The 57,671-nt window shown below is 75.1% G+C and carries 40 protein-coding genes, 3 tRNA genes and 1 pseudogene; 20 read left to right on the top strand and 24 right to left on the bottom strand.

Annotation, left to right across the window (positions count from 1 at the left end; all coding sequences use genetic code 11):
- From ACTJIY_RS15130 to ACTJIY_RS15155, 6 genes are all read right to left on the bottom strand, one after another.
- Positions 1 to 398 (bottom strand): ClpX C4-type zinc finger protein (locus tag ACTJIY_RS15130; RefSeq protein ID WP_440674606.1); only part of this gene is annotated, 398 nt, incomplete at its 3' end.
- A gap of 213 nt (positions 399 to 611) precedes the next feature.
- Entirely contained in the window at positions 612 to 1,328 is a 717-nt protein-coding gene (locus tag ACTJIY_RS15135) for an ATP-dependent Clp protease proteolytic subunit (RefSeq protein ID WP_353708095.1), read from the bottom strand.
- A 37-nt stretch (positions 1,329 to 1,365) separates the two neighbouring features.
- The gene (locus ACTJIY_RS15140; RefSeq protein ID WP_087471688.1) at positions 1,366 to 2,013 is read right to left on the bottom strand and encodes an ATP-dependent Clp protease proteolytic subunit; all 648 of its coding nucleotides are present in this window, start codon (positions 2,011 to 2,013) and stop codon (positions 1,366 to 1,368) included.
- 258 nt (positions 2,014 to 2,271) lie between these two features.
- Positions 2,272 to 3,681, bottom strand: a complete 1,410-nt coding sequence (tig, locus tag ACTJIY_RS15145) for a trigger factor (protein ID WP_440674605.1) — start codon at positions 3,679 to 3,681, stop codon at positions 2,272 to 2,274.
- Positions 3,682 to 3,790: 109 nt separating this feature from the next.
- Positions 3,791 to 4,747 carry a DMT family transporter gene (locus ACTJIY_RS15150; RefSeq protein WP_440674604.1) on the bottom strand — a complete coding sequence of 319 codons (957 nt, stop codon included), beginning with the start codon at positions 4,745 to 4,747 and terminating at the stop codon, positions 3,791 to 3,793.
- A gap of 85 nt (positions 4,748 to 4,832) precedes the next feature.
- Positions 4,833 to 4,906, bottom strand: a tRNA-Pro gene (locus ACTJIY_RS15155).
- A gap of 193 nt (positions 4,907 to 5,099) precedes the next feature.
- Here ACTJIY_RS15155 and ACTJIY_RS15160 point away from each other — a divergent pair.
- The 6 genes from ACTJIY_RS15160 to ACTJIY_RS15185 all read left to right on the top strand — a co-directional run bounded on the left by ACTJIY_RS15160 (position 5,100) and on the right by ACTJIY_RS15185 (position 10,024).
- A tRNA-Gly gene (locus ACTJIY_RS15160) sits at positions 5,100 to 5,170 on the top strand.
- Between the two features lie 522 nt (positions 5,171 to 5,692).
- Positions 5,693 to 6,628 (top strand): cysteine synthase A, encoded by a 936-nt coding sequence (cysK, locus tag ACTJIY_RS15165; RefSeq protein WP_087471685.1) that lies wholly within the window; start codon positions 5,693 to 5,695, stop codon positions 6,626 to 6,628.
- Positions 6,629 to 6,671: 43 nt separating this feature from the next.
- On the top strand, positions 6,672 to 7,259 hold the full coding sequence (gene epsC / locus ACTJIY_RS15170) for a serine O-acetyltransferase EpsC (protein WP_290445066.1): 588 nt from the start codon (positions 6,672 to 6,674) through the stop codon (positions 7,257 to 7,259).
- A gap of 92 nt (positions 7,260 to 7,351) precedes the next feature.
- Positions 7,352 to 7,705, top strand: coding sequence for a GntR family transcriptional regulator (locus tag ACTJIY_RS15175; RefSeq protein WP_253051226.1), 354 nt, complete (start codon positions 7,352 to 7,354; stop codon positions 7,703 to 7,705).
- Complete coding sequence (locus ACTJIY_RS15180; RefSeq protein ID WP_440674603.1) at positions 7,702 to 8,718, top strand: DUF1648 domain-containing protein; 1,017 nt, start codon at positions 7,702 to 7,704, stop codon at positions 8,716 to 8,718. Before ACTJIY_RS15175 ends, ACTJIY_RS15180 begins: the two co-directional genes overlap by 4 nt.
- A gap of 256 nt (positions 8,719 to 8,974) precedes the next feature.
- A complete protein-coding gene (locus ACTJIY_RS15185; RefSeq protein ID WP_440674602.1) occupies positions 8,975 to 10,024 on the top strand; it encodes an LLM class F420-dependent oxidoreductase in 1,050 nt (349 codons plus the stop codon).
- Positions 10,025 to 10,074: 50 nt separating this feature from the next.
- Here ACTJIY_RS15185 and ACTJIY_RS15190 read toward each other — a convergent pair whose 3' ends face one another.
- Positions 10,075 to 10,503, bottom strand: coding sequence for an MGMT family protein (locus ACTJIY_RS15190; protein WP_440674601.1), 429 nt, complete (start codon positions 10,501 to 10,503; stop codon positions 10,075 to 10,077).
- Positions 10,504 to 10,569: 66 nt separating this feature from the next.
- Between ACTJIY_RS15190 and ACTJIY_RS15195 the strand changes: the two genes are divergently transcribed.
- Positions 10,570 to 11,910 carry a GNAT family N-acetyltransferase gene (locus ACTJIY_RS15195; protein ID WP_440674600.1) on the top strand — a complete coding sequence of 447 codons (1,341 nt, stop codon included), beginning with the start codon at positions 10,570 to 10,572 and terminating at the stop codon, positions 11,908 to 11,910.
- 3 nt (positions 11,911 to 11,913) lie between these two features.
- Here the strand turns inward: ACTJIY_RS15195 and ACTJIY_RS15200 are convergent, their stop codons facing one another.
- Together ACTJIY_RS15200 and ACTJIY_RS15205 are read right to left on the bottom strand one after the other, a co-directional pair.
- Positions 11,914 to 12,951, bottom strand: a complete 1,038-nt coding sequence (locus ACTJIY_RS15200; protein ID WP_440674599.1) for an Fpg/Nei family DNA glycosylase — start codon at positions 12,949 to 12,951, stop codon at positions 11,914 to 11,916.
- 1 nt (position 12,952) lies between these two features.
- Positions 12,953 to 13,414, bottom strand: coding sequence for a ribose-5-phosphate isomerase (locus ACTJIY_RS15205; protein WP_087471678.1), 462 nt, complete (start codon positions 13,412 to 13,414; stop codon positions 12,953 to 12,955).
- 60 nt (positions 13,415 to 13,474) lie between these two features.
- Between ACTJIY_RS15205 and ACTJIY_RS15210 the strand changes: the two genes are divergently transcribed.
- Positions 13,475 to 15,529 carry a M13 family metallopeptidase gene (locus ACTJIY_RS15210; protein WP_440674598.1) on the top strand — a complete coding sequence of 685 codons (2,055 nt, stop codon included), beginning with the start codon at positions 13,475 to 13,477 and terminating at the stop codon, positions 15,527 to 15,529.
- 103 nt (positions 15,530 to 15,632) lie between these two features.
- Here the strand turns inward: ACTJIY_RS15210 and ACTJIY_RS15215 are convergent, their stop codons facing one another.
- Together ACTJIY_RS15215 and ACTJIY_RS15220 are read right to left on the bottom strand one after the other, a co-directional pair.
- Complete coding sequence (locus ACTJIY_RS15215) at positions 15,633 to 16,814, bottom strand: hypothetical protein (protein WP_440674597.1); 1,182 nt, start codon at positions 16,812 to 16,814, stop codon at positions 15,633 to 15,635.
- Between the two features lie 164 nt (positions 16,815 to 16,978).
- Complete coding sequence (locus ACTJIY_RS15220; RefSeq protein ID WP_374614559.1) at positions 16,979 to 17,623, bottom strand: mycothiol-dependent nitroreductase Rv2466c family protein; 645 nt, start codon at positions 17,621 to 17,623, stop codon at positions 16,979 to 16,981.
- A 233-nt stretch (positions 17,624 to 17,856) separates the two neighbouring features.
- On the opposite strand from ACTJIY_RS15220, the gene pepN reads away from it, so the two are divergent.
- On the top strand, positions 17,857 to 20,436 hold the full coding sequence (gene pepN / locus ACTJIY_RS15225) for an aminopeptidase N (protein WP_440674596.1): 2,580 nt from the start codon (positions 17,857 to 17,859) through the stop codon (positions 20,434 to 20,436).
- A gap of 233 nt (positions 20,437 to 20,669) precedes the next feature.
- Here pepN and malQ read toward each other — a convergent pair whose 3' ends face one another.
- Positions 20,670 to 22,853, bottom strand: a complete 2,184-nt coding sequence (gene malQ, locus ACTJIY_RS15230; RefSeq protein WP_253051218.1) for a 4-alpha-glucanotransferase — start codon at positions 22,851 to 22,853, stop codon at positions 20,670 to 20,672.
- A 90-nt stretch (positions 22,854 to 22,943) separates the two neighbouring features.
- On the opposite strand from malQ, the gene ACTJIY_RS15235 reads away from it, so the two are divergent.
- A complete protein-coding gene (locus tag ACTJIY_RS15235) occupies positions 22,944 to 24,080 on the top strand; it encodes a mechanosensitive ion channel family protein (RefSeq protein ID WP_253051217.1) in 1,137 nt (378 codons plus the stop codon).
- Between the two features lie 69 nt (positions 24,081 to 24,149).
- Here the strand turns inward: ACTJIY_RS15235 and ACTJIY_RS15240 are convergent.
- Positions 24,150 to 24,398, bottom strand: a pseudogene (locus ACTJIY_RS15240) (glucose PTS transporter subunit EIIB); the annotation flags it as partial.
- 242 nt (positions 24,399 to 24,640) lie between these two features.
- Between ACTJIY_RS15240 and ptsP the strand changes: the two are divergent.
- From ptsP to ACTJIY_RS15255, 3 genes are all read left to right on the top strand, one after another.
- On the top strand, positions 24,641 to 26,344 hold the full coding sequence (gene ptsP, locus ACTJIY_RS15245) for a phosphoenolpyruvate--protein phosphotransferase (protein WP_440674595.1): 1,704 nt from the start codon (positions 24,641 to 24,643) through the stop codon (positions 26,342 to 26,344).
- Between the two features lie 210 nt (positions 26,345 to 26,554).
- Positions 26,555 to 26,941, top strand: coding sequence for a globin (locus tag ACTJIY_RS15250; protein ID WP_353709601.1), 387 nt, complete (start codon positions 26,555 to 26,557; stop codon positions 26,939 to 26,941).
- Positions 26,942 to 27,085: 144 nt separating this feature from the next.
- Entirely contained in the window at positions 27,086 to 27,931 is an 846-nt protein-coding gene (locus tag ACTJIY_RS15255) for an acyl-CoA thioesterase (RefSeq protein ID WP_253051455.1), read from the top strand.
- A gap of 52 nt (positions 27,932 to 27,983) precedes the next feature.
- Here ACTJIY_RS15255 and ACTJIY_RS15260 read toward each other — a convergent pair whose 3' ends face one another.
- The gene (locus ACTJIY_RS15260) at positions 27,984 to 30,695 is read right to left on the bottom strand and encodes a glycoside hydrolase family 48 protein (RefSeq protein ID WP_440674594.1); all 2,712 of its coding nucleotides are present in this window, start codon (positions 30,693 to 30,695) and stop codon (positions 27,984 to 27,986) included.
- Between the two features lie 104 nt (positions 30,696 to 30,799).
- The gene (locus ACTJIY_RS15265; protein WP_440674593.1) at positions 30,800 to 33,496 is read right to left on the bottom strand and encodes a substrate-binding domain-containing protein; all 2,697 of its coding nucleotides are present in this window, start codon (positions 33,494 to 33,496) and stop codon (positions 30,800 to 30,802) included.
- A 149-nt stretch (positions 33,497 to 33,645) separates the two neighbouring features.
- Here ACTJIY_RS15265 and ACTJIY_RS15270 point away from each other — a divergent pair, with 149 nt between their 5' ends.
- The 3 genes from ACTJIY_RS15270 (at position 33,646) to ACTJIY_RS15280 (ending at position 38,924) form a co-directional block, all read left to right on the top strand.
- Positions 33,646 to 34,752, top strand: a complete 1,107-nt coding sequence (locus ACTJIY_RS15270; protein WP_440674592.1) for a LacI family DNA-binding transcriptional regulator — start codon at positions 33,646 to 33,648, stop codon at positions 34,750 to 34,752.
- A gap of 109 nt (positions 34,753 to 34,861) precedes the next feature.
- Positions 34,862 to 37,165: a glycoside hydrolase family 6 protein gene (locus ACTJIY_RS15275; RefSeq protein ID WP_440674591.1), complete on the top strand. Its 2,304-nt coding sequence runs from the start codon at positions 34,862 to 34,864 to the stop codon at positions 37,163 to 37,165.
- A gap of 88 nt (positions 37,166 to 37,253) precedes the next feature.
- Complete coding sequence (locus ACTJIY_RS15280; protein ID WP_440674590.1) at positions 37,254 to 38,924, top strand: endo-1,4-beta-xylanase; 1,671 nt, start codon at positions 37,254 to 37,256, stop codon at positions 38,922 to 38,924.
- 58 nt (positions 38,925 to 38,982) lie between these two features.
- Here the strand turns inward: ACTJIY_RS15280 and ACTJIY_RS15285 are convergent, their stop codons facing one another.
- A complete protein-coding gene (locus tag ACTJIY_RS15285) occupies positions 38,983 to 40,353 on the bottom strand; it encodes a hypothetical protein (RefSeq protein ID WP_440674589.1) in 1,371 nt (456 codons plus the stop codon).
- Positions 40,354 to 40,496: 143 nt separating this feature from the next.
- On the opposite strand from ACTJIY_RS15285, the gene ACTJIY_RS15290 reads away from it, so the two are divergent.
- The 3 genes from ACTJIY_RS15290 to ACTJIY_RS15300 all read left to right on the top strand — a co-directional run bounded on the left by ACTJIY_RS15290 (position 40,497) and on the right by ACTJIY_RS15300 (position 45,719).
- Positions 40,497 to 41,483 (top strand): DNA topoisomerase IB, encoded by a 987-nt coding sequence (locus ACTJIY_RS15290; RefSeq protein WP_440674587.1) that lies wholly within the window; start codon positions 40,497 to 40,499, stop codon positions 41,481 to 41,483.
- Positions 41,480 to 43,045 carry an SDR family oxidoreductase gene (locus ACTJIY_RS15295; RefSeq protein WP_440674586.1) on the top strand — a complete coding sequence of 522 codons (1,566 nt, stop codon included), beginning with the start codon at positions 41,480 to 41,482 and terminating at the stop codon, positions 43,043 to 43,045. The genes ACTJIY_RS15290 and ACTJIY_RS15295 overlap by 4 nt, the downstream gene beginning before the upstream one ends.
- Before the next feature lie 73 nt (positions 43,046 to 43,118).
- A complete protein-coding gene (locus tag ACTJIY_RS15300; RefSeq protein ID WP_440674585.1) occupies positions 43,119 to 45,719 on the top strand; it encodes a glycoside hydrolase family 9 protein in 2,601 nt (866 codons plus the stop codon).
- A 57-nt stretch (positions 45,720 to 45,776) separates the two neighbouring features.
- Here the strand turns inward: ACTJIY_RS15300 and ACTJIY_RS15305 are convergent, their stop codons facing one another.
- From ACTJIY_RS15305 to ACTJIY_RS15340, 8 genes are all read right to left on the bottom strand, one after another.
- Positions 45,777 to 46,274 carry an acyl-CoA thioesterase gene (locus ACTJIY_RS15305; RefSeq protein WP_440674584.1) on the bottom strand — a complete coding sequence of 166 codons (498 nt, stop codon included), beginning with the start codon at positions 46,272 to 46,274 and terminating at the stop codon, positions 45,777 to 45,779.
- Between the two features lie 142 nt (positions 46,275 to 46,416).
- Complete coding sequence (locus ACTJIY_RS15310; protein ID WP_440674583.1) at positions 46,417 to 48,204, bottom strand: GTPase; 1,788 nt, start codon at positions 48,202 to 48,204, stop codon at positions 46,417 to 46,419.
- Entirely contained in the window at positions 48,201 to 50,258 is a 2,058-nt protein-coding gene (locus ACTJIY_RS15315) for a dynamin family protein (RefSeq protein WP_440674582.1), read from the bottom strand. The genes ACTJIY_RS15310 and ACTJIY_RS15315 overlap by 4 nt, the downstream gene beginning before the upstream one ends.
- 148 nt (positions 50,259 to 50,406) lie before the next feature.
- Complete coding sequence (locus tag ACTJIY_RS15320; RefSeq protein WP_440674581.1) at positions 50,407 to 51,444, bottom strand: phosphotransferase family protein; 1,038 nt, start codon at positions 51,442 to 51,444, stop codon at positions 50,407 to 50,409.
- 197 nt (positions 51,445 to 51,641) lie between these two features.
- A complete protein-coding gene (ettA, locus tag ACTJIY_RS15325; RefSeq protein WP_047233192.1) occupies positions 51,642 to 53,324 on the bottom strand; it encodes an energy-dependent translational throttle protein EttA in 1,683 nt (560 codons plus the stop codon).
- Between the two features lie 134 nt (positions 53,325 to 53,458).
- Positions 53,459 to 54,106 (bottom strand): single-stranded DNA-binding protein, encoded by a 648-nt coding sequence (locus ACTJIY_RS15330; protein ID WP_440674580.1) that lies wholly within the window; start codon positions 54,104 to 54,106, stop codon positions 53,459 to 53,461.
- Positions 54,107 to 54,150: 44 nt separating this feature from the next.
- On the bottom strand, positions 54,151 to 55,737 hold the full coding sequence (locus ACTJIY_RS15335; protein ID WP_253051202.1) for an ABC transporter: 1,587 nt from the start codon (positions 55,735 to 55,737) through the stop codon (positions 54,151 to 54,153).
- Positions 55,734 to 57,416 carry a GTPase gene (locus ACTJIY_RS15340; RefSeq protein ID WP_440674579.1) on the bottom strand — a complete coding sequence of 561 codons (1,683 nt, stop codon included), beginning with the start codon at positions 57,414 to 57,416 and terminating at the stop codon, positions 55,734 to 55,736. The genes ACTJIY_RS15335 and ACTJIY_RS15340 overlap by 4 nt, the downstream gene beginning before the upstream one ends.
- Before the next feature lie 132 nt (positions 57,417 to 57,548).
- On the opposite strand from ACTJIY_RS15340, the gene ACTJIY_RS15345 reads away from it, so the two are divergent.
- Positions 57,549 to 57,624 (top strand) — tRNA-Arg (locus tag ACTJIY_RS15345).
- Positions 57,625 to 57,671: the final 47 nt, after the last annotated feature.

The raw sequence follows: 57,671 nt of genomic DNA on the forward strand, positions 1-57,671 counted from the left end.
AGATACGTCTTGCCCGTCCCCGTCGGACCGATCAACAGAATGTTCGACTTCGCCAGCTCCACGTAGTCCGGGTCGTCCGGGCTCGACGGCTTGGACTGCTCGCCCGCCTGGACGCGCTTGTAGTGGTTGTAGACGGCGACGGCCAGGGCCCGCTTCGCGGCGTCCTGGCCGATGACGTACTGCTCGAGGAACTCGAAGATCTCCTTGGGCTTGGGCAGCTCCGTGAGGCCGAGCTCCGTCGCCTCGGCGAGCTCCTCCTCGATGATCTCGTTGCACAAGTCGATGCACTCGTCGCAGATGTACACACCGGGGCCCGCGATGAGCTTCTTGACCTGCTTCTGCGACTTGCCGCAGAACGAGCACTTCAGCAGGTCGGCGCCGTCTGAGATACGAGCCACTACGCGTCTCCTTGTCCGGGTGCCCGGGGCCTCCCGCCGTCGGGATCGACGGCGCGGGGCCCGGGCACGGCCGAGCGAGTCCTGCTCCCCATTCCACACCACGGGGCCCCCGTTGTCAGGTGGGCTCCCCGGACGGGGTGCAACGTGTCGCGCCGCCGCCCCGGGCGGGGGACGGCGGCGCGGCGTGAGGGTCGAGCGGTCCGGGCGGTCAGGTCAGGGCTTGTTGACCGCGACGGCCTTGCGGCTCTCGAGGACCTGGTCCACGAGGCCGTACTCCTTCGCCTGCTCGGCGGTGAGGATCTTGTCGCGCTCGATGTCCTGACGGACCTGCTCGACCGACTTGCCCGAGTGCAGGGCCAGCGTGTCCTCGAGCCACTCGCGCATGCGGATGAGCTCGTTCGCGTGGATCTCGATGTCGGACGCCTGCGCGTAGCCGCCGCCCTCCATCGCGGGCTGGTGGATGAGCACGCGCGCGTTCGGCAGCGCGAGGCGCTTGCCCGGCTGGCCGGCGGCGAGCAGGACCGCTGCGGCCGACGCCGCCTGGCCCAGGCAGACCGTCTGGATCTGCGGCTTGATGTACTGCATCGTGTCGTAGAGCGCGGTCATCGCGGTGAACGACCCGCCCGGCGAGTTGATGTAGAGGATGATGTCGCGGTCGGGGTCCTGGCTCTCGAGCACGAGGAGCTGGGCCATGACGTCGTCGGCGGACGCGTCGTCGACCTGGACGCCCAGGAAGATGATGCGGTCCTCGAACAGCTTGGTGTAGGGGTCCTGCCGCTTGAAGCCGTACGCGGTGCGCTCCTCGAACTGCGGGAGGACGTACCGCGCCGACGGCGCGCCACCCGGCAGGGCGATGCCGCCGGGGCGCGCGCCCGCGCCGGCGAGGCGCTGCGCGGTGGACAGGTACTGGGACTCGGCGCTGAAGCTCACGGGTTCTCCTCGGTGAAGTCTGGTGTCCGGTGCGGGGTCAGGAACCCGTGGTGCCGCCGCCGCCGGTCACGGACGACGCGTTGGTGACGACGTGGTCGATGAAGCCGTACTCCAGCGCCTCCTCGGCCGTGAACCAGCTGTCGCGGTCGTTGTCCTTGAGGATCTGCTCGAGCGGCTTGCCCGTCTGCTCGGCCGTCAGCTCGGAGAGCACCTGCTTCATGTGCATGATGAGCTGCGCGTTGATGCGCACGTCGGTCGCGGTGCCACCGATGCCGCCCGAGGGCTGGTGCATCATGACGCGCGCGTGCGGCGTCGCGTACCGCTTGCCCTTGGTGCCGGACGAGAGCAGGAACTGGCCCATCGAGGCCGCCATGCCCATCGCGATCGTCGCGACGTCGGGCTGGATGTACTGCATGGTGTCGTAGATCGCCATGCCGGCCGTGATCGACCCGCCGGGCGAGTTGATGTAGAGCCAGATGTCCTTCTCCGGGTCCTCCGCGGCGAGCAGCATCATCTGGGCGCAGATGGCGTTCGCGTTCTCGTCGCGCACCTCCGAGCCGAGCCAGATGATGCGCTCCTTGAGGAGCCGGTTGTAGATGGAGTCGTTGAGTCCGAAGCCCGGACCCTCGGCGCGGTTGACCGGGGCCGTCGCGTCGGACGGCAGGTACAGCTCGTTCACTTCCATCTCCTTCGTCGCTCCCGCGGGTCGCCCCCGCCTGCGCTGCCCTGGCCGGTGCCGGGAGGGTGTCCCGGTCCGGCCGTGCTGCAGTGACCCTAACGCGGTCCGTGCCCGGCGTTCGTCCCGACAGCGCGCGTTTTCGCTGACGGCGCACCAGGTGGCCGGCGCGCGCCGGCACGGCACGGGCACGACGACGGCCCGCCCCCTCGCGCGGAGGGTGCGGGCCGTCGTGGGACCTGCTCCGGCCGACCGGCCGGCGACGTGTCAGGCCTTCGTCGCGTCCTTCTCGTCGTCCGCGACCGGCGCCTCGGCGGCGGCGTCGGCGGAGTCGTCGACGAGCGCCTCCTCGACGGGCTCGGCGGCGACGTCCTCGACCGACTCGTCCGCAGCGGCGTCCTCGTCGTCCGAGCCGATGAACTCGGTGAGGTCGACGACGGCGCCGGCCGAGTCCTTGACCTCGATCTGGCGCAGCGCGACGGCGAGCGACTTGGAGCGCGCGACCTCGCCGACCATCGCGGGGATCTGCCCGCCCTGGTCGAGCGACTGGATGAACTGGTTCGGGTCCATCCCGTACTGGCGCGACGCGCTCACGAGGTACTCGAGGAGCTCGTTCTGCGCGACCTTGATCTCGAGCTGCTCGGCGAGGGTGTCGAGCAGGATCTGGTTGCGGATGGCGTCGGTCGCCTCGACGGTGACCTCGGCGCGGTGCGTCTCGTCCTCCAGCCGGCCCTCGGACTCGAGGTGGCGGTGCACCTCGGCCTCGACGACGCCCGACGGCACGGGGATCTCGACGGCGTCGTTGAGCGCCTTGAGGAGCTCGTCACGGGCGGCGACGGCCTGGTTCGAGGTCTTGATGCTCGCGACCTGCTCGCGCAGGTCCGCGGTGAGCTCCTCGAGCGTGTCGAACTCGGACGCGAGCTGGGCGAAGTCGTCGTCCGCCTCGGGCAGGTCGCGCTGCTTGACCGAGGTGGCCGTGACGGTGACCGACGCCTCCTTGCCCTCGTGCTCGCCACCGGCCAGGGGCGCGGTGAACGTGGTCGTCTCGTCGGCCGAGAGGCCGGTGAGCGCCTCGTCCAGGCCCTCGAGCATGTTGCCCGAGCCGATCTGGTAGCTGACGCCGGAGACGGAGTCGACCTCCTCGCCGTCGATCTCGGCCTTGAGGTCGAGCACGACGAAGTCGCCCTCGGCCGCGGGGCGGTCGACGCCGACGAGGGTGCCGAAGCGCTCGCGGAGCGCGTCGAGGCGCTCGGTGACGTCCTCGTCCGTGACCTCGGCGGGCTCCACCGTGATGGTGAGCGAGTCGAGGGCGGGCAGCGTGATCTCGGGGCGCACCTCGACCTCGGCGGTGAAGACCAGCTGGCCCTCGCCGGCCTTCGCCGGGATCTCGGTGACCTCGACCTCGGGCTGGCCGAGCGGGCGCAGGCTCTCCTCGCTGGCGGCCTGGCGGTAGAAGCCCGAGAGGCCGTCGTTGACGGCGTGCTCGATGACGGCGCCCCAGCCGACGCGCTGGTCGATCACGCGCGGCGGGACCTTGCCCTTGCGGAAGCCGGGGATGTTCACCTGCTCCGCGATGTGCTTGTAGGCGTGCTCGATGCTCGGCTTGAGCTCGTCGTACTCCACCTCGACGGTCAGCTTGACCTTGGTGGGGTCCAGGGTCTCGACGGCGCTCTTCACTTCGATGGTCTCCAACTGATCGGGGCGGGCCGGCGTGCGGCCGGGGACGGCTCCGCACGCGGACGTACGGGCAACCGTCCTATCGTACGCGAGCGGTCAAGCGTCGTGGTCAGGCCGACGAGCGAGCGCCCGGGCGACGCTGGACCACCAGCAGGACCGCGAGCCCGACGACGGCGGTCGCGACGACGGTCTGCCACCGCAGCCCGACGACGCCGAGCACGTCGAGCAGCACGGCCATGACCATCTGGCCGCCGACGACCGTCAGCGTGAGGACGAACGTGCCGAGGTGGCGCACCGCGTACGCGGCCGCCACGGTGACGAGCGTCCCCAACGGGCCGCCGAGGTAGAGCCACCACCGCCCGGGGAGCGCGACGCCGTCGAGCCCGCCGAGGACGGCGGCCAGCGCGCAGACGACGGAGATGCCCACGAGCCCGCCCGTGACCGAGGTGAGCGTCGCGACGACCGGGTCGCCGGTGAGCTGCGTGACCCGGCCGTTCCCGGCCTGCTGCCCGCACAGGACCGCGCCGCCGACGAACAGGGCGACACCGGCGAGGACGGCGCCCCACCCCGCGTCGGTCGTCGCGCCGCCGAGCACCGCGACACCCAGACCCACGAGCGCCGCGACGCCGGCGGCGGCCCGGCGCGGCGTGAGCCGCAGCGGCGCGGGGAGGCCGACGCCGCGCGCGTCGAGCGCGAGACCGGCGACCGTCTGGCCCGCGACCGAGCACACCGACGCGACGGCGACGCCGACGAGCGGGACCCCGGCGGCCATGGCGACGACGATCGGGACGCTGCACAGCCCGACCGCGAACCACCACCAGGACGCGGAGGCGCGCAGGACGTCGAGCGTGGACCGGGCGCGCCGGCGGACGAGCACGACGAGCACGGTCGCGAGGAGGGTCCCGACGTAGGAGAGCCAGGCGGCGACGACGGGGCCGGTCCCCGCCGCGGCGAGGTCGCCGTTGAGGCGCCCCTGGAGCGACAGCACGGCGCCGCTGCCCGCGGCGACCAGCGCCGCGAGGGTGACGCGGGTCGCGGGTCCGGCCGCGGGCGTGGACAAGGTCACGGGCACCTCTCGAGGACGAGGCCGTCGACGCGGCCCGGACGTCGTCGACGCCCCACGACGCCCCCGGAGGGGCGCCGCGCGAAGGTCGGGGTGACAGGATTTGAACCTGCGACCTTCCGCTCCCAAAGCGGACGCGCTACCAACCTGCGCCACACCCCGTCGCCCGCTGCGGCGGCGGGCCAGGGCAAGTGTACTGGCGGGAGCGGGTCGTCCTCGTCGGCGCGCGACCGCTTCCGCAGGTGGGCGGCACGTCCGCGCCACCGACGTTTGCTAAGGTTGCGGCCGCAGGTCGGCGCCGCGCCGGCCCTCGCTCCTCCTGCCGAGGAGCCCGGGCCGCGGTTCCACGGCCCGCGCGGGCGTAGCTCAATGGTAGAGCCCCAGTCTTCCAAACTGGCTACGCGGGTTCGATTCCCGTCGCCCGCTCCGGACTGCTCGGGCTCCGTCCCGACCGTCGCTCCCGCACGTCACGACGGGCGTCCCGCCAGGCCGGCGGGGCGCCCGTCGTCGTCTCGCCCGCACACGACCGTCCACGGGCCGGACGACCGTCTCGTGGACGGCGTTGCAGGGTCCCGACGCGGACCGATAGCCTCGGGGCACACGCGCTGCCCGCACGCCCGGACCGTCGGGCACCCGCGGCGCGACCGACCAGGAGGAGCGAGGAATGACCGCGACGATCGCGCGTCCCGCACCGCTGCACCGCGCCGTGTCGCGCGTCTCCTGTTGTCGCTGTCTCGGCTGTCGCTGACGACCCGCCGCCGACCCCGCGCAGCTCCGCGCCGCATCAGGCCGCCCCGTCCGCACGAGCCCACCCCCGCCGTCGCGCCCGTGCGCCCGCAGCGTCCCCGCGAGACGCTGGGCATCCTGGTCACGGACCGCGTCGGCCCACGTCCCCTGATCGGTACCCCCACCCCGGCTCACCCCGAGCCGTCGACAGAAGAGGAAGACATGGCACGCATCTACGACGACGCCACGAAGCTCATCGGCAACACGCCCCTCGTGCGCCTGAACCGGCTCACCGAGGGCCTCGAGGCCACGGTCGTCGCGAAGCTCGAGTTCTACAACCCGGCGAACTCGGTCAAGGACCGCATCGGCGTCTCGATCATCGATGCCGCCGAGGCGTCGGGCGAGCTCCAGCCGGGTGGGACGATCGTCGAGGGCACGTCGGGCAACACCGGCATCGCGCTGGCGTGGGTCGGCGCGGCCCGCGGCTACAACGTCGTGCTCGCCATGCCGGAGACCATGTCGAAGGAGCGCCGCGCGCTCCTGCGCGCCTACGGCGCCGAGCTCGTCCTCACCCCGGGCTCGGAGGGCATGAAGGGGGCCGTCGCGGCCGCCGAGCGGATCGCCGCGGAGCGCCCGGGCGCCATCCTGGCGCGCCAGTTCGCCAACCCGGCGAACGTGGACGTCCACCGCCGCACGACCGCCGAGGAGATCTGGGCCGACACGGACGGCGAGGTCGACATCGTCGTGTCCGGCATCGGCACCGGCGGCACGATCTCCGGCGTCGGGCAGGTGCTCAAGGAGCGCAAGCCCGAGGTGAGGATCGTCGCGGTCGAGCCGGCCGAGTCCCCCATCCTCAACGGCGGCCAGCCCGGGCCGCACAAGATCCAGGGTCTCGGTGCGAACTTCGTGCCCGACATCCTGGACCGCGAGGTCTACGACGAGGTCATCGACATCGACGCCGAGACCGCGGTCGCGACCGCGCGCGCCGCGGCCAAGGAGGAGGGCCTCCTCGTGGGCATCTCGTCGGGTGCGGCCATCGAGGCCGCGATCCAGCTCGCCAAGCGCCCCGAGAACAAGGGCAAGCTCATCGTCACTGTCGTGCCGGACTTCGGCGAGCGCTACCTCTCGACGATCCTGTACTCCGACCTGCTGGACTGACGTGACCGACCCTCGACCCCACCACCGCGCGGTCGGCTACCGGCTGCGCCGGTTCGCGCGCGTGCTCGGCGAGGACCTCGAGGCGGCCCGACGGCGGGACCCCGCCGCCCGCAGCCGCCTCGAGGTCGCGCTGGCGTACCCGGGCGTGCACGCCGTGTGGGCCTACCGGCTCGCGCACCGCATGTGGCGCGAGCCCCTGCTGCGCCTGCCGGCGCGTCTCGTGTCGCAGGTGGCGCGCGCGCTGACCGGTGTGGAGATCCATCCCGGCGCGCGCATCGGCCGACGCCTGTTCATCGACCACGGCATGGGGGTCGTCGTGGGCGAGACGGCCGTCGTCGGCGACGACGTCGTGCTCTTCCACACGTCGACGCTCGGCGGGCGGTCGATGAAGCGCGGCAAGCGGCACCCGACGCTCGGGGACCGCGTCGTCGTCGGGGCGGGGGCGAAGATCCTCGGGCCGGTGTGGGTCGGCGACGACGTGCAGGTGGGGGCCAACGCCGTCGTCGTCAAGGACGTGCCGGCCGGCGCGGTCGCGGTCGGGGTCCCGGCGACGGTCCGGATGCCCGCGGGCGCGCCCGCGGCGCGGGACGCCGTCGAGGACCCGTCGCTCCTCATCGAGTACGTCATCTGAGCGCACGGGCACGGGGCCGCCGTCGGGCACGACGGCGGCCCTCTCGTCGGACCATATTGTTCTAGTTTCGCTAGAACAACTAGACTGGGCTCGTGATGTTCCGCATCGACCCGCAGGCCGACGAGCCGCTGTTCGCGCAGCTCGTCGCCCAGGTGCGCCTCGGCGTCGTCCAGGGGCGGCTCGCCCCGGGCGAGCGGCTCCCCGCGGCCCGCGAGCTCGCAGAGGCGCTGGACGTCAACGTGCACACCGTGCTGCGCGCCTACCAGGAGCTGCGCGACGAGGGCCTCGTCGACCTCCGCCGCGGGCGCGGCGCCGTCGTCAACGCGCCGCCCGCCGTCGACCTCGCGTCGCTGCGGTCGGCGGTGGACCGCGTCGCGGCCGAGGCCCGCGCGCTCGCCCTGCCGCCCGAGACCGTCCTGACCCTCGTGAAGGAGGCCCTCCGATGACCCGAGCCGCCCCGCGCCGCTCCCCCGGACGACCGACCGAGGACGGTCGCCCGCGCCCGGACGACCACCGTGCCCTCGCGCTCCTCGTCGGCGCCGCGGGGGCGGTCGTCACCGTGGTCGCGGCGATCGTCGCGTTGAGCTGGTCGGCGGACCTCCCGGACCCCGTGGCGATCCACTGGGGCACGAGCGGCGCCGACGGCTTCGCGTCGCTCGGTGCGGCCGTCGCGGGGAGCGCGGCCCTGGGACTCGTCGCCTCCGCGGGGTTCGCCGCGATGACGGCGTTCCTCGGGCGGTCGGCCGCGAACCGGCGGGTCGCCGCGGGAGTCACCGTCGGGCTGCCGGTCATGCTCGCGGCCCTCAGCCTCGGGTCGCTCTGGATCCAGCGCGGCCTCGCCGACGCGCGCGACGTCGGCGGCCTGGGCCCCGTCACGGCGATCGCGCTGGGCGTCGGGCTCCTCGTGGGCGTCGCGGTCGGGGCGCTGGTGCCGGGCGACCGCCCGGCCCCGACCGACGCCGGGGTCCCCGCCGACGCGCCCCGGGTCGCGCTCCGACCGGGCGAGCGGGCCGCGTGGGTCGGGCGCGTGAGCGGTGGGCCGACGGTGCTCGTCGCGATCGGCGCGATCGTCCTCACCACGGTCCTGGCGCTCGTCCTGCGCGAATGGGCGCTCCTCCTCGTGCCGGTCGTCCTGGGGCTGCTGCTCGCCGCGATGATGTCGTGGGTCGTGCGCGTGGACGAGGGCGGGCTGTCGGTCCGGTCGACCCTGGGGTTCCCTCGCACGCGCGTCCCCGCGGACGAGGTCGTGCGGGCCGACGTCGTCGACGTCTCGCCGCTGCGCGACTTCGGCGGCTGGGGCTGGCGCGCCGGCCGGGGCGGCGCGGTCGGCGTCGTCGTCCGGGCCGGCGAGTCGCTGCGCGTCGAGCGCACGGGAGGCCGCGCGCTCGTCGTCACGGTCGACGACGCCGGGACCGCGGCGGCGCTCCTCAACACCCTCGCCGACCGCGCACGCCGCTGACCCTCGGTCCCGACGTGCCGCGCTGTCGCGTCGGCCCGGCGGCCGGTGCGGCCGCGGCCGGGCGCACCCGCGACCGGCGGCGGATCGGCTAGTCTGGAGCCGGGCGGTACCCGAGACTCCGCGTACCGGATACCCCTGCCCGGCACGCGACCGGGTACCGCCCGCGTCCCGTCCCCGCGCTCGACGCCCCGGCACGCCGCCGGTGCCCGGTACGCGGGCGCACCCGTACGACGACCCTCGACGAGGAGGAGCCCGCATGCGTCTCGGCATCCACACCGGCTACTGGTCGGCCGGTCCCCCGGACGGCATCCAGGACGCGATCGTCGCGGCGGACCGCCTGGGGGTCGACTCGGTGTGGACGGCGGAGGCCTACGGCTCCGACGCCTTCACGCCGCTCGCGTGGTGGGGCTCGCGCACCTCCCGGATCCGGCTGGGGACCGCCGTCGCGCAGCTCTCCGCCCGCACCCCGACAGCCACCGCGATGGCCGCCCTGACGATGGACCACCTCTCCGGTGGCCGGTTCGTCCTCGGGCTCGGCGTCTCGGGCCCGCAGGTCGTGGAGGGCTGGTACGGGCAGCCGTACGCCCGCCCGCTCGCCCGCACGCGCGAGTACGTGCAGGTCGTGCGCGACGTGCTGCGCCGCGAGGCACCCGTGACGTCGTCCGGACCGCACTACCCGCTCCCCCTGCCGGACGGCGCGGGCACGGGACTCGGCAAGCCCCTGCGCTCGACCGTGCACCCGCTGCGCGCGGACCTCCCGATCCACCTCGCCGCGGAGGGGCCCAAGAACGTCGCGCTCGCGGCCGAGATCGCCGACGGGTGGCTCCCGCTCTTCTACTCGCCCCGCATGGACGCGACGTTCCGCGAGCTCCTCGCCGACGGCTTCGCGCGCCGCGCCCCCGAGCGCTCCCCCGAGGCCACGTTCGAGGTGAGCGCGACGGTGCCCGTCGTCGTGCGCGAGCACGTCGAGCAGGCCGCGGACCAGGTGCGCCCGTTCCTCGCGCTCTACGTGGGCGGCATGGGCGCCAAGGGCGCGAACTTCCACCGCGACGCGCTCGACCGCCTCGGGTACGCCGAGGCGTGCGACGAGATCCAGGCGCACTACCTCGCCGGGCGCAAGGACCTCGCGGCCGCCGCCGTCCCGACGGCGATGGTCGAGGACGTCGCGCTCGTCGGCCCGCCGGAGAAGATCGCCCGGGACCTCGCCGCGTGGCGCGAGACCGCGGTCACGACGCTCCTCGTCCAGGGCGACGCGACGGCCGTGCAGACGCTCGCCCCGCTCCTCGCGGCCCCACCCTGGCGATGAGTGCGGGGTATCTGTCGTCCCTCGGAGCCTCGACGACAGATACCCAGCGCTCAACGGCCGGGGGCGTCGTCCTCGGGGAACCAGACCGCGCGGCGCAGGTCGACGCGGCGACCGTCGCGCGACAGCGGGCACCCCTCGGCGCGCAGCTCCGTGAGCGCCGCGTCGAGGTGGTGCGCCGGCGGGGAGCCGGCCGCGTTGACGACGCGCCACCACGGGACCGGTGCGCCGTCGTCGTCCACGCCGGACGATCCCGCGAGGACCTGCCCGACCTGGCGCGGGCCACCGCGGTGCAGCGCCTCGGCGACGATCTCCGCGACGAGCCCGTACGTCATGGCACGCGCCGGCGGGATGCGCCGGACGAGCGCGAGCACGGCGCCCGCGTACTCGGCCGCGAGCGCCGTGCGGTCGGTCTCCGTGCCCGCGCCGGCGGTGCGCCCCGTCGTCCGGCCGTGCGTGCGTCCCGCCTCGAGCCCTGCCATGGTCCCCGACCCTAGCCGCCGCATTTGTCCTGGCGCGACGCGTGCCGAGACAGGAGGATCGAGGCCATGAGCGACCACCGCCCCGCACGCCTCCCCGACGGCTACGAGCTCGTCCCTCTCTCCGCGTCCGACCTGCGCGACGTGCTGGAGCTGGACACGACGACGTTCCCGTCCCCGGTCGAGGTCGACGAGCTCGTCGACCTCCCGTTCCCGCTCACGTGGGAGCGCACGCTCGGCGTGACGGTCGAGCACGAGGTCGACGACGCGCCGCCCGTCGACGGCGCGCGCCCCGTGCGCCGCGACCTCGTCGCGATGCACGCGTCGTACCCGTTCGCGCGGTTCCCGGTGCCGGGGGCGACCGCACCGGTCGCGGGACTGACGTGGGTGGGGGTCCACCCCGCGCACCGCCGCCGCGGGATCCTCAGCGCGATGATCGACACGCACCTCGCGCGGTGCCGCGAGCGCGGCGAGCCCCTCTCGGCGCTCTTCGCCGCGGAGGCGGCGATCTACGGGCGCTTCGGCTACGGCAAGGCCGCGGACGACGTCCGGCTCACCGTCCCGCGCGGGGTCGCGCTGCGCGACGTCCCCGGCGCCGACCGCCACACCGTGCGCATCGAGCGCGCCGACCGGTCGCGGCACCAGGAGCTCGTCGCGACGCTCCACGAGCGCGCCGGCACGGACCCGACGGGCCAGGGCGCGGGGATCAACCGGCCGGGCTGGGCGACGCGCGAGACGCCCGAGCTCCAGGCCACGTTCTGGGACGACGCGAAGGTGTGGCGCAAGGACCGCGAGCCGACGCGGATCGCGATCGTCGAGCTCGACGGCGAGCCGCGCGGGTACGCGCGGTTCCACCGCAAGCTGTCCTGGGAGGTCACGGGCCCGCGCGGCCCGGTGAGCACGGGCGAGGTCGTCGCGCTGGACGCCGCGGCGGCGCGCGCGCTGTGGGGCGTGCTCACGGACCTCGACCTCACGCACGAGGTGACGCCCTTCATGCTGCCCGTGGACGACGTCGTGACGAGCCTCCTCGTGGACCCGCGCTCGGCGTCGCCGCGCCTCGCGGACAACCTCTGGGTGCGGGTGGTGGACGTGCCGGCCGCGCTCGCCGCGCGCCGCTACGCCGCGGACGTGGACCTGGTCGTGCACGTGACGGACGACCGCCTGCCGGACAACGCGGGCCGCTGGCGGCTGCGCGCGCCGGCGTTCGGCGACGCGGTGGCCGAGCGGACGGAGGACGCCGCGGACCTCTCGCTCGACGTGCGCGAGCTCGGCGCCGCCTACCTCGGTGGGACCTCGCTCGCGGCCCTCGCGGCGGCGGGGCTCGTCACCGAGCACTCACCCGGCGCGCTCGCCCGCGCGAGCGCGGCGTTCGGCTGGCCGGTCGCCCCGGTGTGCAGCTGGGTCTTCTGAACGTCAGGCCTGGCAGGCGCCGCACCAGTAGAGGTTGCGGCCGGCGAGCTCCTTGAGCAGCACGGGCGTGCCGCACACGCGGCACGGCAGCCCGTCCCGGTGGTAGACGTAGAACGCGTCCTCCGCCGGGACGGCGTCGGGCGCCTCGTCGGTGTTCTGCCGGACGCGGCGGCGCCCGGGCGACCCGTCGGCGCCGTCCGGCGGCTCGACGCCGGGGCCGTCGCGGTCCTCCGGCCGGGTCGTGACGATGGCGCCCGTCCGGGTGCCGTCGCGCAGGAGCACGACGAGGTCGTCCCACAGCGCGCGCAGGTCCTCGGCGGGCACGTCACGACCCGGCCGCATCGGGTCGAGCCGTGCGCGGAACAGCGACTCCGCACGGTAGATGTTGCCCACGCCCGCGACGACGTCCTGGTTCATGAGCAGCAGCCCGACGGCGCTGCGCGAGCGCCGCACCGCGGCCACGAACTCCTCGCGCGGGTCGCCCTCGGCGGGCGCGGCGTCGCGGATCGGGTCGGGGCCGAGCCGGTCCTCGACGGCCCGCTTCTCCTCGCCCGTGATCACCTCGCACGCCGTCGGCCCGGTGAGGTCCGCGACGGCGTGCGCGCCGACGAGCCGGACCCGCACGGCCCCGCGCGGCGGCGGGGGCGACCACGCGTCGTCAGGCCCCGCCGCGGCGGCCGCACCCGGGCCTGCCGGGACGGTCTCGCGCTCGCCGATGCGGCGCCGCGGCGCCCCGATCGCGTGCACGACGGCGGTGCTGCCGTCGCCCGCGAACGTCCACGCCCCGTAGAGGCCGAGGTGGACGCGGAGCCAGCGCACGTCGTCGGGCCGGCCGGCGGTCCCGACCGCGGCGCGCGCCGGGTCGGCGAAGCCGAGGAAGAGCTGCTTGCCCCACGCCTCGCTCGCGACGAGCACGTGCCCGTCGAGCACGGCCGCGCCCGCGGCGAACCGGCCCTGGGGGCTGCTCACCGCGAGCGTCTCGCCCGTGAAGAGCTCCCCGAACGCGCGCGCGAGCCGGTGGACGGTATGACCCTCCGGCACGTCAGGCGGAGGCGCCGCGCGTCGTCTCGTACGCCGCGAGCTGGTCGATCCGGCGCTGGTGGCGCGGGTCCCCGCTGAACGGCTCCGCGAGGAACGCGTCGACGAGCTCGACGGCCTCGTCGACCGAGTGCTGGCGAGCGCCCACCGCGACGACGTTCGCGTCGTTGTGCTGGCGGCCGAGGCGCGCGGTCTCGAGGTTCCACGCGAGCGCGGCGCGCACCCCGACGACCTTGTTCGCGGCGATCTGCTCGCCGTTGCCCGACCCGCCGATGACGACGCCGAGCGAGCCCGGCTCCGCCGCGACGGCCTCGCCCGCGGCGAAGCAGAAGGACGGGTAGTCGTCCTGCGCGTCGTACGTGTGGGCCCCGTGGTCGACGACGTCGTGCCCCGCGGCCTCGAGGTGCTCGACGAGATGGGTCTTGAGCTCGTAGCCCGCGTGGTCCGCGGCGATGTGAACGCGCATGGCCCCATCATGCCCCAGCGGGACCCCTGGACGTCGGGGGGAGGCCGTAGCCTGAGACGCATGACACAGACCTCCCCGACGTCCACGACCGCGTCCGCCTCCGGCACGTCCGCTGCGGCGCGCTCCGGCATCGACCTGGGCGCGCTGGACCCCGCCGTCCGACCGCAGGACGACCTGTACCGCCACGTCAACGGGCGCTGGCTCGCGACGCACGAGATCCCCGCCGACCGCGCCATGGACGGCGCGTTCCGCGCGCTGCACGACCAGGCCGAGGTCCACGTGCGCGAGATCATCACCGATCTCGGGGCGCAGGTGGCCTCGGGCGCGGCGGACGTCGGCGCGGACGCCGCGAAGGTCGGCGCGCTGTACGCGAGCTTCATGGACACCGACCGGATCGAGGCGCTCGGCACGACCCCGCTGCAGTCGGACCTCGCGCTCGTGGCGTCCGCGACGACGCAGGCGGAGCTCACCGGCGTGCTCGGCGCGCTCCAGCGCACCGGGGGCGCGGGCGCCGTCGGCTTCTGGGTGGACAACGACGCCAAGGACCCCGAGCGCTACGTCGCCTACCTCTACCAGTCCGGGCTCGGGCTGCCCGACGAGGCGTACTACCGGGAGGACCAGTACGCGCCGGTGCGCGAGAAGTACGTGCCGCACGTCGCGCGCATGCTCGCCCTCGCGGGCGTCACCGCCGAGACCTGGGGCGCGACGCCCGAGGACGCCGCCGAGCGGGTCCTGGCGCTCGAGACGAGGCTGGCCGCGAAGCACTGGGACGTCGTCCGCGACCGCGACGCCGACCTCACCTACAACCCGCGGACGCTCGCGGCGCTCGTCGACGAGGCCCCCGGCTTCGACTGGCGTGGCTGGGTCCTCGCCCTCGGGGCGCCGGAGGGGTCGCTCGACGACGTCGTCGTCCGCGAGCCGGACTTCGCGACCGGGTTCGCCGAGCTCTGGGCGAGCGAGCCGCTCGAGGACTGGAAGCTGTGGATGGTGTACCACCTGGTCACCGCCCGCGCACCGTACCTCACGGACGAGCTCGTCGAGGCCAACTTCGACTTCTACGGCCGCACGCTCTCGGGGGCGCAGGAGGTGCGCGAGCGCTGGAAGCGCGGCGTCTCCGTCGTCGAGGGCGCGCTCGGCGAGGCCGTGGGCGCGCAGTACGTCGCCCGGCACTTCCCGCCCGCCCACAAGGCGCGCATGGAGGAGCTCGTCGCCTACCTCGTCGCCGCGTACCGCGAGTCCATCGCCACGCTCGACTGGATGACGGAGGAGACCAAGGAGAAGGCGCTCGCCAAGCTCGAGGCGTTCACGCCGAAGATCGGCTACCCCGTGAGGTGGCGCGACTACTCCGCGCTCGTCGTCGAGGCCGACGACCTCGTCGGCAACGTGCGTCGCGCCCACGCGTTCGAGCAGGACCGCGAGCTCGGCAAGATCGGCAGGCCGCTGGACCGCGACGAGTGGTTCATGACCCCGCAGACCGTCAACGCGTACTACAACCCCGGCATGAACGAGATCGTCTTCCCCGCGGCGATCCTCCAGCCCCCGTTCTTCGACCCGGAGGCCGAGGACGCGGTGAACTACGGCGGGATCGGCGCGGTCATCGGCCACGAGATCGGCCACGGCTTCGACGACCAGGGCTCCAAGTACGACGGCGCCGGCCGCCTCGAGGACTGGTGGACGACGACGGACCGCGAGGAGTTCGAGAAGCGCACCAAGGCGCTCATCGCCCAGTACGACGCGTTCCGCCCCGCCCAGCTCGGCGAGGACGGGCCGCACGTCAACGGCGCGCTGACCATCGGCGAGAACATCGGCGACCTCGGAGGTCTGTCGATCGCGCTCAAGGCCTACCGGATCGCGCTCGGCCGGCCGCTCGAGGAGGCGCCCGTCGTCGACGGGCTCACGGGCATCGAGCGCGTGTTCCTCGGCTGGGCGCAGGTGTGGCAGTCCAAGGGCCGCGACGAGGAGGTCGTGCGGCGGATCGCGACCGACCCGCACTCCCCCAACGAGTTCCGCTGCAACGGCGTCGTCCGCAACGTCGACGAGTTCTACGCGGCCTACGACGTGCAGCCCGGTGACGCGCTGTACCTCGCTCCGGAGGAGCGCGTGCGCATCTGGTGACGTGAGGGAGCACGACGGGCCCGCGGCGGTTCACCCGCCGCGGGCCCTTCGTGCATGCCGGGACCGTCCAGTCTCTCGCTCGGTCGGAGCCGCTCTCGGCGGCTCAGAGCGTCCGGATGCCGGCGCGGGCGATCGTGAAGCCCTTGCCCGTCGCGTCGTCACGGCACGTCATGCCCGTCTCGGCGCTGTCGCACGTGAACGGGCCGACCGTCTTGGACGTGCCGTAGTCGAGGACCGCGGTGTCGCCCGGCGCGGGCTGCGGCTGCTCGGCCGTCGGCACGCAGGGCTGCTCGACGCTGCCGTCGGCGCCGAGGACCACCTTGTACCCGACCGTGCCGTCGCAGCCCGCCACGGGGGCCGGCTGGGTGCCGAGCTGGGCGATCACGCACGTCGCGCTGACGTCGGTCACCTCGCACGTGATGTTGCGCGACTCCGACGCGAACGTCTCGGACACGGTGGGCTCGGCGGCGGGCGTCTCCGCGGTCCCCTCCGTCGCGGTCGCGGACGGAGGCGGCGTCGCGTCGCCCGCCGGATCGTCGCCCCCGCCCCCGAGCAGGGAGATCGCGAAGACGATCGCCCCGATGACGAGCAGTGCGTCGACCACGATGAACGCGATCCACCCGGGGCTCAGGCGGTCCGACCTGCGGCCGCCGCCACCGTGGCCCCCGCCGCGCCCGGCGGGCGGTCGCGGCGTCGCGCCCGACCCGCCCGCGCCCGCACGGGGCGCGGCCGCGGTCGGCGCGACCGACGTCGGCGGGTGGTAGGCCGGCTGGGGCGGCTGGGGTGCGGCCGAGGCGTAGCCCGCCTGCGCCGCGGGCTCGTACGCCGGGGCGCCGGACGCCGCGTACGCGCCCGTCGGCGCATAGCCGGCCGGCGCGGCGTCCGCCGGCGCGTACGCCGGTCGGCTCGCGGCGGTCCCGACGGGTGCGGCGACGCCGAACCCGTTCTGCTCGGTCGCATAGCGCACCCGCTGCGGGGGCACCGGCGACGGCGCGGGGACCGCGGGCTGGGCCGCCGTCGGGAGCTGCGTGATCGGCGTGACGTGCTGGACGCTCGTCGGCTGGAACGACGACGCGACGACGGTCGGCTGCCCGTCCGCGGGCGTCGCGCGAGGCGCCTGGGCCGTCGGCCCGCTCGTCGGCGCGAAGGACGGCGGCGCCGCCGTGGCGCCCGGCAACGGGCCGGAGAACGCCTGGGTCGGCTGCGCGTCGTCCCGACCGCCCGCGGGCCCCGGCACGCCGCCAGGGGGCGGCGGCGGCGGTGGCACGGGTGCGTTCGGGGACATGCGGCTCCTCGCGGGCTCCTCGTCGGTCTCGCCCGGCACGACCGGGCGGCGGGCGCTCCTGACACCGCCCGCAACCTGACGAAGCATGGCACGACGCACCCGTGCGGGTCGAACCCCGCCGGCGGCCCGACCGTCCCGCCGTCGAGGTCCCGGGGCCGACGAGGTCAGTCGAAGACGGGACCCTGGGTCCGGGTGCGCTTCAGCTCGAAGAAGCCGGGCGTGCTCGCGACGAGCACGCACCCGTCCCACAGCCGACCTGCGGCTTCGCCCTTCGGGGCAGGCGTCACGACCGGGCCGAAGAACGCGGTGTCGCCGAACGCGACGACCGGCGTCCCGACGTCCTCCCCGACGCGCCCGATCCCCTCGGCGTGCGACGCCCGGAGCTGCGCGTCGTACGCGTCGGAGCCCGCGGCGTCGACCAGCGACGCGGGCAGCCCGACCTCGGCCAGCGCCTCCGCCAGCACCGCGTCGTAGTCGTCGCGGCCGCCCGGGTGCAGGCGGGTCCCGATCGCGTCGTACAGGGGCTTCACGACCTCCTCGCCGTGCTCGACGCGCGCGGCGGTGACCACGCGCACCGGACCCCACGCCTTCTCCATGAGCTCGCGGTACTCCTCCGGCAGGTCTCGGCCCTCGTTGAGGACGGCGAGGCTCATGACGTGCCAGCGGACCGTGACGTCGCGCACCTGCTCGACCTCACCCATCCAGCGGCTCGTCATCCACGCCCACGGGCACACGGGGTCGAACCAGAAGTCGGCGACGCGCACGGCGTCCTCGGTCGCGGTGGTGTCGGTCGTCGCGGTGAGGGTCACGGGACGGGTCTCCTTCGTCGTGGGCGGCGCCCGGTGGACCCGGGTCGCCGGAGTGGCAGGGCGGCGCGCGCGGACGGCCGACGCCGTCGCCCACCCAGTCTCGACACCGGGCGGGCGCAGCGTATTCCCGGACGGTATTCCCGGGGGCGGGCGCGGGCACCCGTGGGATGATCTCCGTGGCCCACAGGCCGCCGTCGAGGCCGCCCGGCCCGACCCGAGACCGAGGAGATGCAGTGCCCGGAGAGAACCTCACCCGCGCCGAGGCGAGCGAGCGCGCGGCGATCGTCGACGTCCAGTCCTACGAGGTCGACCTCGACCTCACGACGGGGGCGACGACGTTCGCGTCGACGACCGTGGTGCGGTTCACCGCGACCGAGGGGGCGAGCACCTTCGTCGACCTCGTCGCCCCGACCGTGCGCGAGGTCGTGCTCAACGGCCGCTCGCTCGACCCGGCGCAGGTGTTCGCCGACTCGCGCATCGTCCTCGACGGGCTCGCGGCCGACAACGAGCTGCGCGTCGTCGCCGACTGCGCGTACACGAACACCGGCGAGGGCCTGCACCGGTTCGTCGACCCGGTCGACGGCGAGGTCTACCTCTACACGCAGTTCGAGGTCCCGGACTCGCGGCGCGTGTTCGCCGTCTTCGAGCAGCCCGACCTCAAGGCGACGTTCGCGTTCACCGTCACGGCCCCCGCGGCGTGGCAGGTCGTGAGCAACCAGCCGACGCCCGCGCCCGAGGCGCTCGGCACGAAGGCCGACCCGACCGGCACCGGCGCCGGCGACATCGAGGTCGCACGCTGGGCGTTCGAGCCGACGCCGCGCATCTCGTCGTACATCACCGCGCTCGTCGCGGGGCCGTACGTCGTGGAGCGCAGCGAGCTCACGTCGTCCGACGGCCGCACGATCCCGCTCGGGGTCTTCTGCCGCGCGTCGCTCGCCGACCACATGGACGCCGACTACGTGTTCGACAAGACCCGTGAGGGCTTCGCGTTCTTCGAGTCGGCGTTCGAGCACCCGTACCCGTTCGACAAGTACGACCAGCTCTTCGTGCCCGAGTACAACATGGGCGCGATGGAGAACGCCGGGTGCGTGACGTTCACCGAGACGTACGTCTTCCGGTCCAAGGTCACCGACGCCGTCAAGGAGCGGCGCGTCGTGACGATCCTCCACGAGCTCGCGCACATGTGGTTCGGCGACCTCGTGACCATGAAGTGGTGGAACGACCTGTGGCTCAACGAGTCGTTCGCCGAGTACGCCTCCACGCTCGCGACCGCCGAGGCGACCGAGTGGCACGAGGCCTGGACGACCTTCGCCGCGATGGAGAAGTCGTGGGCGTACCGCCAGGACCAGCTCCCCTCGACCCACCCGATCGTCGCGACGATCAACGACCTCGAGGACGTGTTCGTCAACTTCGACGGCATCACCTACGCCAAGGGCGCGTCGGTGCTCAAGCAGCTCGTCGCGTGGGTCGGCAAGGAGCAGTTCCTCGCCGGCGTCGCCGCCTACTTCCGCAAGCACGCGTGGGGCAACACCGAGCTGCGCGACCTGCTCGTCGAGCTCGAGACCACGAGCGGCCGCGACCTCACGCAGTGGTCCGCCCTCTGGCTCGAGACGGCGGGCGTCAACACGCTGCGCCCCGAGTTCGAGCTCGACGCGCACGGCCGCTTCACGACCTTCTCCGTGCTGCAGACCGCCGCCCCCGACCACCCGACGCTGCGCCCGCACCGTCTGGGCATCGGCCTCTACGACCTCGTCGACGGCGTCCTCACGCGGGTCCACCGGGTCGAGGTGGACGTGGACGGCGCACGCACCGAGATCCCCGAGCTCCTCGGTCTCGACCGTCCCCAGCTCGTGCTGCTCAACGACGACGACCTCGCCTACGCCAAGATCCGCCTCGACGCCGCGTCGCTCCAGGTCGCGACCGAGCACCTCGCCGACCTGACCGACCCGCTGGCGCGCTCCCTCGTCTGGGGCTCCGCGTGGGACGCGACGCGCGACGGCGAGACCCCCGCGGGCGACTACGTGCGCCTCGTGCTCGGCAACATCGCCCGCGAGACCGAGTCGACGACGATCCGCACGACCCTGAACCAGCTCGCGCTCGCGGCGAAGACGTACGTCGCGCCCGAACGCCGCGCCGAGACCCTCGCGCACGTCGGAGACGTCCTCTGGTCGCTCGCGCAGGACGCCGCCCCGGGCTCCGACCTGCAGTTCCAGCTCGTCAAGTTCTTCGCGCACCTCGCCTCGACGCCGACGCACGGTGAGGCGCTCCGCTCGCTGCTCGACGGCTCGGCCGCCCTCGCCGGGCTCGAGATCGACACCGACCTGCGCTGGGAGATCCTCGAGGGCCTGGTCCTGCTCGACCTCGCGGACGACGCCGAGATCGAGGCGACCCTCGCCGCCGACTCGACCGCGACCGGCCAGCAGTCCGCTGCCCGAGCCCGCGCGACCGTGCCCACGGCCGAGGCGAAGCGCGCGGCGTTCGACCGCCTCGTCGGCTCGGACGACGCGCCCAACGCGATCGTCCGCGCCACGACGCTCGGGTTCCAGCACGTCAACGACCCCGAGTCGCTCGCCCCCCTCGTGGGCGCGTACTTCGACGCGCTCCTGCCGCTGTGGGACCAGCGGTCATACCACATCGCCGAGGCTCTGGTCACGGGGCTCTACCCCGCGCCGCTCGCGAGCACCGTGCTCCGCGACGCGACGCAGGAGTGGCTCGACGCGAACGCCGACGCCGCCCCCGCGCTGCGTCGCCTCGTCGTCGAGAACCTCGCCGGCGTCGAGCGCGCCCTCACCGCCCAGGCCGCCGACGCCTGACCAGCCCAGACGCGCCGGGTCGCTCCCCCGTCGGAGCGGCCCGGCGCGTCGGACGAACGTCATCACGCGGGCAGTCATCAGGGGGTGAGCACAGACCCGGGTGAGAGACCCCGCCACCCCAGGCGACGGACCGCCGTCGGACAAGCCGACCACACCTCTACCTGGACGAACCACGCCTCGACCTCGGCGGACCACGGCTCTCCCTCGGCCGACCAGGGTTCTCCCTCGGCGGGTCAGAGGGCGTCGTTCATGGCCTTCGCGAGGGAGCGCAGGCGGGCGGAGTCGAACAGGTCCTCCAGCAGGACGACGTTGCCCGACGCGTCGCCGAGCGGGACCTTCCAGTTGGGGTACTCCTGGTCCGTGCCGGGCTGGTTCTGCGAGCGGCGCTCCCCCACCGCGTCGGCGAGCGAGACGCCGAGCAGGACGGCGGGCGTGCGGCGGATCAGGCGGTGCAGGGCCTCGACGAGCTCGCGCTCGGACGGGTCGTCGTCGACGAGCCCGCGCTCGCGCAGGAACGCGACCATGGCGTCGCGCTCCGCACGGGCGGCGCGGCGCACGTCGGCGACGTCCTCGGTGAGGACGCCGAGCCGGTCCCGCAGCTCGACGTGCTCGCCCGCGAGGTACCCGGCGGACGGCGGCAGGTCGTGGGTCGTGACGGTGGCGAGCGCGAGGCGGCGGTAGTCCTCCGGGGGCAGCGGCGCGCCGTCCCCCGTCTTCTCGAACCAGAGGACGGACGTGCCGAGCACGCCGCGGTCGGCGAGGTAGTCGCGGACCCACGGCTCGAAGACCCCGAGGTCCTCGCCGATGACGATCGCCCCGGCGCGCTGCGCCTCGAGGCACAGGATGCCGATGAGGGCCTCGTGGTCGTAGCGGACGTAGGCACCGGCGTCGGCCCGGGCCCCGCCGGGGATCCACCACAGGCGGAAGAGCCCGATGACGTGGTCGATGCGGATCGCGCCCGCGTGCCGCAGGACCGTCCGCAGCATGTCCCGGTAGGGCGCGTACCCGGCGCGCGCGAGGGCGCGCGGGTGCCATGGCGGCTGGGACCAGTTCTGCCCCTGCTGGTTGTACATGTCCGGTGGTGCCCCGACGGAGACCCCGGTGGCGAGCACGCCACGGTGCGCCCACACGTCGGCGCCCTCGGGGTGCACCCCGACGGCGAGGTCGTGCATGATCCCGACGGACATGCCCGCCTCGCGCGCGGTGCGCTGAGCGGCCCGGAGCTGCTCGTCGGCGACCCACTGGAGCCAGCAGTAGAACTCGACCCGGTCGGCGAGCTGCTCCCGCAGGGCCGCGACGGTCGGCCCGTTCGGGTCGTACGCGCCGGGCGGCCAGTCGCGGTCGCCGTAGTGGTCGGCGAGCGCGCACCAGGTCGCGAAGTCCTCGAGGCCCCGGCCCTGCTCGGCGCGGAACGCGTCGAGCGACGCCTGGCGCGCGGTCGAGCGCGGCGCGGCGAACACGACCTCGAGCGCGGCCTTCTTGGCGTCCCACGCGGCGTCGCGGTCGATCGGCCCGGGGTCGGTGTCGAGGTCGCGCACCGGGTCGAACGCCCACTCGACGAGCGAGCGGTCCGCGGCCGACAGGTAGCCCGTCTCGCGGATGTCCTCCACCCGCACGTAGATCGGGTTGACGAAGCGCCGGCTCGTCGGCAGGTAGGGCGACGGCGTCATCGGCGTGCGCGGCTCGGCGGCGTGCAGCGGGTTGACGAGCACGAAGTCCGCCCCGGCCTCGCGCGCGGACAGCCACGCGAGGTCGGCGAGGTCGGAGAGGTCGCCGACGCCCCACGAGGCGCGCGAGCGCACCGAGTAGAGCTGGGCCATGAAGCCCCAGGCGCGGCGCTCCACGACCGCGGCGGGGAGCTCGAGGCGCTGCGGCGTCACGACGAGCGTCGCGCGCGCCTGCGTCCCGTCGCTCTCGGCGTGCAGGTCGTGCCATCCGAGGGGCAGGTCGGCAGGCAGCTCGAACGTCGCGCGCCCCACGCGCCGGCCGTCGACCGTGCGCGGCTCGACGAACACGTCGAGCTGGCCGAGGTCGCGGCGCTCGCGCGCGGCCCGGGCCGCGTGCTGCCCGACGGGCTGACCACCGTGGCGAGTCGGCTCCGCCTCGAGCTCGACCCACACCCTGACGGCGGACCCGTCGGCGACGTGCACGGGCAGCGGGACGGCGTCGCCCTGCCGCACGACGACGGTCGGCGGCAGCATCTGGCGCCACGCGTCGTCGCGCGAGTGCTCGAGGCTGACCGCCACCTTCTCGGGCGACGAGGCCGGGACGCCGAGGGCCTCGAGCACGGCGACGAGCGTCGAGGCGCGGACCTGGCGGCGCGACCCGTCGAAGTCCCAGAAGTCGGACGCGACGCCGTGGGCGTCGGCCAGCTGCACCAACGGCTCGGGCAGGTCCGTCTGCGGGGGTTCGCTCACGCCTGCATCCTGCCAGAACGCGGGCCCGCGAGCAGCGCGTTCGCCCGGCGCGCCCAGGGACCACCCACCGGGCCCGGGTACCCTGCGCTCATGTCCCACCCCCTTCTCGCCCCCGTCCTGCGCGTGCCCGCGGAGGTCCCGGAAGAGGTCCGGAACGGCTTCGACCCGAGCAACCCCGACGACTGGTTCGAGTGGTTCGTCGGGGTCCCGCTGCGCGTGCTCCTCATCATCGGCATCGGCGCGATCGCCCTCGCGCTCGTGCGCCGCGTCATCCGCAGGATCACCGAGCACATCGCCGAGGGGACGCCCGCCCTGCGCAGCAAGCGTCTGCGGGGCGTCGCCGACTCCGGGGTCGGGAGCGTCCTGCTGCGGGCGAACCCGCTCGCGTCCGCGCGACGGGCCCAGCGCGCGCGGACCGTGGGCTCGGTGCTGCGGTCCGTCGCCAACATCCTCATCGGGGCGACGATCGTGCTCCTGGTGCTCACCGAGCTGGGCGTGAACATCGCACCGTTCCTCGCCTCGGCGGGCATCGCGGGCGTCGCCCTCGGCTTCGGCGCGCAGAGCCTCGTCAAGGACTTCCTCTCGGGGACGTTCATGCTGCTCGAGGACCAGTACGGCGTGGGCGACACCGTGGACTTCGGCGAGGTGACGGGCACCGTCGAGGAGGTCGCGCTGCGCGTCACCAAGGTGCGCGACGGCAACGGGACCCTGTGGTTCGTGCGCAACGGGGAGATCCTGCGCACGGGCAACAAGACGCAGGAGTGGGGCCGCGCCGTGGTCGACGTGCGCGTGGCGTACTGGGCGGACGTCGACGCGGTGCGCGCGACGCTGCTCGCGGCGGCCGAGGACGTCGGGGCGGACCCCGTGCTCGGGACGTACTTCCTGGAGCCCCCGGAGGTCACGGGCATCGAGTCGATGACGGCCGAGGCCCTCCAGCTCAAGGTGCAGGTCAAGACGCAGGCGGCGATGCAGTGGGAGGTGGCGCGCGCGCTGCGCGCCCGCGTCCGGCAGGGGCTGTCCGACGCGCGGATCCCCCTCGCAGGGGCGCAGCAGGTGGTCGTCCTCGACCACTCGCCGTCGGTGCCCGACGACCGGCCGGACGACCGGACCGAGGACGGCCCGAGCGCCGCGTCCCCGGACGAGCAGGCGGCGCGCGACCGGCGCGGTGCCGCGGCGGCCGCCGCGGTGCAGGACCGGACCGGCGGCCCGGCGGGCCCCTCCGCCTGAGCCGGGTGGCGCCGTCGAGCACCCCCGCCCCGGGGGCGCCGGCCCTCCGCACGGGAGGGCCGGACGGGGTCAGCGCAGGCCGTCGAGCTCCGCGGCGAGGTTGTCGGCCTCCGGGCCGACGATGACCTGCACGACGCGGCCCGAGCGCACGACGCCGAACGCGCCGGTCGCCTTGAGGCGCGCCTCGTCGACGAGCTGCGGGTCGGTCACCTCGACGCGCAGGCGCGTGATGCACGGCTCCAGGTCGACCACGTTGCCCTGGCCCCCGAGGGCTTCGAGGATCTGCTGTGCCTTCTGGTCCGAGGGGGTGCTCATCGAAAGTGTCTCCTGAGGCGAGTCGCGGGTGGGATCCGCGCGGGGGGATCCGGGGTGTCGGGGTGCCGTGCACCTGGCAACAGCCTAGTCTCCTGGCGAGGTTGTCACCGGATCGACGCAGGAGCGCAACGGCACCGCAACGACGATGTGCCGCAGGCGGCTCCCCTCGTCGGACGGCGACGGGCACGCGTGCGCACCGGCCCGGGCACCCGGGTCGCACGCCCGAGGCGGACAGGAGCGAGGTCGTGACGGGCGGAACCCAGGACGAGGCACGGCAGGTCATCACGGGCATCGGCGTGTGCCCCGGGACGGTGGTCGGACCGGTGGTGCTCATGCCGGAGCCGATCGCGGAGCCCGCACCCGGGCTGCGGATGGGCCCGCGCGAGGACCACGAGGCGCAGGCCCGGCGCGTCGACGCCGCGGCCGCCCAGGTCGCCGCCGACCTCCAGCGCGCCGCTGACGCCGCCGACGGCGAGACGCGCGACGTGCTCGAGGCGACCGCCGCGATGGCGGGCGACCCCACCCTGGCGGCCGACGCGCGGCGCCGCGTCCTCGACGAGCACCTGGTGCCGGAGCGCGCCGTGTGGGAGGCCGCGGAGGAGGTCGTGCGGCAGTTCACGGAGCTCGGCGGGTACTTCGCCGAGCGTGCCCGCGACGTCGCCGACGTGCGCGACCGGCTCGTCGCGGCGCTCACGGACCGCCCCGCGCCCGGCGTGCCGGAGCACGCCGAGCCGTTCGTGCTCGTCGCGCCCGACCTCGCGCCGTCGGCCACCGCCGCGCTCGACCCGGCGCGCGTGCTCGCGATCGTCACCGACGGCGCGGGCCCGACGTCGCACACCGCCATCGTCGCCAACGCCAAGGGCATCCCCGCGGTCGTCGCGGCGACCGGGGCGAGCGCCGCCCTCGCGCCCGAGGACGTCGTGCTCGTCGACGGCGCCGCCGGGACCGTCGTCGTGCACCCGTCCGAGGAGCAGGTCGCCGCGGCGCGGGCACGGTCGCTGCGGGTGCGCACGTTCGACGGCACCGGCCGCACGCGCGACGGGCACCGCGTCCAGCTCCTCGCGAACGTCGGCGACCCCGCCGGGGCCGCGCCCGCCGCCGCGGCGGGCGCCGAGGGCGTCGGGCTGTTCCGCTCCGAGTTCTGCTTCCTCGACCGCGAGCAGCCGCCGACCGTCGAGGAGCAGGTCGCCGCCTACCGGACCGTCTTCCACGAGTTCGGCGGGCGCAAGGTCGTCATCCGCACGCTCGACTCCGGCGCGGACAAGCCGCTGCACTTCCTCACGGTCGACGACGAGGAGAACCCCGCGCTCGGCGTGCGCGGCCTGCGGACCGCCGCGCGGTGGCCCGAGCTGCTCGAGCAGCAGCTCGACGCGATCGCGCAGGCCGCCGCGGCCGAGGAGGCCGAGGTCTGGGTCATGGCGCCCATGGTCTCGACCGTCGGCGAGACGGAGTGGTTCGTCGAGCGCTGCCGTGCCCACGGGCTCGACGTCGCCGGCGTCATGGTCGAGGTCCCGAGCGCCGCGCTGCTCGCCGGGCCGATCCTCGCGCGCGCGTCCTTCGCGTCGATCGGCACGAACGACCTCACCCAGTACACGATGGCGGCCGACCGCCTCCTCGGGTCGCTCGCCGAGCTGAGCGACCCGTGGCAGCCCGCGGTGCTGCGGCTCGTCGAGGCGACGTGCGCCGGTGGTGCGCAGCAGGGCCGGCCCGTGGGCGTGTGCGGCGAGGCGGCCTCGCAGCCGGTGCTCGCCGTCGTGCTCGTGGGCCTCGGGGTGTCGTCGCTGTCCATGACGGCTCGGGCGATCCCCGACGTCGCCGCCCTGCTGCGCGAGGTGGACCTCGACGAGTGCCGACGGCTCGCGCGGCTCGCGGTCGAGGCCGAGAGCGCCACCGAGGCCCGCGCCGTCGTCCGCGAGAACCTCCCGGTGCTCGCCGAGCTCGGCCTCTGACGCGGGAGGCGCGGCGCTCGTCACGGCGGGCGCGCGGGACGTCCGTGTGACGTGCGCCCCGGTCCCCGAGCTCGGGCCGGACACGGCCGCGCCCGGTGCGATGATGGGCCGGTGACGACCGAGCCCAGCCCCCGCACGTCGCTGCCCGTCGCCGGCCTGTCGAACGGCGCGACCGGACCTGCGACCGGCCCGGCGGCCGACGCCGCGCCGGTGCGCCCGAGCCGCACGTTCTACGACGAGGTCGGCGGCCACGAGACGTTCGTGCGCCTGGTCGACGCGTTCTACGAAGGGGTCGCCGACGACCCCGTCATGCGCCCGATGTACCCCGAGGAGGACCTGGGACCGGCGCGCTGGCGCCTCACCGCCTTCCTCGAGCAGTACTGGGGCGGACCGACGACCTACAGCGAGCAGCGCGGGCACCCGCGGCTGCGGATGCGGCACGCGCCGTTCAAGGTCAACCCCGAGGCGCGGGACCGCTGGCTCGCGCACATGCGCGCCGCCGTCGACACCCTCGACCTCGCGCCGGTCCACGAGGCGACGCTGTGGGACTATCTGGAGCGCGCGGCGCACTCGCTCCTCAACACCTTCGAGGACTGACCGACCCGCCGCCCGAGCGAAGGAGCCCCACCCGTGACCCCCGAGCCCACGCCGCCGTCGACCTCCCCGACCTCCCCCGGCCCGACGTCGGACGCCGCCCCGCGCGAGCAGGTCCCCAACCCGCTGAACCACCTCCTCGACGTCCTGCGCCTCGAGCGCGTCGGCGACGGCGACGGGTCGGCCGCCGACCCCGAGCACTTCCGCGGCGAGAGCGTGCACCAGCCGACGGGCCGGGTCTACGGCGGCCAGGTGCTCGCGCAGGCCGTCCTCGCCGCAGGGCGCACGGTGCCGGACGGGCGCCTCCCCCACTCGCTGCACGGCTACTTCCTGCGGCCCGGCGGCCTCGACGTGCCGATCGACTTCGCGGTCGAGCGGCTGCGCGACGGACGGTCGTTCAGCGCGCGCCGGACGCACGCGATCCAGCACGGCAAGCCGATCCTCTCGATGATCGCGTCGTTCCAGGAGGACCAGGGCGGCATCGAGCACTCGTCGCCGATGCCCGACGCCCCCGCCCCGGAGGACGTGCCGTCCGCGCTCGACGTGCTCGGCGGCATCGACCACCCGATCGCGCGCTTCTGGTCGCACCACTCGGCGTTCGAGCTGCGGCACGTGGGCGGTTCGCTCTACCTCGGCCCCGACCACGAGCCCAAGGACCACCAGATGGTCTGGATGCGGGCGCGCGGCGACGTCGGGGACGACCAGCTGCTGCACCGCGCGCTCATGGCGTACGCGTGCGACCAGGTGATGCTCGAGCCGATCCTGCGCGAGTCGGGCACGAGCTGGGTCACGCCGGACCTGTCGATCGCGAGCCTCGACCACGCCATGTGGTGGCACCGCGACGCACGGGTCGACGAGTGGTTGCTCTACGTGCAGTCGGCGTCGAGCGCCCAGGGCGGCCGCGGGCTCGGCGCGGCGCGCGTGTTCGCGCAGGACGGGACGCTCGTCGCGTCCATCGCGCAGGAGGGCATGGTCCGCCTCCCGGCGCTGTGAGCACCGGGAGGCGGACCGCCTCACCGCGGTATCAGCCGGGTGTCAACCGGTGTCAGCCGCACGCGACCGTCGCTGACGACGGCGGCGCGCCCGTGCCGATGAACCCGAACGACGTCGTCGCGCCGGCGGCGAGCGTGCCGTTCCAGCCGACGTCCGTCGCGGTCAGGACGCTCCCGCTCACGCTCGTCGTCGCGTTCCACGCCTGCGAGAGGCCGCCGGGCGCGAGGTCGAGCGACACGGTCCAACCGGAGAGCCCGGACGGGCCCGCCGTGACCGTGACCTCGCCCTGGTACCCGCCCTGCCACGACCCGCGCGTCGCATAGGTCGCGGTGCAGGCGCCGGGCTCGGGCCCGCCGTCGTCGGCGAGCGTCGTCGCCTCGGCGGCGACCGACACCGGCGAGATGTTCCCGGCCGCGTCGCGTGCCCGCACCGTGTACCGGTACGTGGTCTCGGGCGCGAGGTCCTCGTCCGTGTAGGTCGTGCGCGCCGTGGAGCCGACGACCTCCCCGTCGCGCAGCACGTCGTACGCGACGACGCGGACATCGTCCGTCGAGGCCGTCCACGACAGCGACGCGGTCGTCGCCGTCGTCCCTGTCACGGAAAGGTCGGTCGGCGTCGTGGGCGACTCGGTGTCCGGCTCCGTGGGGACGTCCTCGCCGAACAGGCGGTCGTAGTCGGCGAGCGCCGTCGCCACGGCGGTCTGGGCCCAGAACCGGTGGTAGGTGAACTCGGGCGCCGGCCCGCCGTCGAGGTGCGCCTGGACCTTCGACCACTGCGGGTCGTCGAGGTAGAACGACCGCAGGTCGAGGAACGACACGCCGGGCTCGATGACGTCGCCGTTCGGCATGGTCCCCGTCCACCCGGCCGGCACGTAGGTCCCGTCGCCCGTGGTCGACGTCAGGACGTCGTCGAAGCGCGCGTAGTCGGCGCGCGTCTCGGTCGTCGCGACGCCGACCGGGTCGCTGTTCTGCTCCCAGATCGCGTCGAGCAGGTCCCGCGCGACCTGCTGCGCCGCGTCGTGCTGCGGCCCCTCGCCGCCGGCCGCGTAGTACATGAGCGAGCGGGCGAGCGCGCCGGCGACGCCGACGTCCTGGCCGTAGCCCGTCACCTCGACGCTCAGGCCCGCGTTGTCCCCCGGGTTCTGGGGGTCCCAGTCGTCGGGCTGGCCCGACCACGCGAGGTTGGACGGGATCTGCCAGGAGTCGTCCGTGACGGTGACGTGGTCGATCACCCACGGCACCCACTTGTCGAGGATCGCCTCGGCGCGCTCGTCGCCGGTCTCCTCGTAGAGCTGCGCGATGCGCTCGACGCCCCAGCCCTGCATGCCCATCCACGAGTTGGACGGCGGGTCGTGGTAGACGGGCGCCTCGGTGTACGCCATGCCGTAGAACGTCGCGACGTCGTCGGGGCGGTCGGCGTAGTGGCCGTCCCACGAGTTCGTGCTGCCGCCCGCGATCCCGCCCTCGGGCGACTGGAGCCACTGGAAGAGCTCGATCTGGCGGTCGAGGCTCGTGCCCCAGTCGTCGCTCGCCGTGGGCGAGGCCGGCTGGAGCGCGGGGTCGTTCGCGAGCGCCCAGGCCGCCATCGGGTTCTGGTACCCGAAGTGGGCGTGGCTCGACCCGATGCGCCAGGCCCAGGGGCCGGACGTGTCGAGCGCGCCGCCCCACGCGTAGTACCAGGACAGCAGGTAGTGCGCGCTGCTCCGGCCCGACCCCGCGGCGCACGACGTGGACTCGCAGCCCGGCGTCTTGAAGTACTTGTCGAACAGCGCGTAGCGCAGGTAGTCGCCCATCTTCGAGGCCTTGCCGACCGTGTCGGCGACGGCCTCGGGCTGGCCCTGCTCGGTCGCGAACTTGTTGGCCCAGTAGGCCGCCTCGACCGCGCGCGCGTCGGCGTCGGGCGCGTTGGTGTACTTCCACTGCTTCGCGTACGACGCGTCGCCCGTGAAGAGGTCGAGGTAGCCGTTCTCGCCGCCGTAGGAGAAGTCGTCGATCGACGGCTGGGGCACCGTCTCCCAGACGGACTCCTGCGGGCCGCGCTGGAACGTGTTGATGTACGACGTGCCCTCGTGGTCCGGCCCGAGCAGCGTCGACGAGCCGGGTGCGGCGCCGAACCCGTAGACGTTGTCGACGTCGGCGAGCCAGTGCATGCCGTAGACCTCGGGCGTGCCGTAGGTCGAGCGCAGCTCGGCACCGATCGGGTCGGAGCCGACGGACACCGAGGAGTCGAGCTGCGACGGGTACTGGCTCGGGTGGTTGAACTCCGGCGCGTACGTCGCGGGCTTGGCCGGGTCGTACGCGCCGTTGGTGGGCTGGTTCTCCGTGGTGGGGATCATGTACGCCTCGAGCGTGTCCCACGCGTGGTTGAACGGCTCCCAGTCGCCGGTCACCTGGCCGTACGACGTCTCGAGCCACAGCCAGAAGGAGTACGCCTCCGACGTCGTCTCGTGGCCGTAGTCCGGCGCCTCGACCATGAGCGTCTCGACCGCGTGGTACGGGATGCCCTGGGGCGAGAAGTACCCGTTCTCCGGGTCGTGGATCTTCGCGTACAGCTCGAGGAACCGCTGGGTGTACTCGCCGTCGCCGGGCGCCGCGACCGCGTCGGCCGACGGGGACGGGGCCGGGTCCGCGCTCGCCGGCGGGACCGCGGCGAGGGCCGCGAGCGCGACGCCCGCGGCGATCGCCGCCGCCGTCGCGCGGCGCCGTGCGGCCCGAGCGTGCGGGGCGGTGGGTGGTGGCGCTGCGCGCCGGGACGTGCGTGGCATCGTGCTCCCTCTCGTCGTCGAGCCCCGCGGCGGCGTCACGGGAGCGCCGTCGTCGGCGCCCCACCTCCGCGGGTCGATCGACTCTCGGCGGGAGCGCCGGGCTCTCACAACGCACGAAACGTTTCGGCCTGTGCCGACCACGGGACGACCGCGCCGTGCGCGCGCGCCCGCCGACGCGCGAGCGCCACCCCGGCGCGCCGCAGCACCTCGAGCGCGTCCGGCGCCCCCGTGACGTCCCCCAGGTGCTCGACGACGGCCGACCCGCACGCCCCGGCCGCACGCACCGCCGCGTGGCGCGCGGCGTCGTCGGACACGCCGTCGAGGAGCACGACGAGGTCCGTCGGCGCCAGCGCGCACAGCGAGCCCGCCGCGCCCAGCACGCCGCCGAGCCGGTGCAGCGCGGGGACCGTCGGCGGCGTGTCGAGCCCGACGGCGAGCACGTGCGCGCCGTACCCCGGGACCCGCGCGCCGCGTGCGATCGCCTGCTCGAGCCGGTCGACGAAGAGGGTGCGGTGCAGCACGCCCGAGTCGGGGTCGACGAGCGCCCGCTCGCGCAGCTCGCTGCGGTAGCGCTCGACGTCGGACAGCACGGCGAGCGCGCCGACCATGCGAGCCGGGCGCCCGCCGGCGTCGTGCACGGTCACCGCACGGCACCGGACCCGCACGTGCTCGCCGTCGGCGCACCGCAGCCGGTGCTCGACGTCGAGGGGCTCGGTCGTGCCCGCGAGCTGCGCGGCGACGGCGGCGTGCACCGCCTGCCGGTCGTCCGGGTGCACGCGGCCGAGCCACTCCTCGGGGTCGTCCCTGAGGTCGGCCACGTCGCAGCCGACGATGCGCGCCCACGCCGGCGACCAGCGCACGGTGCCCGTCTCGACGTCCCAGTCCCACGTGCCGTCGTGGGACGCGATGGACACGAGCGCGGCGCGCTCGGCGCCCGCCTCGACCTCGAGCGCCAGCTCGCGCACGCGCTCGGCCGAGTCCGCGAGCGCGTGCCGCTGCTCCTGCAGCGACGTGACCAGGGCCTCGCGGTCCAGCGCGACGGCGAGCATGGCCGCCCAGTGGTTGTACCGCTCACGGGTGCTCGTCGTGCGCGTGTCCACGAGGCCGCCCACCACGAGGAACCCCCAGTCGGAGCGACCGAACGCGACCGGCGCGACGACCGTGAGCGAGCGCGGGTCGAGGAGCTCGCGGGGAGGGAACTGCGCGGTCGGGAGGACCGACCCCACGAGCCGCTCCACGGCCGTCCCCCCGCCGCGCGCACCCACGACCCGCAGCACGCGGCGCCCCGGGTCGCCGTCGAGGTCCTCCCACAGCGCGAGCGCCGCCGTGCCGCCCACCCCGCGCGGCAGCCAGTCGAGGCGCCGCAGGCCCTCGCCGTCGCCGCGCAGCAGGCCCAGGTCGACCTCGTAGAGGTCCACCAGGTCCTGCTCGAGCCGGCCCGTGCGCGCCACGGCCCCGTGCGCGCACCCGCGGGCGACGGCGACCACCACCTCGGCCGCGGTCGCCCGGACGGCGTCGGCCCGCGCGACCGCGGAGCCCGCCGGGAGGTCTCGGTGGGCCCCGCGCGACAGCACCGTCCGACCGAGCTGGGACGCGCGCGCCCCCGGGCGACGCCGTCGCACGTCCCGCACGAGCGCGGCGACCTCGGCCTCCAGCGCCGGCACGATCTGCTCGAGCGCCTCCTGCGACGGGCGCAGCGCCGCGGTGCGGTCCGCGAGCGAGCGCAGGGCCGCCGCCGGCGGGACCACGCCCGTGTCGGCGGCCCCCCGGAGCAGGTGCCGCAGCACCAGGAGCCAGGCGTCGACCGGGGCCGGGCGCTGGCCGCCGTCCGACCCGCGCCGCCGCAGGACCCCGCGCACGTCGGACCGCTCCAGGACGGACGCGAAGACCACCCGGGCCACCTCGTCGAGGGGCCGGGCCGGGTCCGCGGGCGCCGCCAGGGCGGCCCGCGCGGCCGGAGCGCCGATGAGCTCGCCCTGCGTGCCCTCCAGGCACCCGCACGACTCGCGCCGGATCAGGGCCGCCCGACCCAGCCGGTGCTCCCGGCCGACGTTCTCCCCGCGCGCCCGCGCGACGAGCAGCTCGGCGACCCGCTCGCCGACCTGGTCGTGCAGCGGGTCGACGGTCGACAGCCGGGGCCGCGACCGCGCTCCCGAGTCGGCGTGGTCGAACCCCACCACGGCCTGCTCCGCGGGCAGCTCGAACCCGCTGGCCTGCAGGCCCCGCATGAAGCCGATCGCGTTGCGGTCGGTCGCGGCGAGCGTCGCCGTCGTCGGCAGGCCCCGGGAGGCGAGCCGCCGCGCGGCGGCCTCGGCGCTCGCCTCCTGGTTGTCGCGCGTGCGGTAGACCCACGAGGGCGAGAAGGCCAGGTCGTGCGCGGCCAGCGCCGCGCGGTACGCGTCGTAGCGCTCGAGCGTGTCGCGCTGCTCGGTGTTGCCGACGAAGCCGATGCGGGTGTGGCCGTGCTCCACGAGGTGGTCGACGGCGGCGCGCACGCCTCCGGCGTTGTCGGGCGACACCGCCGGCGCGCGCAGCCCGTCCGCGCGCACCCCCAGGAGCACCAGCGGGACGCCCGACGCGTCGAGCTCGCGCAGCTCGGCGTCCGCGAGCGCCGTGGTCATCACGACGAACCCGTCGAACGACGAGCGCCCGAGCAGGGGCCTGCGGCCCGGTGGGCCCGGGAACTCGTCGCGGTCGAGGTCCGCCGGGTAGGTCTGGAGAGCGACCACCCGGTGCCCGTGCGCCCGCAGGACCCGGGCGATCCCCGCCAGGGACCTCCCGAAGTAGAACCCTCCGACCACGGGGCACAGCACACCGAACGTCAGGTGCTCCCCCGCCTGTCTCGGGCGCCTCGTCGCGTCCGTCGACATCCTCGTCACCGTCCTCGTCACGTCATCGTCACCGAGTCCTGGTAGGCATCATGCACCCAAACCGGGCACAGTGTGGGAGCGTGACCACCAACTCGTCCGCACACCCGGCCTCGCACCGCGGCGCCGACCCGGGTGCACGGCGCACCACGATCACCGACGTCGCGCGCGCGGCAGGGGTGTCGATCGCCGTCGTCTCCTACGCCCTCAACGGCCGCCCCGGAGTGTCCGAGCGCACCCGCCGGCACGTCCTGCGCACCGCTGCCGACCTCGGTTGGCGGCCGAGCGTGGCCGCCCGCTCGCTGCGCACGAGCGCGCGCAGCGTGGCGCTCCAGGTCGTGCACGCGACCGAGGGAGCCGCCGGACCGACCCGCGCCCTCGCGCTCGCCGCGGGCATGCGCACCGTCCTCGCGGAGCACGACCTCGCCCTCGGCATCGAGGTCACGGGCGACCGCGACGAGGGTGCCCGGGAGCTCGAGACGGGCTGGTCCGAGCGGCGGCACGCGGCGTACGTCGTGGTCGACGCCCACGCGCGCGACCCGCGGGTCCGGGTAGCCCGCGAGGCCTCGATCCCGCTCGTCCAGGTCGCTCCCGGCCCGGCCGACGCCGACGCGCCGGGCGCGCGGACCTGGTTCGCGGGCGACGCGGACGCGCGCGCGGCCCGCTACCTCGTCGAGCTCGGCCACCGCCGGATCGCGGTCCTCGTCTCGGACGCGCAGGACGAGCAGGCCCGCGCCGTGGTCGCGGCGGCGCGCGACGCGGGCGGCCCGGAGACCCGGGTCGACGTCGTCGAGTGCCGCACGTGGGAGGAGACCCGCACGCGTGCGGCGCGGCTGGTGGCGCACGACGCGCGCCCCACCGCCGTGCTCACCGACACGGACGTCACCGCGCTCGCCGTGCTCGAGGCGGGCCGGAGCCAGGGGCTCGAGGTGCCGTGGGACCTGTCGGTGCTGTCCGGCGAGGACTCCGCGACGTGCCGGCTCGTCGCCCCCGCGCTCACCGCCGTGCACCGGCCGTTCGAGCGGCTCGGTGCGCACGTCGCCGACGTCGTGGTCGCGCGCCTGGGCCTCGGACGCCCGGTCGCGCGCCCCGACGCCGACCCGGCCGCGACCCGTCCGGTCGTCGACCGCGAGCGCCCCGCCGCCCGCCTCCTCCTGCGGGGCACGACGGCGCCACCCCGGAGCGCCTAAACGTTTCAGGCGGTAGCCGACGACCGCCCTCGTTCGTCACGTTGTCCCCGCCGGGCAGAGCCGCCCGGTGCGCGGACCCGTCCGCGCTCCCGGACCCTTGGAGGACCACGTGCCATCCCGATCCAGCCGACCGCGCAGGGGCGCGGCCGTCGCCGCGTCGCTCGCGCTGCTCGCCGCCCCGCTGGTCGCGACCGCCGCGCCGGCGAACGCCGCCGAGCCACGCGTGAGCAACCCGTTCGCCGGTGCCACGCAGTACGTCAACGACTTCTGGTCCGCCAACGTCGAGGCCGCCGCCGACCGCGCCGGCGGCGACCTCGGGTCCCGCATGCGGGCGATCGCCGACGAGCCCACCGCGGTCTGGATGGACCGCATCAGCGCGATCGAGGGCAACGCCGACGGCCCGGGCCTGCGGCACCACCTCGACGCCGCGATCGAGCAGAAGCAGCCCGGCGTGCCGATGGTCTTCAACCTCGTGATCTACGACCTGCCCGGTCGCGACTGCTACGCGCTCGCGTCCAACGGCGAGCTCAAGCCGAACGCCACGGACATGGCGCGGTACAAGACCGAGTACATCGACGTCATCGCCGACATCCTCGACGACCCGGCCTACGAGGACCTGCGCGTCGTCGCGACGATCGAGCCGGACTCGCTGCCGAACCTCGTCACCAACATCAGCACGCCCGACTGCCAGGCGTCCGCGCCGTACTACCGCGAGGGCGTGGCGTACGCGCTGGACGCTCTCCACGCCGTCGGCAACGTCTACTCCTACATCGACGCGGCGCACGCGGGCTGGCTCGGCTGGCCGAGCAACGGGGGCCCGGCGGCGAAGCTCTTCAAGGAGGTCGTGCTGTCGACGGAGGCGGGTTACGCGTCGGTCGCGGGCTTCGTCACGAACACGGCCAACTCCACGCCGCTGCACGAGCCGTTCCTCGAGGACGTCCAGCTCGGCAGCACGCCCGTGCGCTCGGCGAGCTTCTACGAGTGGAACGCCGACTTCGACGAGGCCGACTGGACCGCGCACCTCTACGACCTGCTCGTGGCGGAGGGCTTCCCGACGTCGATCGGCATGCTCATCGACACCTCGCGCAACGGCTGGGGCGGCGCCGACCGCCCGACGGCGGTGAGCACGTCGACGAACCTCAACACCTACGTGGACGAGTCGCGCGTCGACCGACGGATCCACCGTGGCGCCTGGTGCAACCCGGCCGGCGCCGGGATCGGCGAGCGCCCGCAGGCCTCGCCCGCGGGCTTCCCCGAGTCGCACCTGCACGCGTACGTGTGGGTCAAGCCTCCGGGCGAGTCCGACGGCGCGTCGTCCGACATCCCGAACGACCAGGGCAAGCGGTTCGACCGCATGTGCGACCCGACGTTCGTCTCGCCGAAGCTCTCCAACCAGCTCACCGGCGCCCTGCCCGACGCCCCGCTCGCGGGCCAGTGGTTCGAGTCCCAGTTCCGGATGCTCGTCGAGAACGCCTACCCGGCCATCGAGGGCGACGGGACCGGCGGCCCTGCGGACACCACCGCGCCGTCGGTGCCGACGGGCCTCACGGCGGGCGCGACCACGACCACGTCGGCGAGCGTGAGCTGGACCGCGTCCACCGACGACCGCGGCGTCACGGGATACACCGTGCTCGTCGACGGCGCGGCCGTGGGCACGACCTCCACGACCTCGTTCACCGTCACCGGTCTCGAGGCGGGCACGTCCTACGCCGTGACGGTCCGGGCGCGTGACGCCGCGGGCAACGTCTCCGCCGCGTCCGCGCCGCTCACCGTGACCACGGACGAGGACGACGGCTCGGGCGGTGACGACCAGCCGCCGTCCGCCCCGACCGGGCTGCGGGTCACCGGAACCACGACGTCCACGGTCGCGCTCGCGTGGAACGCGTCCACCGACGACACCGGCGTGACCGGCTACCGCGTGTTCCGCGACGGGACCCAGGTCGCCGAGGTCTCGGCGACGTCGTTCACCGACACCGGCCTCGCCGCGGGCACGGCGCACGTCTACGCGGTGCGCGCGGTCGACGCGGCGGGCAACCTCTCGGCCACGTCCGGCACCGTGACCGGCGAGACGGACGAGGACGGCGGCCAGCCCGCCGGGGCCTGCACCGTCGTCTACTCGGCGAGCTCCTGGAACACGGGCTTCACCGGCTCGATCCGGCTCACGAACGACTCGGCCCAGGCGCTGCAGAGCTGGACCCTGACCTTCGACTTCCCGGACGGTCAGAGCATCACCCAGGGCTGGTCCGCGCAGTACGCGCAGACCGGCTCGACGGTGACCGTGACCCCGGCGGCGTGGAACACCACGCTGGGCGCGGGCGCGAGCGTCGAGATCGGCTTCAACGGCTCCCACTCGGGGACCAACGACGAGCCGACGGCCTTCACGTTGAACGGCGCGTCCTGCACCGTCGGCTGACCTGAGACGACCGGCGGTCGGGGCCCCACGCCTCGACCGCCGGTCCTGTGCGACGTTCGATATCGATATCGACCCGAAGGGTGCACCCATGAGCAGGACCATCTGGAGACGACCTCTCGCGACGACGCTCGCGACCACGGCGCTCGTCGCCGCGACCGTCCTCCCGGTCGCCACGACCGCGACCGCCGCCACCGAGCCGCTCGGCGACGCCGCCGCGAGGCACGGCAAGACCGTCGGCTTCGCGCTCGACCCCGGCCGCCTCTCGGAGAGCGGCTACCGGGCGGTCGCCGACCGCGAGTTCTCGCTCGTCGTCGGGGAGAACGCGATGAAGTGGGACGCGACCGAACCCGCCCGGGGCTCGTTCTCCTGGGGGGCCGCGGACCAGGTCGCGAGCTACGCGGCCGCGCAGGGCGCGGACCTCTACGGCCACACGCTCGTGTGGCACCAACAGCTCCCCGGCTGGGTCCAGGGCCTGACGGGCACGGAGCTGCGCACCGCCATGACGGACCACGTCAGCGCCGTCGCCGGGCACTTCGCCGGCGACGTCGAGGCGTGGGACGTCGTCAACGAGGCGTTCGAGGACGACGGCTCCCGCCGGCAGAGCGTCTTCCAGCAGCGCCTCGGAGACGGCTACATCGAGGACGCCTTCCGCGCCGCACGGGCGGCCGACCCGGACGCGGACCTGTGCCTCAACGACTACAGCACCGACGGGATCAACGCGAAGAGCACGGCGATCTACGACCTCGTCGCCGACTTCAAGGCCCGCGGTGTGCCGATCGACTGCGTCGGGTTCCAGGCGCACCTGATCGTGGGCCAGGTCCCGTCGACCCTGACCCAGAACCTCCGGCGGTTCGCCGACCTCGGCGTGGACGTGCGCATCACCGAGCTCGACATCCGCATGAACACTCCCGCCGACGCGCAGAAGCTGGCGCAGCAGGCGTCGGACTACGCGAAGGTCTTCCAGGCCTGCCTCGACGTCGACCGCTGCACGGGCGTCACGCTGTGGGGCATCACCGACAGGTACTCGTGGATCCCGGGCGTGTTCCCGGGGCAGGGCGCCGCGCTCGTCTGGGACGACGCGTACGCGCCCAAGCCCGCGTACGCGGCGATCGCCGAGGTCCTCGGCGCACGGGACGACGGACCGGGCGGCGACGAGCAGGCGCCGTCGGCCCCGACCGGGCTGCGGGTCACCGGCACCACGACCTCCTCGATCTCGCTCGCGTGGAACCCCTCCACCGACGACGTCGGCGTCGCGGGGTACCGCGTGTTCCGCGACGGGACCCAGGTCGCCGAGGTCGCCGCGACGTCGTTCACCGACACCGGCCTCACCGCGGGCACCGCGCACGTCTACGCGGTGCGCGCGGTCGACGCGGCGGGCAACCTCTCGGCCACGTCCGGCACCGTGACCGGCGAGACCGAGGAGGGTGGCGGCGAGCCCACCGGGACCTGCACCGTCGCCTACACGGCGAGCTCCTGGAACACGGGCTTCACCGGCTCGATCCGGATCACCAACGACTCGACGACCGCGCTGCACGGCTGGACCCTGAGGTTCGCGTTCCCGGACGGGCAGACCGTCCAGCAGGGCTGGTCGGCGCAGTACGCGCAGCAGGGCTCGACCGTCACCGTCACCCCGGCGCCGTGGAACACCACGCTCGGCGCGGGCGCGAGCGTGGACATCGGCTTCAACGGCGCCCACTCCGGGATCAACACCGAGCCGACCTCCTTCACGCTCGACGGTGCCGCCTGCGAGGTCGCCTGAGCGAGGCGGGCGCCGTCCGGGGCGTGCAGGGGCCGCCCCGGGCGGCGCTCGCGCGGGATCAGTCCTCGAGGACGGGGACGGGGGTGCCGTCCGCGGTGCGCCCCACCACGACCACCGGGGGCTCGTCGGTGGGTGCCACCCGCTCGAGGTCGGCGCCCTCGCGGGCCCAGGTCGCCGGGTCGGGGCGCGGCCACGTGAGCGTCGACCCCTCGACGCGCTTGCCGTCCGTCGACGCGAGGACCTCGACGGACACGACCTCGCCCGGCCCGACCACCACGAGCTCGGGCCGCGGCTCGGCGTCACCGCCGGGACCGCCGTCGATCCACTGCGCGACGAGCGGCGGGATCCGCGTCGTCGCCGGCGACCCCGGCGCGACCTCGCCGCCCCCGAGCCGGTCGGTCCGGGGGTCGCCCGGCTCCTCGCCGTCGGCGGGCACCGGCGCCGGCCGGGAGGCGTAGACCTCCCACCACGCCCGGGGGTCCCACGCGCTCGTCGTGACCGCGACGACCGCCAGGGGCGTCCCGTCCCGCAGCGCGACCCCGTCCCAGAGCGCGGCGACCGGCGGGTCGGCGCGACGCCGCTCCTCCGTGCCGCGGTACGCGCCGAGGAGCGCGCTCCAGGTCGGAGCACCCGCGGCGGGGTCGAGGAGCCGGTCCCACAGCGTGTCGAGGTCGGCCGTGGTCACCGCGCCTCCGTCGGTGAACAGCAGACCCGGGTCGTCGCCGTCGGGGACCGCGCTCACCGAGGCCGCCCGGATCGCGCCACCGCGCTGGCCGACGAGCAGGCCCTCGTCGACCGGAACGGTCACGACGACCGGCGCGTCGTCGCCCTCGCCCCGGGGATGCACGACCTCGACGCCGTCCGGCTCCGCACCGCGGGCGAGCGACTCGGCGAGCAGCAGCAGACCGTCGTCGAGCTCGACGGCCGCGCGCGAGGCCCACCGCTGCTCGTCGCTGTCCGCGAGGATCCGGTAGGCGTCGGTCCGCTCGCCCTCGGCGTCGACCGGCGCGAGGAAGGTCGCGACGTGGTCGTCCGAGCGGAGCGCGACGAGGCGGCCGGTGGGCGCGTCGTCGAGGCGGAGCTCGTAACGGCTCTCGAACGCGAGATCGGCCGCGGGGACGTCCCCGGCCCACAGCACCTCGATGGGCTCGTCGGCGGCGGGCGGCTCCTCCTGCCCGCCGACGTCCTCGCGCCGCCAGGCGTCGGCGGCGGCCTCGACGTCCTCGAAGGGCGCGCCGTCCACGGTGAGACCGCCCCGGGTCGGGTAGCCCTCGAGGGTCGACGTGCTCACCGGCTCGTCGACCGGATCGGCGCCACCCCGCGCGACCAGCCAGAGGGTCAGCGCCCCGGCGAGCACGAGCGCCACCGCCCCGCCGACCAGCACGCGCCCCCTGCGGGTCCGCCACCACGGGCTCTCCGACGTCGTCATGTCCCCTCCCTCGTCCGCGCCCGCCACGCTAGCCGTGACGGGGCGCCGCCGGAGGCTCGGGCCATGGGGACCGCTCCCCATGCGCCGCGCGGCCCCGGTGCCCCTGCCGCGCGAGCGGGCGTCGCGTCCCGCACCATGACCGGGTGCGACTGCGTCGGGTGTCCGTGACCTCCCCCGGGTACTCCCGCCGCCCGAAGGGCGACTCCTGGGTGTTCCTCGACGTCGAGGGGACTCCGCTCGCCGACGAGGACGAGGTCGCGCGGTGCACGCGCCTCGCGGTCCCTCCCGCCTGGACCGACGTCTGGATCTGCCGGTACCCGAACGGGCACATCCAGGCGTTCGGGCGCGACGTCGCCGGTCGCGGCCAGTACCTGTACCACGAGCAGTGGCAGGTGCGCCGTGCGCGGCGCAAGCACGACCACGTGCTCGACGTCGGCCGGCGCCTGCCCGCGGCCCGGCGTCGGGTCGCGCGCGAGCTCGCGCAGCCCGGCATGGGTCGCGAGAAGGTGCTCGCCCTGGCGTTCCGGCTTCTCGACCTCGCGTACTTCCGCGCCGGCGGCGAGATCTACGCGAAGCAGAACGCCAGCTACGGCCTGGCGACGATCCGCAAGGAGCACGCGCGGGTGCGGCGCGACGGGAGCGTGCACTTCCGCTACCCCGCGAAGTCGGGCCAGGTCCGCGACGTCGTCGTGGACGACCCGGTGGTCGCCGAGCTCGTCACGACGCTCAAGCGGCGCCGCGGCGGCGTCGAGCTGCTCGCGTGGCGCGAGGACGCGCCCGACGGCCGGGCCGCGTGGCACGACGTCACGAGCGCCGACGTCCAGGCGGGCATCAAGGAACGGCTCGGCGAGGACGCGACGCCCAAGGACTTCCGCACGTGGCACGCCACCGTCCTCGCGGCGCGCGCGCTCGCCGACGCCGGGGCCGCGCCGGCCTCGGAGCGGGCGCGGCGACGGGTCGTCACGGGAATCGTCAAGGACGTCGCGGAGGAGCTGGGGAACACGCCCGCCGTCGCGCGGTCGTCGTACATCGACCCGCGCCTGTTCGACCTGTGGGAGCGCGGCGAGACCATCGGGTCCACGCGGTCGCAGGCGCGAGCCGAGCGCGAGCTCCTGGAGCTGCTCTCGTGAGGGCCGCGGTCACCGGCGTCACGGGCTACGTGGGCGGGCGGCTCGTGCCCGAGCTGCTGCGCGCAGGGTTCGAGGTGCGCGCGCTCGCACGGCACCCCGAGCGGCTCGCGGGGCGCGAGTGGGTGCACGACGTCGAGACGGTGGCCGCCGACGCCGCCGACCTCGGGCAGATCCGGGCCGCGCTCGAGGGCGCCGACGTCGCGTACTACCTCGTGCACTCGCTCGGGACCGGGAGCACGTTCGAGGCGCGCGACCGCCGCACCGCGCTGACGTTCGCGCAGGCGGCGCGCGAGGCGGGGGTCGGGCGGATCGTGTACCTCGGCGGGATGTTCCCCGACGTCCCGGAGGGCACGCTCTCGCGCCACCTCGCCTCGCGCAAGGAGGTCGGCGAGATCCTGCTCGCCTCGGGCGTCCCGACGACGGTCCTCCAGGCGGCGGTGATCCTCGGCTCCGGGTCCGCGTCGTTCGAGATGATGCGCTACCTCACCGAGCGGCTCCCCGCCATGACGACGCCGAGGTGGGTCGACAACCGCATCCAGCCCATCGCGGTCCGGGACGTGCTGCGCTACCTCGTCGGGTCCGCGACGATGCCGCCCGACGTCTCACGCGCGTTCGACGTCGGCGGGCCCGACGTCCTCACGTACCGCGACATGATGCAGCGCTACGCGAAGGTGGCCGGGCTCCCCCGCCGCGCGATCGTCAGCGTCCCGGTGCTCACCCCGAGGCTGTCGAGCCTGTGGGTCGGTCTCGTCACGCCCGTGCCGTCGGGCATCGCACGCCCGCTCGTCGAGTCGCTCCAGCACGAGGTCGTGTGCCGCGAGCACGACATCGCGCGGTACGTGCCCGACCCGCCCGAGGGCCTCGTCGGGTTCGACCGCGCCGTCGCGCTGGCCCTGGAGCGCGTCCACGACGGCGAGGTGACGACGCGCTGGTCGTCCGCCTCGGTACCGGGAGCGCCGTCGGACCCGCTGCCGAGCGACCCCGACTGGGCCGGCGGCTCGCTGTACGTCGACGAGCGGCGGACGGTCGTCGACGCGCCGCGCGACGTGCTCTGGCGCGTCGTCGAGGAGATCGGCGGGCAGGGCGGCTGGTACTCGTGGTCGCTCGCGTGGCGCGTGCGCGGGCTCCTGGACCGCGCGGTCGGCGGGCCGGGGCTGCGCCGCGGTCGGCGCGACGAGCGGCACCTGCGCGTGGACGACGAGCTCGACTGGTGGCGGGTCGAGGCGATCGAACCCGGCCGTCGGCTGCTGCTCCGGGCCGAGATGCGCCTGCCGGGGCTCGCCTGGCTCGAGCTGCGCGTCGACGAGGCGGCCGCGGAGCTGCCCGACGCGACCGACCCCGCCGCGCCCGGGCCCTCGCCCGAGGACGCGAGCGGTCCGGGCCGGACCTACTTCGCCCAGCGCGCGCTGTTCTACCCGCACGGCCTCGCGGGCCAGCTCTACTGGTGGGCGGTCAAGCCGTTCCACGGCGTCGTGTTCGGCGGGATGCAGCGCAACGTCGCCGCCGCCGCGGAGCGCGCCGCTCGCGCCGGCGAAACGTTTCAGGGTCGCGCGCGTCCTTGACCCCGGCTCCGCCGCGTCCGGACAGTGGCGTCGACCTGCGTCGACGCGGACGCAGCCGGACCGAGAGGCAGCCATGCACCCACGACCCACCGCGGCCCTCGCCGCGGGCGCCCTGCTCGTCGCGAGCCTCGCTGCCGCGTCCCCGGCCTCGGCCGCGCCGGATCCGACCCCGGACCCGGCAGCGGCCGCCGCTGCCGCCACCGCGCCGAACTACGCCGAGGCCCTCCAGAAGTCGCTGTTCTTCTACGACGCCCAGCGCTCGGGCGACCTCCCCGACGACTTCCGCGTGAGCTGGCGCGGCGACTCCGCGCTCGACGACGGCGCCGACGTCGGGCTCGACCTCACGGGCGGCTGGTACGACGCGGGCGACCACGTGAAGTTCGGGCTGCCCATGGCGTTCACCACGACGATGCTCGCCTGGGGAGCGATCGCGAGCCCCGACGGGTACGCGGCGTCGGGGCAGCGCGACGAGCTGCTCGACTCGCTGCGCTGGGTCAACGACTACTTCGTCAAGGCCCACCCCGAGCCGGACGTGCTCTACGCGCAGGTGGGCGACGGCGACGCGGACCACACGTGGTGGGGCCCGGCCGAGGCGATGCAGATGGCCCGCCCCGCGTACAAGGTCGACCCGTCGTGCCCCGGGAGCGACGTCGCGGGCGAGACCGCGGCAGCCATGGCCGCGTCGTCGATCGTCTTCGCGGACTCCGACCCGGCGTACGCGGCCGAGCTCGTCGAGCACGCCGAGCAGCTCTACGACTTCGCCGACACGTACCGCGGGAAGTACTCCGACTGCGTGCCCGCGGGCGCCTTCTACAACTCGTGGTCGGGCTACCAGGACGAGCTCGTGTGGGGCGCGTACTGGCTCTACGAGGCGACGGGCGACGCGTCGTACCTCGCCAAGGCGGAGCAGGAGTACGCCGGGCTCTCGCGGGAGAACCAGACGAGCACGCCCTCGTACCGCTGGACGATCGCGTGGGACGACAAGACCTACGGCACGTACGCGCTGCTCGCGCAGGCGACGGGCAAGCAGCAGTACGTCGACGACGCGAACCGGTGGCTCGACTACTGGACCACCGGGTACCAGGGGGCGCGCGTGCGCTACTCCCCCGGCGGGCAGGCCTTCCTCGACTCCTGGGGCTCGCTGCGCTACGCCGCGAACACCGCGTTCGTCGCGCTGACGTACGGCGACTGGCTGCGGGGCCGCGGCGACGCGACCCGCGCGCAGACGTACCAGGACTTCGGCGAGCGCCAGATCGGCTACGCGCTCGGCGACAACCCGCGCGGCGCGTCGTACGTCGTCGGGTACGGCGAGGACTCGCCGCAGAACCCGCACCACCGCACCGCGCACGGCTCGTGGCTCGACTCGCTCGCCGAGCCTGCGGCGACGCGGCACGTGCTGTACGGCGCGCTCGTCGGCGGCCCGGGCGCGCCGGACGACGCCTACACGGACAGCCGCTCCGACTACGTCGCGAACGAGGTCGCCACGGACTACAACGCAGGCTTCACGTCGGCTCTCGCCTACCTCGTCGCCGAGCACGGGGGCTCCCCGCTCGCGGACTTCCCCCAGCCCGAGACGCCCGACCAGGACGAGTTCTTCGTCGAGTCGCGCCTCAACCAGCCCGGCACCGCGTTCACGGAGATCAAGGCCGTCCTGCGCAACCGGTCGGCGTTCCCGGCGCGCGTGCTGGACGACGTGCGCCTGCGGTACTGGTTCACGCTCGACGACGGCGCCGACCCGGCGACCCTGCGCGCCACGACGAACTACTCCGAGTGCCCCGGCGCGACGGCGAGCGTCGGCCACGCGGGCGGCGACCAGTACTTCGTCGAGATCGACTGCTCGGGCTCGGTCGTCTCCCCCGGCGGCCAGTCCCAGCACCGCCGCGAGGTGCAGTTCCGCGTCACGGCGGACGTCTGGGACGCCGCGGACGACTGGTCCTTCGCGCAGGTCGCGACGGGCGACGCCCTGGCGAAGAACGCGCGCATCACCCTCTACGAGGGCGACGAGCTGCTGTGGGGCGACGAGCCGTCGTCCGGACCGGTCGAGCCGGACACCACGCCGCCGTCGACCCCGGGGGCGCCGACGGTCTCGGCCGTCACCACGGCCGGGGCGACCGTCGCGTGGGCGCCGTCCACGGACGCGGGCAGCGGCGTCTCCGGGTACGACGTCCTGCTCGACGGCGTGCGGGTCGCGACCACGCCGGGCACGACGCTGGCCCTGACGGGACTCGCCCCCGAGACGACCTACCGCGTCGCCCTCGTCGCGACCGACCGGGCCGGGAACGCGTCCGCGCCCGGGCCGGCGGCGACGTTCACGACCCCGGCCGCGTCGACGGGTCCCGCGCCCGGCGCCTGCGCCGTCCGCTGGTCGTCGAGCGACTGGGGCTCCGGCGGGACGGTGACCCTCCGGCTCACGAACACGGGCACGACGGCGCTCGACGGGTGGGCGCTCGCGTTCGCCCTCCCGTCCGGGCAGACCGTGACGAACGGCTGGAGCGCCACCTGGACGCAGTCCGGCGCCGACGTCACCGTGCGGTCCGCCGCCTGGAACGGCGGCCTCGCCCCGGGGGCGTCCGTGGAGGTCGGCGCGAACGTCGCGCACGGCGGGACGAACACGCCGCCTGCACGGTTCACGCTGGTCGGCCGGTCGGGCGAGACGGAGTGCACCGTCGGGTGAGCCCTCGCCCGGGTGCGTCGCTCGCGCCGGGACGCTGCTCCCCGGCGCGAGCGACGGTCACCTGCGGCGGCGGAAGGTCAGCGGGTCCTCGACGAACGGCTCCCAGGCCGCACGCTCGGGCTCGGTGATGCGGCGGGGCGCCCCCGTCGCCGCGTCGACCACGACGATCGTCGTCACCGCCTTCGCGTAGGGGGCGCCGCCCGAGGTGGGCCCGGTGCGCTCGAAGCGCGCGGCGCCGTCGTGCACCTCGTAGCAGACCTCCAGGCTCGCACCGCCGAGGTGCCCGATCCACAGCTCGACCCGCACGGGCGTGCGCGTGAAGCCGAGGGGGCGCAGGTACTCGATCTCCTGCCGCGCCACGAGCGTGTGGCTCGTCGCGGCCGGCCCGGTCTCCAGGACCGCCGTCGGCCAGGCGTCCTCGCCGGCGTCCGGGTGGGTCCAGAACGCCGTGATGCGCGCGTCCTCGAGCAGCCGGAACATTTCGACGTTGTTGACGTGCGCGTACGCGTCGAGGTCGGACCACCGCAGGGAGACGGGGACGTGCAGGCGGGTCATGGAGGGTCCTCTCGTTCGACGGGTGGCGCGACCATTCTCCTCCGACCGCCGACCACGACGTTCCGCGCCGTCGAGCATGACGTCGCTGTCGTTCTCGGCCCGATTTCGAGAGCAACCTCGTGTTCGGCGGGGAGGCGGGGCGTCAGGACGCGGCGACGAGCGCCGCGGCGCGACAGCTCGCCAGCGCGGACAGCTCCTCGCCGACCGGGAGCCGCACCATGCGGTCGGCGACCTGGCCGACGGCCTCGCGCAGGCGGCGTCGGGCACGGGCCGCCCGGCGGCGCCCGCCCACGGACGCGGCGGCGCGCGAGAGCACGGCGACGACGATGCCGACGACGATGCCGCCGAGCGCGAGCAGGGTCGGCCACGGGAGCTCGGGTGCGCCGGGCCCGCCGAGCGTGAGCACGGGCGTCGGCGGCTCGGGCAGGCGCAGGTAGGTGAACCCCCACAGCGCGGCGAGCCACAGCAGCCCCACCACGAGCGCCGCGAGCACGAGCCACTGCAACGCGCCGACGACGCGCCACCACACCGGGCGGCGCGACGCCTCGAGCTCCGTCCCGGCGACCGCCTGGTCGAGCGCGTCGGCGAGGTCGCTCGCGCCCTCGGAGGCCCGACGCCGCACGGCGAGCGCCCAGTCGTCCGGCACCCCCGCGGTGGCCTCGGCCGCGTAGTCGCGCACGGCGGTCTGCGCACCGGCGCGCAGCGCCGCCCCGACCGCGGGGAGCGACGTCCGGGCGAGCTCCGGCCGCAGCTCCGTCTCGCCCGCTCCCAGCTCCTTCGCCGCGCGCGCCCGGGACGAGCCGGGAGCGGGTCCCGTCCGGAGCCCGATGCGGCGCAGGGGGTCAGGCCGGAACCGCCCGACCCAGCGCGTGACGGGCCAGCCGGTCGCCGCGCGCGCGTCCCGGACCGCCGAGCCCCGCACGGCCGCGACGACCGTCGGCACGCCCGCGGCGGCCTCGAGCGCGTCGACGAGCCCGTCGCGCGCCCGTCGCGCGGCGCGCTCCGGCACGGGCTCGCCGCACGCGGCCGCGACCCGACGGGCGACGGCGCGCACGTCGGCCGCGAGCCGGTCGTTCGCCGCCCGCCGCCGGGCCGCGGCGTCCGCGAGCAGACCCCGGAGCTCGTCGAGACCCTGTCCCGTGCGCGCGGAGACCCCGAGGACGCGCGCGTCGCCGAGCCCGTCCTCCACGGCGAGCCGGCGCAGGTCCGCGAGGCACGCGTCGGCGTCGGCGGGCGAGAGCCGGTCGACCTGGTTGAGCACGAGCACGACGACCGAGTCGTGCCCCGCGAGCGGGCGCAGGTAGCGCTCGTGCAGCGCGGCGTCCGCGTACTTCTGCGGGTCCACGACCCACACGAGCAGGTCCGCGCGCTCGACGAGGCGCTCCGCGCGCACGCGGTGCTCGACGACCACCGAGTCGTGGTCGGGCAGGTCGAGCAGCACGAGGCCGCTCGTGACGTCACCCGCGCGTCGGCCGCGCAGGAGGCCGCGCAGCCCGCCGCCCGCGCGCGCGTCGTCCGGGTCGCCCGACGTGAGGGGCGTGCCCATCTCGTGCCGGCGCCGCACCTCGAGCCAGTCGAGGAGGGCCCCCGCGCCCGCCGCACCGGGAGTGCCACCAGGCGCCACGCCGCCCGTCGGGTACCCCGCCCCACCCGACCCCCACACGGCAGCCAGCGGGTGCGACGTCGTCGGGCGCTGGACCCCGACCGCCGCGAGCTCGTCCCCGACGAGCGCGTTGAAGACCGACGACTTGCCCGATCCCGTCGCACCGGCGAGCGCGACGACGGTGTGGTCGGCCGAGAGGCCCGCACGCTCGCGCGCCCGGGCGACGACGGTGCGCGCGTCGGCGAGCAGGTCGGCGTCGAGGCGCCCCTCGCCCGCGCGGACGGCGGTCTCGAGCGCGGTCGTGCGCGCCGCGAGGTCGATCGTCATGCGCGCTCACCGCCCAGGAGCCGTCGCCAGAACCCGGGTCTGCGGCGCGGCTCGTCGTCGGCCTCGGGCACGCTCGCAGGCTCGTCGTCCTCCGCACCGCGCCGGCCCGCGCCCCGCAGGAGCCGCGCGGCGTGCCGCCCGGTGGTCGGTCGGGCCGTGTCCTGGTCCCGCCCGCGCGCACGGCGCTCGACCCGCGCCGCCGCCTCGACCGCGCGCGCGGCCTCGCGCACGGTACGCGCCGTCTCGTCCGCCTCCGCGGTGCCGAGCGCGTCGAGCTGGGCCGTGTAGCGCCGTGCCTCGTCGTCGAGCACGGCACGCACCCGCTCGGCGAGGCGGTCCCGCGCCGTCCGGGTGAGGCGCCGGACCGCGTCGTCGCCGAACACGGCCTCGAGGAGCTTCTGCGCGAGGATCGCCGTCCCGCCCGCGATGCCGACCTCCGCGCCGGTGAGACCGCCCGTCGACGCGAAGACGACGACCATGAGGCTCAGCCCGAGCCCGTTGATCCCGAACGACAGCGCGCGTGCCGCCCCGCGCTTGCCCGCACCCTGCTCGCGCACGAGGTCGAGGACGTCGGACTGCCACCCCCGGATCTCCTCCGCGACCCGCGCCCGCACGCCCGCCGACGAGCGCGAGAGGTCGAGCCCGTCCAGGAGCGCCGTGCCCGCCGGGTCGGCGCGCCACCCGCCGTACGCGCGCTCGGCGGCCGCGTCCGTCGCGTCGAGCACGACGGCCTCCAGCCCGTGCGCGATCGCCTGCTCCACCTGCGGCGCCTGCGCCGGGCGCCCGCGGAAGAACGCCGCGACGGCGTCGCGCACGCGCCCGACGCCCTGCTCCACGGACCGGAACAGCTCGCTCGTCCCGACGAAGTCCTGCCAGCGCGCGAGCACCTCGCCGCGCAGCAGCGCGCCGTCGCTCGTGGCGGCGTCCACGGTGGCCGCGGCCTCGTCGTACGCGCGCCCGACGACGGCCCGCAGGCGCACGTCGGACGTCGCCTGGGCGTCGGCGGCTCCGGCCACGAGCACGGCCCGGCGCACGAGGTCGTCCACGACGCCGTCCCGCGTCGCGGTCGCGACCCGGTCGCGCGCGGCGCCGTCGGCCCCCAGCGCGGACAGCCACGAGGCGACCTCCGCGACGGACCGCTCCGGGAGGAAGCCGTCGACCAGCTCGGACTCCCCCACGACGAACAGCGGCGCGGTGTCCAGCCCGTTCTCGTCCATCATGCGGCGGAGGTCGTCGGCCACCGCCTCGGCTCCCGGGTCGACCCGGTCGAGCACGATCGCGACCTGCGCGCGCCGCTCGGCCGCACGATGCAGGAGGTCCCACGGGACCGCGTCGGCGTAGCGCGCGGCCGTCGTGACGAAGAGCCACAGGTCCGCCGCGGCGAGGAGCTGGGCCGCGAGCTCGCGGTTCGCCGTCTCCACGGAGTCGACGTCGGGCGCGTCCACGAGCGCGAGACCCTGCGGCAGCGCGTCGCTCGCGACGAGCCGGAGCGTGCGCGTCGGGTCGGCCGGGCTCGCGGTCGAGGTTCCCGCGGTCCGGCCGGGCACGGCGGTCGCGTCGCGCGCGACCGGGTCCCGCCCGTGCTCGCTCACGCGCGCGAGGCCGGGGAGCACGCGGTCGGTGGAGAACCAGCGCTCGTCCAGCGGGTGGTGCACGAGGACGGGAGCGCGGGTGGTCGGCCGCAGCACGCCGGGCGCGGACACGTGCTCGCCCAGCAGCGAGTTCACGAGCGTCGACTTCCCCGCGCCGGTGGACCCGCCGACGACGACGAGCAGCGGCGCGGCGTGCGAGCGCAGGCGCGGCAGCAGGTAGTCGTCGAGCTGGTGCACCGCCAGGTCGAGGTCCTCGCGCGCCGCCGCCGAGCCCGGCAGGTCGAGCGGCAGCCGCGCGGCCGCGAGCCGGCCGCGCAGGATCTCCAGGGACTCGACCAGCCCCGCCGTCGCCGCGGCGCCCGCGGCGACGGCCCCGCCGGTCGCCGCGCCGCCCGGCCCCGCGCCGCCCCCTGCGGCCACGTCCGTGCGGACGTCGTCTCCGGGGTCACCGCTGGCCGTCATCCCGCCAGTCTGCCGGAACGCCGCTGGTCAGGCCCGGTGTGACACGGTCGGACCCCACCCTCTCCGCACGCGAGGTCGACCCGCCCGGCATCAGATCGGCCCTCCGAGGGTCGATCTGGGACGCTCGGGTCGATCTCGCGGTCGTGGCTCACTCCCCCAGGCGGCGCCGGAGCCACGCGACCCCCACCTCGGCCTGCGCGCGCTGGAACGCCCGCACGTGCGGGATCCCCGGCGGCGCGGGGTCGAGCGAGGACGCGAGGAAGTACCCCGTGAGCGCCGCGAGGTAGCAGGTCACGGCGTCGGGCTCGACGTCGCGCGGCAGCGGGTGCCGCCGGAGCACCTCCTCCGGCGGCGGGCCGCCCTCGACCTGCACGGCCGGGAGCATGCCGACCGCGTCGCAGAACGCGGCGCCGCGCGCGGCGTACGGCCAGTCGACGGCGACGGCGACGGGCCCGTCCGTGGCGCGCCCACCGCGGGACGCGGTTCCACCGCCGGGCGCGGTGCCACCGCCGTTCGCGGTGCCGAGCGCCGCCCGGTCCACGAGCAGGGTGTTGTCGCCCCGGAGGTCGCCGTGGACGAGGTGGTCGCCCGCGGTGGCCTCGGGCCACGGCTCGGCAAGCGCGGCGAGCCGGTCGAGCCGGGCCGCTACCCACGGGTCGTACGTGCTCAGGCCCGGCGGACGCCGGTCCGCGAGGTCTTCCCACTCGCGCCACTCGACCGTCTCCGCGAAGCGCGGGAGCGGCGCGACCCCGGGGACCTCGACCTCCGCGACGCGGCGTGCGAGGTCGGCCACCGCGGCGAGCTCGTCGTCCCGCCACGGCGTGGCCACGGACCGGCCGGGGACGGCGTCGAACGCCAGGGCGACCCACTCGCCGACGCCGTCGAGGTCGTCGTCGAGGACCCACCGGAGCGCGGGTGCCGGCGTCCCCGCCGGCAGCGCCGCGGCGACGCGCGCCTCGAGCCGGTACAGGTCACGGGTGAACGCGTGCTCGGGCCCGACCGCCTTGACGAACACGTCCCCGCCGCTCGTCCGCAGCGTGGACGCGAGCCCTTGCGAGTAGCCGCCGTCGTGGCTCGTCCACCCCGAGACGACGGCGCCCAGCCGGGCCTCGACGGCGGCGCGCACCGCCCGCGGGAGGTCGGGCCAGGTGGGGCGTACACGCGAGGGAGCGAGGTCGAGGGTCATGCCGGGCGATCCTGCCGAGGTGCCGACGGCGGCGTCAACGGGTTTCCGCGCCCGCAGCGGCGCGGGAGCAAGCGGGCGCGGAACCCGCGAACTCCCGGACACCCGGACACCCGGACACCCGGACACAGACGCACACACGCACAGACGCCGGACGGGAACGAGGCCCGCCCGGCGTCGTGGTCGCTCGAGTCGCGGCGTCAGTCGCGCGTGAGCTTGCGGTACGTCACGCGGTGCGGGCGCGCAGCGTCGGCACCGAGGCGCTCGACCTTGTTCTCCTCGTAGGACGCGAAGTTGCCCTCGAACCAGTACCAGTTCGCCGGGTCCTCCTCCGTGCCCTCGTACGCGAGGATGTGCGTCGCGACCCGGTCGAGGAACCACCGGTCGTGGGACACCACGACGGCGCAGCCCGGGAACTCGAGCAGCGCGTTCTCGAGCGAGCCCAGGGTCTCGACGTCGAGGTCGTTCGTCGGCTCGTCGAGCAGCAGGAGGTTGCCGCCCTGCTTGAGCGTGAGCGCGAGGTTGAGACGGTTGCGCTCACCGCCCGACAGCACGCCCGCGGGCTTCTGCTGGTCCGGGCCCTTGAAACCGAACGACGCGACGTAGGCGCGCGACGGGATCTCGACGTTGCCGACCTTGATGAAGTCGAGACCGTCGGACACGACCTCCCACAGCGTCTTCTTCGGGTCGATGCCGCCGCGCGACTGGTCGACGTAGGAGATCGACACGGTCTCGCCGACCTTGAGGTCGCCGCCGTCCAGCGGCTCGAGCCCGACGATCGTCTTGAACAGCGTCGTCTTGCCGACGCCGTTCGGGCCGATGACCCCGACGATGCCGTTGCGCGGCAGCGTGAAGCTCAAGCCGTCGATGAGCTGGCGCCCGTCGAAGCCCTTCTGGAGGTTCGACGCCTCGAGGACCACGTTGCCCAGGCGCGGGCCCGGCGGGATCTGGATCTCCTCGAAGTCGAGCTTCCTCGTGCGCTCGGCCTCGGCCGCCATCTCCTCGTACCGGGCGAGGCGGGCCTTCGACTTGGTCTGGCGGCCCTTCGCGTTGGACCGGACCCACTCCAGCTCCTCCTTGAGGCGCTTGGCGAGCTTGGCGTCCTTCTTGCCCTGGACCTGGAGGCGCTCGCCCTTCTTCTCGAGGTAGGTCGAGTAGTTGCCCTCGTAGGGGTACAGGCGGCCGCGGTCGACCTCGCAGATCCACTCCGCGACGTGGTCGAGGAAGTACCGGTCGTGCGTGACGGCGAGGATCGCGCCGGGGTACGTCGCGAGGTGCTGCTCGAGCCACAGCACGGACTCGGCGTCCAGGTGGTTCGTGGGCTCGTCGAGCAACAGCAGGTCCGGCTTCTCGAGCAGGAGCTTGCACAGCGCGACGCGGCGACGCTCACCACCGGAGAGCACCGACACGTCGGCGTCCGGCGGCGGGCAGCGCAGCGCGTCCATCGCCTGCTCGAGCTGCGAGTCGAGGTCCCACGCGTCCGCGGCGTCGATGGCCTCCTGCAGCGTGCCCATCTCGGCGAGGAGCGCGTCGAAGTCCGCGTCGGGCTCCGCCATGAGCGCGGAGATCTCGTCGAAGCGCTGCTTCTTGGCGAGGATGTCCGCGACGGCCTCCTGCACGTTGCCGAGGACCGTCTTCTCCTCGTTGAGCGGCGGCTCCTGGAGCAGGATGCCGACGCTGTAGCCCGGGGAGAGGCGCGCCTCGCCGTTCGACGGCGTGTCCAGGCCGGCCATGATCTTGAGGATCGTGGACTTCCCGGCGCCGTTGGGGCCCACGACGCCGATCTTGGCGCCGGGCAGGAAGTTCAGGGAGACGTCGTCGAGGATGACCTTGTCTCCGTGCGCCTTGCGCGCCTTGTACATGGAGTAGATGAACTCAGCCACAGCCTGTCGTTCCACCGTTTCGGTCGGGAGAGGTACGGGATTCGTCGACCACTCAGCCTACGCGGTCGTGCCACCGGGGCGCGCCCGACGGCGCCGCGACCCCCGCGGGCCGCGGCACCGCCCGCAGGCGTCGCTCAGACGGACGCCAGCGCGCCGGTCTCGGCGTCGGCCACCGGCTCGGCGTCGACGTCGACGGGTGCGTCGTCGTCGGACGGCTCGCCGGGCTCGCCCGCGAGCGCCGCGCCGGCGTCCGCGAGGGTCCACGGGTCGTCGAGCGGCGCGCCCTCGAACGCGGCGCCGTCGTGCGGCGCGGCGCCCGGTCGGCCGGACGACCGGTCCGGCCCGTCCGGGCCACCCGCGGTGCCGACTGCCACGGCACCGGCCGCATCGCCCCGGCGCGCGCCGTCGTCCTCGCGCCGGTGGACCGTGCGGGCGAACCGGGCCTCGCCGAGCGTCAGGTCGGGGCCGAGCGCGGTGGCCTCCACGACGAGGCTGGTGCGCGGGCCGTCCGGGCCGTCCCACTCGTCGAGCGAGAGCCGCCCCGTGACGACCACGGGGTCGCCCTTGTGCAGGGACAGCGCGACGTTGCGCGCGACGTGCTTCCACGCCTTGACGGTGAACCACAGCGTGCGGCCGTCGACCCACTCGCCGCGCTCGCGGTCGAGGTAGCGGCGCGTCTGGGCGATGCGGAAGCTCGTGAAGTCGTTGCCGGACTGCGCGCGGAACAGCGTGGGCGTGGTCGCGACGAAGCCGGACAGCGTGACCGTGACGTCACCGGGCATGGTTCCTCCTGAGGTCGGCGGCCGGGCTGGTCCCGGCCACCGCCTCAGGGTGCGGTGGGAGCGGCGGTGCCGTCCGTCGTCGTGCCGTCGCCTGTGGACGGGCCCGCGACCTCCGGGCCTGTGGGTAGCCGTAGCGCCCCCGTGAGCGGCGCCGCGGGCGCCTTGTCCCGGGCGGACTGCGCCAGCTCGCGGACCTGACGGTGGGTGTCGAGGAGCGCCTGGGTCGGCTTGCCCATGGCGTCCTGCACGACCCGCTCGATCGCTCCCCGGCCGGACGCGAGCACCTGCTGCTCGCGCCGTCGCGCGAGCGTGCGCCGCACCTGGAGCGCGACGAGGAACGCGACCACGGCGCCGAGCACGGCGACCGCCGCGACGACCGCGCACACGGTGACGAGCGTCCGCCCGAGGTCGAGCACGCGCAGCGAGCCGAGCACGGCGAGGACGCCCGCGACGACCCCGAGGCCGAGCGCCGTCCAGGCCGCGCGCCGCGTCGGGCGCGACGACGAGGGCCCGCGCGTGTCGAGAGGGATCTTCGCGAGCGCCGACCGCGTCGCCTCCGCGACCTTCCCCGACGGCGCGACGGCGGCGTCGAGAGCCCTCTGCCACCCCGGTCGCAGGGACCGTCCGGCGCGCGCGAGCCAGCGCGAGCGCGAGAGCGCGACGGCGTCGGGCTGCGGGGGCGAGAACTCGGGTCGGCCGTAGCCGTTGCGCACCGCCGCGCCGACCTGCCCGGCGACGGCGGCGAGGCCCGTCGCGTCGGCGAGCGCGTCGACCTCCTCCTCGACGGCCGTGCTCATGGTCCACGGCACGTCGCCCGGGAGCTGCTCCAGCAGGAGCGCGCCCGCCCGGTCGAGCTCGCCGGCGACGCGGCTCGCGGCGACGCTGCGCCGCGCGACCGCCTGCTCCAGCAGCGAGCGCAGCTCGTCCAGGCCCTCGCCCGTGCGGGCGGAGACGGTCGTGACGTAGACGCCGTCGAGCCCGTCCTCCTCGAGCAGCCGCCCCATGTCCTCGACGAGCGAAGCACGGCGCGCCTCGGGGACGGTGTCGATCTGGTTGAGCGCGACGACCATCGACCCCTCGAGCCCCGCCGACTTCTGCAGGTAGCCCGAGTGCAGCGCGTCGTCCGCGTACTTCTGCGGGTCCACGACCCACACGAGCAGGTCGACGAGCGGGAGCACCCGGTCGACGACGTCGCGGTGCGCGGGCTCGATCGAGTCGTGGTCCGGGAGGTCGAGCAGGACGAGGCCGCCGAGCGCCGCCTCGTCCTCGGCGTCGAGCTCGCCGTCGCGCGTGATGCGGCGCTCCGGGTCCACCTCGAGCCAGTCGAGCAGGGCCGTCGCCGCGCCGCTCCACGAGCACGCGGTGACGCGCGCCGTCGTCGGGCGCTTCACGCCGACGTCCGCGAAGTCGAGCCGCGACACGCGGTTGAACAGGCTCGACTTGCCCGACCCGGTGCCGCCCGCGAGCGCGACGACCGTGTGGTCGACGCCGAGCGCGAGGCGCTCGCGCACGCCCCCGATCGCGTCGCGCACCTGGGCCGCGACCGCGGGGTCGAGGCGGTCCCCCGCGAGGTCCACCGCGCGCGCGAGGTCGTCGACCCGGGCACGCAGCTGGGCGTCGTGGGACGTCACATGAGCCTCCTCAGCTCGGCGAGTCGTAGGCGCAGCCCGACGGCGGCGTCCGCGGCGAGCGCGGGGTCGGCGAGCGCGGTGAGGACGGGCTCCGCCTCGCGCTCGACCATGGTCGCGGCCCGGTCGGCGAGGTCCTCGCGCAGCGCCGCGAGCGCGTCGTCGCCCGTGTCGCCGAGCACGGTCCGCACGAGGCGGGCCGCGTCGTCGCTCCCGGCGGCACCCGCGAGCAGCAGTGCGGCGAGACCGGTCTCGCCGAACGCCTTGACCGCCGCCCGGGCGGGCTCGCCCGCCGCCGGGGCGGCGAGCTCGGAGACGACCTGCTCGGCCCGCCGGGACCACTGGAGCACCTGGGTCGTGGCCGAGGCCTCGCGCCGCGCGGCGGCGTCCTCCTCGGTCGGCAGGACGTCGGAGGCTCCTGGCAGCGGCCGGTCCCCGTCGAGCGCGGCGCGCAGCGCCTCGTGGGCCAGGACGCCGTTCGCGGCGAGCGTGCGGTGCGCGGCGTCGCGCGTCTCGTCGAGCAGCGGGGCGAGCACGAGGTCGCGCGCGCGCCCGCGGCGCTTGGACGACCGGACCACGCCGCCGCGCACCTTGACGCGGTCCACGCGCTCCGCGCCCGTCACCTGGGCCCACCGCGCCTCGAGCGACCCGTGCGCGACGGCGCCGTCCAGCGCGGCCTGGCGCGCGGCGTCCCGCACGGGCGGGACCGCCTTCTCCGCCGCCGAGCGCAGGTCCGCCGCGGCCTCCACCTGCTGCTCCACCGCGTCCGAGACGCCCGTGACCCAGGCGGGCAGCGCGCCGAGCGCCCCCTTGAGCGTGCGCACGATCACCGCGCGCGACCGGTCCGGTCCCGCGAGCATCGTGAGCCAGCGCGCCACCGGCGCCACGACGGAGCGGTCGAGCAGTCCCTCGTGCGGGCCGACGTCGGGCACGACGAAGAGCGGGGTCCCGTCCATGCCGTGGTCGCGCAGGCGCTGCAGCAGGTCGCCGCGGATCGTCGTGAGGGTCTCGCGCGGGACGCGGTTGAGCACCATCGCGACGCTCGCGCCACGCTCCTTCGCGCGCGACAGCGCCTGCCACGGCAGCGCGTCGCCGTAGCGCGAGGCGGTCGTGACGAACAGCCACAGGTCCGCCGCCTCGAGCAGCAGGCTCGCCGTGTCGCGGTTCTCGGACAGGAGCGAGTCGAGGTCCGGGGCGTCGAGCAGGCCCGTGCCGCGCGGGACGCCGTCGTGGTCGACGACGCGCGCGACGCGCGTCACCGGGCCCTCGACGATCACGTCCGCGTCGAGCGGGTTGAACGCGAGGACCGGCTCGCGCGTCGTGGGCCGCAGCACGCCCGCCTGCGACACCTCCTCGCCGAGCAGCGAGTTGTACAGCGTCGACTTGCCCGCGCCCGTCGACCCCGCGATGACGACGATCGCCGGGGAGGACAGCTCGCGCAGCCGCGGCAGCAGGTGCTCGTCGAGCTGCGTGAGGAGGCGGCGCCGTGACGCGTCCGACTCCGCCGCGCCGTCGATCGCGAGCGGGAGGCGCACGTCCGCCACGTCGCGGCGCAGGTCGCGCGCGACGTCGTAGACCGTGACACCGAGCTCCTCGGTCGCCTGCGCGGGCCTCCACGAGCCCGGCGACCGGCCGGGCGCGGCGGGGCTCGCGTCGCTCGTGGCGGCGTCTGGGGTTCTCACTGGTTCATAGTGACGGCTGCCGGGGGCCCCGCCAAACGCACGCGCCGCACGACGCGCGACCACCCCACCTGCACGTCCGTCATCACGGCCCCACCTCCCGAGCACGCCCCGCGCCCACTACGATGGGCGCGCGCCTCGATAGCTCAATGGATAGAGCAACGGCCTTCTAATCCGTAGGTTGCAGGTTCGAGTCCTGCTCGGGGCACCACACGTGACCGGGACGAACACGCCTCGGCACAGCCCCCGTTCGTTCTC

This window comes from Cellulosimicrobium sp. 22598 (assembly GCF_052044445.1).
GTDB classification, from domain to species: domain Bacteria; phylum Actinomycetota; class Actinomycetes; order Actinomycetales; family Cellulomonadaceae; genus Cellulosimicrobium; species Cellulosimicrobium cellulans_G.

Bases quoted from the DNA above. Each gene is read 5' to 3' on its own strand.
- ACTJIY_RS15300 (WP_440674585.1), top strand. From the start codon at position 43,119: ATGCACCCACGACCCACCGCGGCCCTCGCCGCGGGCGCCCTGCTCGTC.
- ACTJIY_RS15180 (WP_440674603.1), top strand. From the start codon at position 7,702: ATGACCCGAGCCGCCCCGCGCCGCTCCCCCGGACGACCGACCGAGGAC.
- ACTJIY_RS15305 (WP_440674584.1), bottom strand. From the start codon at position 46,274: ATGACCCGCCTGCACGTCCCCGTCTCCCTGCGGTGGTCCGACCTCGAC.
- ACTJIY_RS15185 (WP_440674602.1), top strand. From the start codon at position 8,975: ATGCGTCTCGGCATCCACACCGGCTACTGGTCGGCCGGTCCCCCGGAC.
- ACTJIY_RS15140 (WP_087471688.1), bottom strand. From the start codon at position 2,013: ATGGAAGTGAACGAGCTGTACCTGCCGTCCGACGCGACGGCCCCGGTC.
- ACTJIY_RS15235 (WP_253051217.1), top strand. From the start codon at position 22,944: ATGTCCCACCCCCTTCTCGCCCCCGTCCTGCGCGTGCCCGCGGAGGTC.
- ACTJIY_RS15320 (WP_440674581.1), bottom strand. From the start codon at position 51,444: ATGACCCTCGACCTCGCTCCCTCGCGTGTACGCCCCACCTGGCCCGAC.
- ACTJIY_RS15205 (WP_087471678.1), bottom strand. From the start codon at position 13,414: ATGCGCGTTCACATCGCCGCGGACCACGCGGGCTACGAGCTCAAGACC.
- ACTJIY_RS15310 (WP_440674583.1), bottom strand. From the start codon at position 48,204: ATGACGATCGACCTCGCGGCGCGCACGACCGCGCTCGAGACCGCCGTC.
- ACTJIY_RS15280 (WP_440674590.1), top strand. From the start codon at position 37,254: ATGAGCAGGACCATCTGGAGACGACCTCTCGCGACGACGCTCGCGACC.
- ACTJIY_RS15215 (WP_440674597.1), bottom strand. From the start codon at position 16,814: ATGTCCCCGAACGCACCCGTGCCACCGCCGCCGCCGCCCCCTGGCGGC.
- ACTJIY_RS15260 (WP_440674594.1), bottom strand. From the start codon at position 30,695: ATGCCACGCACGTCCCGGCGCGCAGCGCCACCACCCACCGCCCCGCAC.
- ACTJIY_RS15190 (WP_440674601.1), bottom strand. From the start codon at position 10,503: ATGGCAGGGCTCGAGGCGGGACGCACGCACGGCCGGACGACGGGGCGC.
- ACTJIY_RS15210 (WP_440674598.1), top strand. From the start codon at position 13,475: ATGACACAGACCTCCCCGACGTCCACGACCGCGTCCGCCTCCGGCACG.
- ACTJIY_RS15315 (WP_440674582.1), bottom strand. From the start codon at position 50,258: ATGACGGCCAGCGGTGACCCCGGAGACGACGTCCGCACGGACGTGGCC.
- cysK (WP_087471685.1), top strand. From the start codon at position 5,693: ATGGCACGCATCTACGACGACGCCACGAAGCTCATCGGCAACACGCCC.
- ACTJIY_RS15195 (WP_440674600.1), top strand. From the start codon at position 10,570: ATGAGCGACCACCGCCCCGCACGCCTCCCCGACGGCTACGAGCTCGTC.
- ACTJIY_RS15330 (WP_440674580.1), bottom strand. From the start codon at position 54,106: ATGCCCGGTGACGTCACGGTCACGCTGTCCGGCTTCGTCGCGACCACG.
- ACTJIY_RS15285 (WP_440674589.1), bottom strand. From the start codon at position 40,353: ATGACGACGTCGGAGAGCCCGTGGTGGCGGACCCGCAGGGGGCGCGTG.